At 65.6% G+C, this 56,910-nt stretch carries 53 protein-coding genes and 1 pseudogene (1 of these 54 only partly in view); 23 read left to right on the forward strand and 31 right to left on the reverse strand.

From position 1 onward, the window contains the following. From AC5RW2_RS22965 to AC5RW2_RS22975, 3 genes are all read right to left on the reverse strand, one after another. Window positions 1–751: hypothetical protein (locus tag AC5RW2_RS22965; protein WP_494074686.1), on the reverse strand; the 751-nt coding region annotated here is incomplete at its 3' end. A gap of 404 nt (window positions 752–1,155) precedes the next feature. Beyond that, complete coding sequence (locus tag AC5RW2_RS22970; RefSeq protein ID WP_493962008.1) at window positions 1,156–2,094, reverse strand: dihydrodipicolinate synthase family protein; 939 nt, start codon at window positions 2,092–2,094, stop codon at window positions 1,156–1,158. A gap of 132 nt (window positions 2,095–2,226) precedes the next feature. After that, on the reverse strand, window positions 2,227–3,180 hold the full coding sequence (locus tag AC5RW2_RS22975; protein WP_493950699.1) for a heme o synthase: 954 nt from the start codon (window positions 3,178–3,180) through the stop codon (window positions 2,227–2,229). A 370-nt stretch (window positions 3,181–3,550) separates the two neighbouring features. Here AC5RW2_RS22975 and tkt point away from each other — a divergent pair, with 370 nt between their 5' ends. From tkt to pgl, 6 genes are read left to right on the forward strand one after another with little or no spacing between them, the layout of a single operon-like run. Next, entirely contained in the window at window positions 3,551–5,656 is a 2,106-nt protein-coding gene (tkt, locus tag AC5RW2_RS22980; RefSeq protein WP_493962286.1) for a transketolase, read from the forward strand. Window positions 5,657–5,666: 10 nt separating this feature from the next. After that, window positions 5,667–6,791, forward strand: coding sequence for a transaldolase (gene tal / locus AC5RW2_RS22985; RefSeq protein WP_493962007.1), 1,125 nt, complete (start codon window positions 5,667–5,669; stop codon window positions 6,789–6,791). Further along, a complete protein-coding gene (locus tag AC5RW2_RS22990) occupies window positions 6,788–8,398 on the forward strand; it encodes a phosphoglucose isomerase-related protein (RefSeq protein ID WP_493962006.1) in 1,611 nt (536 codons plus the stop codon). The genes tal and AC5RW2_RS22990 overlap by 4 nt, the downstream gene beginning before the upstream one ends. A 2-nt stretch (window positions 8,399–8,400) precedes the next feature. Further along, window positions 8,401–9,960: a glucose-6-phosphate dehydrogenase gene (gene zwf / locus AC5RW2_RS22995; RefSeq protein ID WP_493950411.1), complete on the forward strand. Its 1,560-nt coding sequence runs from the start codon at window positions 8,401–8,403 to the stop codon at window positions 9,958–9,960. Further along, complete coding sequence (locus tag AC5RW2_RS23000) at window positions 9,957–10,898, forward strand: glucose-6-phosphate dehydrogenase assembly protein OpcA (RefSeq protein WP_493950410.1); 942 nt, start codon at window positions 9,957–9,959, stop codon at window positions 10,896–10,898. The genes zwf and AC5RW2_RS23000 overlap by 4 nt, the downstream gene beginning before the upstream one ends. Next, window positions 10,888–11,679 carry a 6-phosphogluconolactonase gene (gene pgl, locus AC5RW2_RS23005; protein WP_493962005.1) on the forward strand — a complete coding sequence of 264 codons (792 nt, stop codon included), beginning with the start codon at window positions 10,888–10,890 and terminating at the stop codon, window positions 11,677–11,679. Before AC5RW2_RS23000 ends, pgl begins: the two co-directional genes overlap by 11 nt. 85 nt (window positions 11,680–11,764) lie before the next feature. Here the strand turns inward: pgl and AC5RW2_RS23010 are convergent, their stop codons facing one another. From AC5RW2_RS23010 to AC5RW2_RS23075, 14 genes are all read right to left on the reverse strand, one after another. After that, window positions 11,765–12,187, reverse strand: a complete 423-nt coding sequence (locus tag AC5RW2_RS23010) for an RNA polymerase-binding protein RbpA (RefSeq protein WP_493962004.1) — start codon at window positions 12,185–12,187, stop codon at window positions 11,765–11,767. A 165-nt stretch (window positions 12,188–12,352) separates the two neighbouring features. Beyond that, entirely contained in the window at window positions 12,353–12,604 is a 252-nt protein-coding gene (secG, locus tag AC5RW2_RS23015) for a preprotein translocase subunit SecG (protein ID WP_493938941.1), read from the reverse strand. A 46-nt stretch (window positions 12,605–12,650) separates the two neighbouring features. Beyond that, window positions 12,651–13,466, reverse strand: coding sequence for a triose-phosphate isomerase (gene tpiA / locus AC5RW2_RS23020; RefSeq protein WP_493962003.1), 816 nt, complete (start codon window positions 13,464–13,466; stop codon window positions 12,651–12,653). A 107-nt stretch (window positions 13,467–13,573) separates the two neighbouring features. Beyond that, on the reverse strand, window positions 13,574–14,812 hold the full coding sequence (locus AC5RW2_RS23025) for a phosphoglycerate kinase (RefSeq protein ID WP_493962002.1): 1,239 nt from the start codon (window positions 14,810–14,812) through the stop codon (window positions 13,574–13,576). Between the two features lie 35 nt (window positions 14,813–14,847). Next, window positions 14,848–15,858, reverse strand: a complete 1,011-nt coding sequence (gap, locus tag AC5RW2_RS23030; protein WP_493962001.1) for a type I glyceraldehyde-3-phosphate dehydrogenase — start codon at window positions 15,856–15,858, stop codon at window positions 14,848–14,850. A gap of 86 nt (window positions 15,859–15,944) precedes the next feature. Further along, complete coding sequence (locus AC5RW2_RS23035) at window positions 15,945–16,574, reverse strand: superoxide dismutase (protein WP_493962000.1); 630 nt, start codon at window positions 16,572–16,574, stop codon at window positions 15,945–15,947. Window positions 16,575–16,717: 143 nt separating this feature from the next. Continuing rightward, window positions 16,718–17,698 (reverse strand): DNA-binding protein WhiA, encoded by a 981-nt coding sequence (gene whiA, locus AC5RW2_RS23040; RefSeq protein ID WP_136785264.1) that lies wholly within the window; start codon window positions 17,696–17,698, stop codon window positions 16,718–16,720. 15 nt (window positions 17,699–17,713) lie between these two features. Further along, window positions 17,714–18,754 carry a gluconeogenesis factor YvcK family protein gene (locus tag AC5RW2_RS23045; protein ID WP_493961999.1) on the reverse strand — a complete coding sequence of 347 codons (1,041 nt, stop codon included), beginning with the start codon at window positions 18,752–18,754 and terminating at the stop codon, window positions 17,714–17,716. Further along, window positions 18,754–19,653, reverse strand: a complete 900-nt coding sequence (gene rapZ / locus AC5RW2_RS23050) for an RNase adapter RapZ (RefSeq protein WP_493950402.1) — start codon at window positions 19,651–19,653, stop codon at window positions 18,754–18,756. The genes AC5RW2_RS23045 and rapZ overlap by 1 nt, the downstream gene beginning before the upstream one ends. Window positions 19,654–19,705: 52 nt before the next feature. Then, on the reverse strand, window positions 19,706–21,808 hold the full coding sequence (gene uvrC / locus AC5RW2_RS23055) for an excinuclease ABC subunit UvrC (protein ID WP_493950401.1): 2,103 nt from the start codon (window positions 21,806–21,808) through the stop codon (window positions 19,706–19,708). 38 nt (window positions 21,809–21,846) lie between these two features. Further along, window positions 21,847–22,512: a lysophospholipid acyltransferase family protein gene (locus AC5RW2_RS23060; RefSeq protein ID WP_493950400.1), complete on the reverse strand. Its 666-nt coding sequence runs from the start codon at window positions 22,510–22,512 to the stop codon at window positions 21,847–21,849. Next, window positions 22,509–23,225, reverse strand: a complete 717-nt coding sequence (locus AC5RW2_RS23065; protein WP_493961998.1) for an HAD hydrolase-like protein — start codon at window positions 23,223–23,225, stop codon at window positions 22,509–22,511. Before AC5RW2_RS23065 ends, AC5RW2_RS23060 begins: the two co-directional genes overlap by 4 nt. A gap of 74 nt (window positions 23,226–23,299) precedes the next feature. After that, the gene (uvrA, locus tag AC5RW2_RS23070) at window positions 23,300–26,146 is read right to left on the reverse strand and encodes an excinuclease ABC subunit UvrA (RefSeq protein ID WP_493950697.1); all 2,847 of its coding nucleotides are present in this window, start codon (window positions 26,144–26,146) and stop codon (window positions 23,300–23,302) included. Between the two features lie 287 nt (window positions 26,147–26,433). Then, entirely contained in the window at window positions 26,434–26,817 is a 384-nt protein-coding gene (locus tag AC5RW2_RS23075; RefSeq protein ID WP_127514569.1) for a GntR family transcriptional regulator, read from the reverse strand. A gap of 99 nt (window positions 26,818–26,916) precedes the next feature. On the opposite strand from AC5RW2_RS23075, the gene AC5RW2_RS23080 reads away from it, so the two are divergent. Further along, entirely contained in the window at window positions 26,917–27,561 is a 645-nt protein-coding gene (locus AC5RW2_RS23080) for an MBL fold metallo-hydrolase (protein ID WP_493961997.1), read from the forward strand. Between the two features lie 91 nt (window positions 27,562–27,652). Here the strand turns inward: AC5RW2_RS23080 and AC5RW2_RS23085 are convergent, their stop codons facing one another. The 6 genes and pseudogenes from AC5RW2_RS23085 to AC5RW2_RS23110 form a co-directional block, all read right to left on the reverse strand. Further along, entirely contained in the window at window positions 27,653–28,651 is a 999-nt protein-coding gene (locus AC5RW2_RS23085) for a DNA topoisomerase IB (RefSeq protein WP_494074689.1), read from the reverse strand. Further along, window positions 28,615–29,055, reverse strand: coding sequence for a hypothetical protein (locus tag AC5RW2_RS23090; protein ID WP_493961996.1), 441 nt, complete (start codon window positions 29,053–29,055; stop codon window positions 28,615–28,617). Before AC5RW2_RS23090 ends, AC5RW2_RS23085 begins: the two co-directional genes overlap by 37 nt. 227 nt (window positions 29,056–29,282) lie before the next feature. Next, window positions 29,283–29,573 carry a hypothetical protein gene (locus AC5RW2_RS23095; RefSeq protein WP_493950395.1) on the reverse strand — a complete coding sequence of 97 codons (291 nt, stop codon included), beginning with the start codon at window positions 29,571–29,573 and terminating at the stop codon, window positions 29,283–29,285. A gap of 426 nt (window positions 29,574–29,999) precedes the next feature. After that, window positions 30,000–30,413, reverse strand: coding sequence for a CBS domain-containing protein (locus AC5RW2_RS23100; RefSeq protein ID WP_493950393.1), 414 nt, complete (start codon window positions 30,411–30,413; stop codon window positions 30,000–30,002). Window positions 30,414–30,708: 295 nt separating this feature from the next. Continuing rightward, the gene (locus AC5RW2_RS23105; protein ID WP_493950392.1) at window positions 30,709–30,927 is read right to left on the reverse strand and encodes a CsbD family protein; all 219 of its coding nucleotides are present in this window, start codon (window positions 30,925–30,927) and stop codon (window positions 30,709–30,711) included. A gap of 122 nt (window positions 30,928–31,049) precedes the next feature. Further along, window positions 31,050–31,676, reverse strand: a pseudogene (locus tag AC5RW2_RS23110) (PIG-L deacetylase family protein); the annotation flags it as partial. 34 nt (window positions 31,677–31,710) lie between these two features. Here AC5RW2_RS23110 and AC5RW2_RS23115 point away from each other — a divergent pair. From AC5RW2_RS23115 to AC5RW2_RS23155, 9 genes are all read left to right on the forward strand, one after another. Next, window positions 31,711–33,201: a recombinase family protein gene (locus tag AC5RW2_RS23115; RefSeq protein ID WP_493961995.1), complete on the forward strand. Its 1,491-nt coding sequence runs from the start codon at window positions 31,711–31,713 to the stop codon at window positions 33,199–33,201. A 974-nt stretch (window positions 33,202–34,175) separates the two neighbouring features. Further along, window positions 34,176–35,051: a hypothetical protein gene (locus AC5RW2_RS23120; RefSeq protein WP_493961994.1), complete on the forward strand. Its 876-nt coding sequence runs from the start codon at window positions 34,176–34,178 to the stop codon at window positions 35,049–35,051. A gap of 104 nt (window positions 35,052–35,155) precedes the next feature. Next, window positions 35,156–35,392: a hypothetical protein gene (locus tag AC5RW2_RS23125; protein ID WP_493961993.1), complete on the forward strand. Its 237-nt coding sequence runs from the start codon at window positions 35,156–35,158 to the stop codon at window positions 35,390–35,392. A 290-nt stretch (window positions 35,393–35,682) separates the two neighbouring features. Then, window positions 35,683–36,660 carry a hypothetical protein gene (locus tag AC5RW2_RS23130; RefSeq protein ID WP_493961992.1) on the forward strand — a complete coding sequence of 326 codons (978 nt, stop codon included), beginning with the start codon at window positions 35,683–35,685 and terminating at the stop codon, window positions 36,658–36,660. Between the two features lie 30 nt (window positions 36,661–36,690). Continuing rightward, a complete protein-coding gene (locus tag AC5RW2_RS23135) occupies window positions 36,691–37,053 on the forward strand; it encodes a hypothetical protein (RefSeq protein ID WP_493961991.1) in 363 nt (120 codons plus the stop codon). 219 nt (window positions 37,054–37,272) lie between these two features. Then, window positions 37,273–37,545, forward strand: coding sequence for a hypothetical protein (locus tag AC5RW2_RS23140; RefSeq protein WP_493961990.1), 273 nt, complete (start codon window positions 37,273–37,275; stop codon window positions 37,543–37,545). Window positions 37,546–37,707: 162 nt separating this feature from the next. After that, window positions 37,708–38,076, forward strand: coding sequence for a hypothetical protein (locus tag AC5RW2_RS23145; RefSeq protein WP_493961989.1), 369 nt, complete (start codon window positions 37,708–37,710; stop codon window positions 38,074–38,076). Between the two features lie 53 nt (window positions 38,077–38,129). Beyond that, window positions 38,130–38,393, forward strand: coding sequence for a hypothetical protein (locus AC5RW2_RS23150; RefSeq protein WP_493961988.1), 264 nt, complete (start codon window positions 38,130–38,132; stop codon window positions 38,391–38,393). 9 nt (window positions 38,394–38,402) lie between these two features. After that, window positions 38,403–38,606 (forward strand): hypothetical protein, encoded by a 204-nt coding sequence (locus tag AC5RW2_RS23155; protein ID WP_493961987.1) that lies wholly within the window; start codon window positions 38,403–38,405, stop codon window positions 38,604–38,606. Between the two features lie 198 nt (window positions 38,607–38,804). Here AC5RW2_RS23155 and AC5RW2_RS23160 read toward each other — a convergent pair whose 3' ends face one another. Together AC5RW2_RS23160 and AC5RW2_RS23165 are read right to left on the reverse strand one after the other, a co-directional pair. Next, window positions 38,805–40,265, reverse strand: coding sequence for a P-loop ATPase, Sll1717 family (locus tag AC5RW2_RS23160; protein WP_493961986.1), 1,461 nt, complete (start codon window positions 40,263–40,265; stop codon window positions 38,805–38,807). Window positions 40,266–40,348: 83 nt separating this feature from the next. Next, a complete protein-coding gene (locus AC5RW2_RS23165; RefSeq protein ID WP_493961985.1) occupies window positions 40,349–40,603 on the reverse strand; it encodes a hypothetical protein in 255 nt (84 codons plus the stop codon). A gap of 68 nt (window positions 40,604–40,671) precedes the next feature. On the opposite strand from AC5RW2_RS23165, the gene AC5RW2_RS23170 reads away from it, so the two are divergent. Then, window positions 40,672–41,097: a hypothetical protein gene (locus tag AC5RW2_RS23170; protein ID WP_493961984.1), complete on the forward strand. Its 426-nt coding sequence runs from the start codon at window positions 40,672–40,674 to the stop codon at window positions 41,095–41,097. A gap of 473 nt (window positions 41,098–41,570) precedes the next feature. Further along, entirely contained in the window at window positions 41,571–42,467 is an 897-nt protein-coding gene (locus AC5RW2_RS23175) for a glucose 1-dehydrogenase (protein WP_493950390.1), read from the forward strand. A 72-nt stretch (window positions 42,468–42,539) separates the two neighbouring features. Here the strand turns inward: AC5RW2_RS23175 and AC5RW2_RS23180 are convergent, their stop codons facing one another. Further along, a complete protein-coding gene (locus AC5RW2_RS23180; RefSeq protein WP_493950389.1) occupies window positions 42,540–43,316 on the reverse strand; it encodes a trans-aconitate 2-methyltransferase in 777 nt (258 codons plus the stop codon). 81 nt (window positions 43,317–43,397) lie between these two features. Between AC5RW2_RS23180 and AC5RW2_RS23185 the strand changes: the two genes are divergently transcribed. Then, window positions 43,398–45,950 carry a DEAD/DEAH box helicase gene (locus AC5RW2_RS23185; protein ID WP_493950388.1) on the forward strand — a complete coding sequence of 851 codons (2,553 nt, stop codon included), beginning with the start codon at window positions 43,398–43,400 and terminating at the stop codon, window positions 45,948–45,950. 203 nt (window positions 45,951–46,153) lie between these two features. Beyond that, window positions 46,154–47,332: a zinc-dependent alcohol dehydrogenase gene (locus AC5RW2_RS23190; protein WP_493950387.1), complete on the forward strand. Its 1,179-nt coding sequence runs from the start codon at window positions 46,154–46,156 to the stop codon at window positions 47,330–47,332. Between the two features lie 18 nt (window positions 47,333–47,350). On the opposite strand, the gene AC5RW2_RS23195 is transcribed toward AC5RW2_RS23190, so the two are convergent. Next, window positions 47,351–48,847 (reverse strand): AAA family ATPase, encoded by a 1,497-nt coding sequence (locus AC5RW2_RS23195; protein WP_493950386.1) that lies wholly within the window; start codon window positions 48,845–48,847, stop codon window positions 47,351–47,353. A gap of 48 nt (window positions 48,848–48,895) precedes the next feature. Here AC5RW2_RS23195 and AC5RW2_RS23200 point away from each other — a divergent pair, with 48 nt between their 5' ends. Together AC5RW2_RS23200 and AC5RW2_RS23205 are read left to right on the forward strand one after the other, a co-directional pair. Next, window positions 48,896–49,387 carry a GNAT family N-acetyltransferase gene (locus AC5RW2_RS23200; protein ID WP_493950385.1) on the forward strand — a complete coding sequence of 164 codons (492 nt, stop codon included), beginning with the start codon at window positions 48,896–48,898 and terminating at the stop codon, window positions 49,385–49,387. Between the two features lie 44 nt (window positions 49,388–49,431). Continuing rightward, window positions 49,432–50,685, forward strand: a complete 1,254-nt coding sequence (locus tag AC5RW2_RS23205; RefSeq protein WP_493961983.1) for an alpha/beta fold hydrolase — start codon at window positions 49,432–49,434, stop codon at window positions 50,683–50,685. Window positions 50,686–50,721: 36 nt separating this feature from the next. Here the strand turns inward: AC5RW2_RS23205 and AC5RW2_RS23210 are convergent, their stop codons facing one another. From AC5RW2_RS23210 to uvrB, 4 genes are all read right to left on the reverse strand, one after another. Continuing rightward, window positions 50,722–51,162: a hypothetical protein gene (locus AC5RW2_RS23210; protein ID WP_493961982.1), complete on the reverse strand. Its 441-nt coding sequence runs from the start codon at window positions 51,160–51,162 to the stop codon at window positions 50,722–50,724. Continuing rightward, window positions 51,159–52,505, reverse strand: a complete 1,347-nt coding sequence (locus tag AC5RW2_RS23215; RefSeq protein WP_493961981.1) for an MFS transporter — start codon at window positions 52,503–52,505, stop codon at window positions 51,159–51,161. The genes AC5RW2_RS23210 and AC5RW2_RS23215 overlap by 4 nt, the downstream gene beginning before the upstream one ends. Before the next feature lie 48 nt (window positions 52,506–52,553). Next, entirely contained in the window at window positions 52,554–53,588 is a 1,035-nt protein-coding gene (locus AC5RW2_RS23220) for a TerC family protein (RefSeq protein WP_493950381.1), read from the reverse strand. Between the two features lie 257 nt (window positions 53,589–53,845). Then, window positions 53,846–55,942 (reverse strand): excinuclease ABC subunit UvrB, encoded by a 2,097-nt coding sequence (uvrB, locus tag AC5RW2_RS23225; protein WP_493961980.1) that lies wholly within the window; start codon window positions 55,940–55,942, stop codon window positions 53,846–53,848. A 157-nt stretch (window positions 55,943–56,099) separates the two neighbouring features. On the opposite strand from uvrB, the gene AC5RW2_RS23230 reads away from it, so the two are divergent. Next, window positions 56,100–56,910 carry the 5' portion of a VOC family protein gene (locus AC5RW2_RS23230; protein ID WP_493961979.1) on the forward strand. It continues 23 nt past the right edge of the window, so only the first 811 of its 834 coding nucleotides appear in the window; the start codon lies at window positions 56,100–56,102; its stop codon lies beyond the right edge, outside the window.

The raw sequence follows: 56,910 nt of genomic DNA on the forward strand, positions 1-56,910 counted from the left end.
TGGCGGGGAACAAGCGGTGCAGGTCGGCGGCCTGGTCCATTCTGGCGCGGGCCCGGTGCTCGGGCAGGCCGAGCAGGCAGCCCAGTTCCTCCGCCGCCGAGGTGGCGGCCAGCAGCCGCCGCTGCTTCAAGGTGGTGCAGCCCGGCCCCGGCGGCGGCAGCTGCGCCAGCGCGCTCCGGCCCAGCCGCGCCTCCAGCGCCACCTCCCGGCCGTCCAGCCAGCACCGCACCCGCTGCACCGCGGCCAGATGCTCCACCGTCTCCTGATACCCCAGGCCCTGGGTCTCGGAGCCGGTCAGGGTGGCCAGCAGCACCGCCGGCTCCGCGCCCGCCACCAGTGTTTGAAGGCGTTCGGCGTAATAGTCCGCGTTCGCTTTCGAATCGAACAAACCCTCCGGCAGCCAGCACCCCTCGGGCAGGTTCGGCAAATCCGCGAACTCCGCCGGCACCGGCCCCACCCCCGGCGGCCGGTCAACGGCGTCGTCCAGATCCCGCGGCTCGAAGTCCTGGCGGTACGCCCGGTTCCCCTGATCGAGCTCCGCCTCCGGAGCCGGCGGGATCTCCAGCCCCGCGTACGGGTCCGGGCCCGGCTCGAACACCGGCTCCGCCCACCGCTCCGGAACCGGCACCGGCTCCTTCCGGGCCGGCTTCATCCGCGCCAGAATCAGCGCGATCGCCGCCTCACGCTCCTCCTGCGACGGCAACCGCCGGCCCTGCCCGGAGACCGGTCCCCGCTCCGCGTTCTCCTCCATGACCCCACTCAACCAGCTACCTACGACAATTTGGCGGCAACAAAATACGGGTGGGGATTAGAGGATGGCTGGGGCGTTGTGGCCGGAAAGAATCTCGTCGGCCGAAGTCTGGCAAGGATGAATCGAGGCGGCAGCGAAACTGTGGCCCGGGAAGATTCGTGGCGGCAGCAGGACTGTGGCCCGGGAAGATTCGCGGCGGCAGCAGGACCGTGGCCCGGGAAGATTCGCGGCGGCAGCAGGACCGTGGCGGGGCTGATTCGGGCAGCAGGACCGTGGCGGGGCTGATTTGGGCAGCTGGAAGCGGGGCCGCGAAGGTTAGGGACGGCCGAAAGTACGACGGGGAAGGTTCAGGCGACAACGTAACTGTGGCGCGGAAGACTTGGTGCGCCGCCCCGCTGCCACAGTTACTCCCCTGCCGAAGCCCGTTCGGCCGGCCGGAAAGCCTCGATGCCTTCGAGCAGTCGGGCGAGTTCGCGTCGGCTGCTGCCGGGCAGCGGTTGCAGCGGCAGGCGCGGGTCGCCGGCGTCGATGCCAGCCGCCCTGGCCAAGCCGTACAGGTTGCTGAGGGGCCTGAGCGTCCCAAAGTAGGCCATCAACGGTGCCAGCACCGAGCGCGCTGCCTCTGTTGCTTCCACGTCGCCGGCCTCCAGGGCATCGCGCAGCAGGCGGTAGTGCGCCGGCAGGACGGCGATCGGGCCGCCGTGCCAGGCGTCCGCAGCGAATCCGGCTTCTGCAATCAAGGCATCGCCGCTCATGCCATGGCTGAAGTCCGTCGCCCCTGCGGGCAGCAGCCGTCGAAGTTCTTCACAACGTGTACGGAATACACCCGCGTCAGGCGCAGATTCCTTGACTGCAACGATGTTCGGTTCAACTGCGAGTTCTGCCACCAAATCCAAGCTAAAGCTGAACTGGGTGGTGCGCGGATTGCTATACAGGCACACCGGGAGCGCCGACTGCCGGGCGGCCGCAACGCATTGGGCTGCGACTTCCTCGTCGGTCAACGGATAGTAGGAGACGGTGGAAACCAGCAACCCATCGACACCCGCCGCCGCGGCGTCGTCGATGTTTTGCAGGAGTTCACGGGTGCCCACGGCGCTCACGCCCGCACACACAGGCAGCCCGGGGCGCACTGTTTTCGCCGCTTCCACTGCCGCTGTGACGACATCTCGCCGTTCCGCACGGTCCAAATAGGCAAAGTTGCCGGAACTGCCCAGCACCGTTAGTGCGTCGACGGGTGACTCGGCCACCGCGGAAACGTGACGGCCCAACTCCGCGAAATCGACACTGCCGTCGTCGTGGAAAGGAGTCACCGGATAGGCAATGAGACCGCGGAATGGATTCATGCCGCTATTTTAGGTCAGCGCGGGCGCCGCCAGGACACAGCAAGTGCTGGCGATGTGCGACAGCGGCGCGCAACGGGGCACGGGCGTGGCTGGTCGAAGGAAGCCAAAGCAGTCCTCGAACCGGGGCGGCGGTTAGCCGAAGACGGGGCCGCCGATGAAGGGGTCAACCGCCAGCGCCAGGAACAGAACCGTCAGATAGCTGATGGAACCGTGGAACACGCGCATGGCGCTCTTGTTCGTGGCGGCCGGGGTTTCGGTACCCCGCTTCGCCAGCGCGTACAGGCGGTGCGATTCATACACGAAATAGCCACCGCTCAGCAGCGCCACGATGGTGTAAACCCAGCCGGCGCCGCCGACCGGGGCCAGCAGCAGCGAGCAGGCCAGCGTGGCCCAGGCATACAGGACCACCTGCACGGACACCTGGCGGGCGCTGGCGATGGCGCCAAGCATCGGGACGTTCGCGGCGTTGTAATCGTCGCTGTACTTCATGGACAGCGGCCAGTAGTGCGGCGGTGTCCACAGGAAGATCACCATGAACAGGATCACGGCGGGCCAGGCCAGCGTGTTGGTCACTGCGGCCCAGGCGATCAGCACCGGGAAGCATCCGGCGGCGCCGCCCCAGACAATGTTCTGCGAGGTACGGCGCTTGAGGATCAGGGTGTAGATGACGACGTAGAAGAAGATCGCGCCGACGCCGAGCATGCCGGCCAGCGGATTGGCACCGAACCAGAGCAACGCGACGGCTACAACGCCCAGCACCCAGGAGAACACCAGAGCCTCACGGGGGGTGAGTTCACCGGTGACCAGAGGCCGGTTCTCCGTCCGGTGCATGAGCTTGTCCATGTCCCGGTCGATGTAGCAGTTGAAGGACCCTGCGGACCCCGCGGCCAGCGCGCCACCGATCATCGTGGCGGCCATCAACCAGAGGTCCGGGAAGCCGCCGTGGGCGAAGATCATGGTGGGCAGGGTGGTGACCAGCAGAAGTTCCATGACACGGGGCTTCGTGAGCGCTATGTACGCTTTGGCCTTGCGCGAAAAGCCGGGCTTGGCCGGAACGGCCAACGCCTGGTCCGGCACGGTCTGCATATTCAAGGAAAAACCACTCAGTTCTGCTGGAGTCCATCTGACACACGAAAACGCCCGGCCGCTTGGGGGCGGGTCAAGGTGCACCTCCATCATACTCCTTCTATCTGTCGTAGAAACCGACGCAGCCGGTGGCCGCGTCGGTTGGGGCAAAAACAATGGGTGCTGTGTGACTGTGCGCACCGTAAAGCTTCCTGCGCATTGCAGGCTCAGCGGATAGAGTGGGGATCGAGCGCCAATCCGCGGGGATCGTGGCGCAACAATGCTCAAGGCAGTATGAACGGCGTAGTCCACCTGGGTCCGCGGCTGCGGGCGCCTTTTCCGGACCGTCGGTGCTGCTATGTCGATCAGAAAGGGCCCCTCGGTGCCGCATATGCAAGATCAGGAATTGTCGTGGACATCGCTGGACCAGCGGGCGGTGGACACGGTGCGGGTGCTCGCCGCCGATGCCGTGGAGAAGGTCGGCAACGGCCACCCCGGCACCGCCATGAGCCTGGCGCCGGCCGCCTACTTGATCTTCCAGCAGTTCATGCGGCACGACCCGACGGACCCGCACTGGGTGGGCCGTGACCGCTTTGTCCTCTCCCCCGGCCACACCTCGCTGACGCTGTACATCCAACTGTTCCTCTCCGGATACGGCCTGGAACTGGACGATCTGAAGGCGCTGCGGACGTGGGGATCGCTGACACCGGGCCACCCGGAGTACAAGCACACGCCGGGTGTTGAAATCACCACCGGCCCGCTGGGCCAGGGCCTCGCCTCCGCCGTCGGCTTCGCCTATGCGCAGCGCCGCACCCGCGGCATGTACGACGCCGATGCGGCCGCCGGCGAGAGCCCCTTCGACCACACGGTGTGGGTGATCGCATCCGACGGCGACCTGCAAGAAGGCGTCACCTCGGAGGCCTCGTCGCTGGCCGGCCACCAGGAACTGGGCAATCTGGTGGTGCTCTACGACGACAACAAGATTTCCATCGAAGACGACACCGACATCGCCTTCACCGAGGACGTGCTCAAGCGCTACGAAGCGTATGGCTGGCACACCCAGCGCGTGGACTGGACCGAAACCGGCGAGTACGCCGAAGACATTCCGGCCCTGTTCGAGGCGTTGAAGGCCGCGAAGGCCGAAACGTCCCGGCCCTCGATCATCTCGCTGCGCACCATCATCGGATGGCCAGCTCCTAAGAAGCAGAACACCGGCAAGATCCACGGCTCGGCGTTGGGCGCCGACGAAGTCGCCGCCGTCAAGGAGCTGCTCGGCTTCGATCCGGAGCAGCACTTCGCGGTGGAGCAGGAGGTGCTGGACCACGCCCGGCAGGTTGCCGCCCGCGGCAAGCAGGCCCGCGCGGACTGGGACGCCGGTTACCAGGTGTGGCGGGAAGCCAACCCGGAGAACGCCGCGCTGCTGGACCGTGTGCAGGCTTCGGAGCTGCCGCACGGCTGGGAGCAGGCGCTGCCCGAGTTCCCCGCCGGCAAGGACATCTCCACCCGCGCTGCCTCCGGCAAGGTGCTCAACGCCATCGGTCCGGTACTCCCGGAACTGTGGGGCGGCTCGGCCGACTTGGCCGAATCGAACAACACCACGATCGAAGGCGCTCCGTCCTTTATTCCCGAGTCGCGGCAGACCGACATGTGGTCCGGCGGCCCCTACGGCCGGGTGCTGCACTTCGGCATTCGCGAGCATGCGGCAGCGTCCATCGTCAACGGCATTGTGCTCAGTTCCAACACCAGGGCGTTCTCCGGGACCTTCCTGATCTTCAGCGACTACCAGCGTCCGGCCATCCGGCTGGGCGCACTGATGGGCGTTCCCTCCATCTACGTGTGGACGCACGATTCCATCGGCCTCGGCGAAGACGGACCCACCCACCAGCCGGTGGAGCAGCTGGCGAGCCTCCGCGCCATCCCGGGCCTCGACGTCGTCCGCCCTGCCGACGCCAACGAAGTGGCCCAGGCGTGGAAGGCGATGCTGGAGAACCACAGCAACCCGGCCGGCATTGTGCTCACCCGGCAGAACCTGCCGGTCTACGACCGCGGAGAAGCCGGCTTCGCCTCCGCTGACAATGTCGCCAAGGGCGCTTACGTCCTGGCTGAAGCCCAGTCCGGCGGCACGGACGCCACCCCGCAGGTGATCCTGCTGGCCACCGGCTCCGAAGTCCAGCTGGCCGTCCAGGCCCGCGAAACGCTGCAGGCCGACGGCATCGCCACCCGCGTGGTTTCCGTGCCGTGCCTCGAGTGGTTCACCCGCCAAGACCCCGCCTACCGCGAATCCGTGCTTCCGGCCGGCGTCAAGGCCCGGGTCTCGGTGGAAGCCGGCATCGCGCAGTGCTGGGAGGGCTTGGTCGGCGACGCCGGCCGAAGCGTGTCCCTGGAGCACTACGGTGCCTCCGCCGACTACAAAACCCTGTTCCGCGAATTCGGCATCACGGCCGAGGCTGTTGTCGAGGCCGCCCGTGACTCGCTCGCACAGATCAACAACTCCTAAGGAGGACGCGATGTCCAACCCGAATACCCAGGCACTCTCCGATGCCGGTGTCTCCATCTGGCTCGACGATCTTTCGCGCCAGCGGATCACCTCCGGGGACTTGAAGACCCTGATCGACGAAAAAAACGTGGTGGGCGTGACGACCAACCCCTCCATCTTTGCAGCGGCCCTGCAGGACGGCCGCAGCTACGAGGCGCAGGTACACCAGTTGGCAGCCGATGGCGCGGACGTGGACTCGGCGGTCTTCGCCATCACCACGTCCGACGTGGCCGAAGCCTGTGACCTGTTCTCCCCGCTCGCGGAAGACACCGGCGGCGTGGACGGACGGGTGTCGATCGAGGTTGACCCGCGGCTGGCCCGCGACACCCAGGGCACCGTCGCCGAGGCCAAGCACCTGCACAAGGCCGTGGGCCGGACCAACGCGTTCATCAAAATTCCCGCCACCACCGAAGGCCTCGAGGCCATCACCGAGACCCTGGCGGCCGGCATTAGCGTCAACGTCACGCTGATCTTCTCGCTGCAGCGCTACCGCGAAGTGATCAACGCCTTCATGCTGGGGCTGGAGCAGGCCAAGGAGAACGGCAAGGACCTGGCCAGCCTCCACTCGGTGGCTTCCTTCTTTGTTTCCCGTGTGGACAGCGAGATCGATAAGCGCCTGGACGCGATCGGCTCCGATGAAGCAAACGCGCTGAAGGGCAAGGCCGGTGTGGCCAATGCCCAGCTGGCGTACCAGATCTACGAAGAGCAGTTCGCCACCGAACGCTGGCAGGTTCTCGCCGCGTCCGGTGCCCGCCCGCAGCGGCCCTTGTGGGCTTCCACCGGCGTGAAGAACCCGGACTACCCGGATACGCTGTACGTCACCGAACTGGTGGCTGACAACGTGGTCAACACCATGCCGGAGAAGACGCTGGAAGCCGTCGCCGACCACGGCAAGATCGAGGGCGACCGGATCACCGGCAACTACCAGGAAGCGAACGAGGTGCTGGACCAAATCGCCAAGGTTGGCATCTCCTACAACGAGGTGGTCGAACTCCTCGAGGAGGAGGGCCTGGAGAAGTTCGTCACCAGCTGGCAGCAACTGCGCGAGACCGTCCAGAACGCGCTGGACTCGGCACCGGGAGCATCGAAGGCATGAGCTCGCTGGCCTTCGAAGCATCGGGAGCTGCGCTGGCCGCTGTCCGCCGGCACATCGACACCTTGGTCGAGGACCGGGTCGCGTCCCGGATTGCCTCGCAGGACAATACCCTGTGGGGCCCGGAGGCCGAAGCGGAGGCCGCAGTCCGCCTCGGCTGGGTGGATGCTGCCGCGCTCTCCCGCCCGTTGGTGGCGGGCATTCTGGAGCTCCGCAGGGAACTTGCCGCCGAAGGCGTGACCCGGTTCGTGCTGGCCGGTATGGGCGGATCCTCGCTGGCCCCCGAAGTCATCGCCAATACCGCCGGTGTGGAGCTGACCGTGCTCGACAGCACGGATCCGCAGCAGGTAGGTGCCGCCCTGGCGGAGCGGCTTGCGGACACCGCCATCATCGTGGCCTCCAAATCCGGTTCCACCTTGGAAACCGATTCGCAGCGCCGGGTCTTCGAACAGGCGTTTGCCGACGCGGGCCTGGACGCCGCTTCGCGGATCATTGTGGTCACCGACCCCGGGTCACCGCTGGATCAGGCGTCCCGCGAAGCCGGCTACCGGGCGGTGTTCAACGCCGATCCCGACGTTGGCGGGCGTTACTCCGCGCTGACCGCTTTCGGCCTGGTCCCTTCCGGGCTGGCTGGCGTGGACATCGAAAGACTGCTTGACGACGCCGAAGAGGCAGCCGAAGTACTCTCCGAGGACTCCGCCGACAACATGGCCCTGGCACTGGGTGCGGCGATGGCCGGTACTGAGCCGCTCCGCAGCAAAATCGCCATTGTCGACGAAGGCTCCGGGATTGTCGGCTTCGGTGACTGGGCCGAACAGCTGATCGCCGAGTCCACCGGCAAGCTCGGCACCGGTCTGCTGCCTGTGGTGGTCAACTCCGGTGATCCCGAGACGGTCTCCAAAGCCGCCGATGTGCTGGTCGTCCGGTTGGTCGCTCCCGATCACGAGGTGACCCTCGGAGCTGACGAAATTGCGGTGGGCGGCAGCCTGGGCAGCCAACTGCTGCTCTGGGAGTACGCCACGGCCGTGGCCGGCCGCCTGCTGGGCATCAACCCCTTCGACCAGCCGGATGTGGAAGCGGCCAAGGCCGCCGCGCGCGGACTGCTGGAAGAGCGTCCGGAGGCAATGCTTCCTGACTTCACCGACGGTGCGGTCCAGGTACGCGGCAGCGGGCTGGGCATGGGCAGCTCGCTAGACGACGCGCTCCGGGACCTGCTGGGCAAACTTGGGCCGGACGGCTACCTCAGCGTCCAGGCCTACCTGGACCGCTTCGGCCAGGCAGAGCTGGAACGGATCCGCCCCCTGTTGGCCGCGGCAACCGGCCGTCCCGCCACGTTCGGCTGGGGACCGCGCTTCCTGCACTCCACCGGCCAGTTCCACAAGGGCGGACCGGCCACCGGGGTCTACCTGCAGCTAACCGGCGAAGCCGCCGCGGACATCCCCATCCCGGGCCGCGCGTTCAGCTTCGGCGAACTGATTGAAGCCCAGGCAGCCGGCGACGCCAACGTCCTGCGCGAGGCTGGCCGGCCGGTGCTGCGCCTTCACTTGGCTGACCGAGCAGCGGGCCTGCGCCAGGTGATCGACGCCGTATCCCGACTCGCCGGAAAGTAGTAATGGCCCCTTCCACTCCACCCCGCCGTCCGGCCAACCCGCTGCGGGACCCCCGCGACCGGCGGCTTGACCGCATTGCCGGCCCTTGTTCCCTGGTCCTGTTCGGCGTGACCGGAGACCTTGCGCGCAAGAAGCTGATGCCGGCCGTTTACGATCTGGCCAACCGCGGACTGCTGCCGCCCAGCTTCGCGCTGGTCGGCTTTGCCCGCCGGCCATGGGACGACGCCGAATTCGCGGCCCAGGTCAAGGAATCCGTGCAGCAGCACGCCCGGACCCCGTTCCGCGAGGACATCTGGACGCATCTGGCTGCCGGCATCCGGTTTGTCGAAGGAGCTTTCGACGACGTCGACGCCTTCGAGCAGTTGGGCGCCACGTTGAAGGAGCTCGATGAACAGCGCGGGACCCAGGGGAACCACGCTTTCTACCTCTCGATCCCGCCCAAGGCGTTCGAGCAGGTGTGCCAGATGCTCTCCTCGCACGGCCTCGCCCAGGCCACCGAAGATGCACCCGGCATGCCCTGGCGTCGGGTGGTCATCGAAAAGCCCTTCGGCCATGACCTACAGTCCGCACGTGAGCTGAACAACATCGTTGAATCGGTTTTCCCGGCGGACGCGGTATTCCGGATCGACCACTACCTGGGCAAGGAGACCGTCCAGAATCTGCTGGCCCTTCGCTTTGCCAACCAGTTGTTTGAACCGCTCTGGAACGCCAACTATGTGGATCATGTGCAAATCACCATGGCCGAAGACATCGGCATTGGCGGCCGTGCGGGCTACTACGACGGCGTCGGCGCGGCTCGCGACGTCATCCAGAACCACCTGCTCCAGCTGTTGGCTTTGACCGCGATGGAGGAACCGATCTCCTTTAACGCGGAGGACCTGCGGGCGGAGAAGGAAAAGGTGCTGGCCGCCGTCAAGCTTCCCGAGGATCTCTCGGCCCATTCGGCCCGGGGGCAGTACACCGGCGGCTGGCAGGGCGGTGAAAAGGTCATTGGCTATCTGGAGGAAGAAGGCTTTAATCCCGATTCGGTCACCGAGACCTATGCGGCGCTGCGGCTGGACATCCACACCAGGCGCTGGACCGGTGTTCCCTTCTACCTGCGGGCCGGCAAACGGTTGGGCCGCCGGGTGACAGAGATCGCCGTCGTCTTCAAGCGGGCCCCGAATCTGCTGTTCCCGAACCACACTGAGGACGATTTCGGCCAAAATGCGGTGGTGATCCGCGTCCAGCCGGACGAAGGGGTCACCATTCGCTTCGGCTCCAAGGTACCCGGCACCCAAATGGAAGTCCGCGACGTCACGATGGACTTTGGCTACGGGCATGCGTTCACCGAGTCGAGCCCCGAGGCCTACGAGCGGCTCATCCTGGACGTGCTGCTCGGCGAGCCGCCGCTGTTCCCGCGGCACCAGGAAGTTGAGCTCTCTTGGAAGATCCTGGACCCGTTTGAGGAACACTGGGCGGAAAGCCGGACCAGGCCGGAGCCGTACTCCCCCGGCAGCTGGGGACCGGCGTCGGCCGATGAACTGCTGGCCCGCGACGGACGCACTTGGAGAAGGCCATGATCAAAGACCTCAAAGACACCACCACGTCCAAGGTCTCGAAGGAAATTGTGGCCATGCGCGAGCAGGGCGGCGTCGTGGCGCTGGGACGGGTGCTCACCCTGGTGGTCGTGACCTCGTTGGGTCATGAGGAGGAGGCCATTTCCGCTGCCAATGCCGCCAGCCGTGAACATCCCTGCCGGATCATTGTGCTGGTGGATGCGGGAACGCAGGCCAAGACCCGCCTCGATGCCCAAATCCGGGTCGGCGGCGACGCCGGGGCAGCCGAGGTCATCGTGCTGTACGGTTACGGCCAGCTAGCGTCCGAAAGTGAGTCCCTGGTCGCCGCCCTGCTGCTGCCGGATGCCCCGATCGTGGCCTGGTGGCCGCACGGCATGCCGAAGGATGCTTCGCGCACGTCGGTCGGCCGGATTGCCCACCGCCGCATCACGGATTCCGGCAATGAGTCCGACCCGCAGCAGGCGCTGTTCAGCCTGCGCGACACCTACACCGCCGGCGATACGGATCTGGCCTGGACGCGGCTGACCAGATGGCGCATCCAGCTGGCCGCCGTCCTGGACCAACTGGAGCCGGCCCCGGTTACGTCCGTTGCGGTGGAGGGGGCGTCCGACTCCCCTAGCACGGTTTTGCTGGCGGCGTGGCTGACGTTGGCCCTGAACGCCCCGGTGACCATCGTGGAAGACCTCGCGGGCACCGGCATCCGAGGAGTTCAGATCTCGCGGACGACCGGCGACATTCGTATTCTGCGTCCCGGTCCCAGTGTGGCCGAACTCCTGATGCCCGGCCAACCGGTCCAGCGGATTTCGTTGCCGCGCCGGCCGCTGGAAGAGTGCCTGGCCGAAGAGCTTCGCCGGCTCGACCCGGATGAGGTATTCGGTGAAGTGCTGATACATGGGTTGCCCCGGACCAATTTGAGGAGCGTGCGCCGCAGTGAACGCTGAACCACACGTCGTCGTCCATCCCGACGTGGCCGCCCTCGCGGCCGCGACCGCCACGAGGCTGGTCGAACGGCTGGCAGCCGTCCAGTCCGAACGCGGCGAAGCCACCGTGGTGCTCACCGGCGGCAGCCTGGGTATCAACACGCTCAAGGCGGTCGCCGCGGTTGAGCTTCCCGCCGGTTTCGAGTGGTCGAAGGTGAATGTCTGGTGGGGAGACGAACGTTTCGTCGCGAAGGACAGCCCGGACCGCAACGAGCGGCAGGCGCGCGAAGCGCTGCTGGACGGACTCCCCCTGGACCCAGCCCGAGTGCACCCCTTCGGCGCCGTTGGCGAATACGCCGACCCGGAGGCGGCCGCCGTCGCCTATTCCGCGGCCCTCCGACAGGCTGCGGCTGGCGAGGGCACCAGCGGCCCGGTACCGAAGTTCGATGTGCTGCTGCTCGGCGTCGGCCCTGACGCCCACATTGCCTCGCTGTTTCCCGAAATGGCCGGTATCCGTACCGAAGACCGCTCCGCAGTCGGTGAAACCGATGCGCCGAAACCGCCGCCGGAGCGCGTGACCCTCACGCTCCCCACGATCAATTCCGCAGACGAGGTGTGGCTGGTAGTGGGCGGCAGCGACAAGGCCGGCGCGGTAGGACTGGCGTTGGCCGGTGCCAGCCCGGTGCAGGTACCCGCAGCCGGCGCACGCGGACGAAAGCGCACCGTCTGGCTGCTGGATCAGGACGCGGCATCCAAGCTGCCGGAGGCCCTGCTCTCGCCGGACGAGAACGGCGACGATTAGAAGCCTGATTCTCCTTTACCCGGCGCAGCCATCGACGGTGGATCTGCGGGTCGAAGACGGCCGGAGGCGGCCGCTTGTGCTGTCCCTAGTCGCTCTGGCGCCGGCGGGCTGACTCGGCCCGCCGAAGCGCTTCCCGCCGTCGCCGGCGCAACTTTTCCAGCGCCTGTTCCACCACGGCCTCGGCCTCATCCGGGCTGCGCCGTTCCTTGGCGTACTCCAAATGGCTCTTGTAGGGCTCCTCGCTGCTGCGGACTTCGGCACCGCCGCCGCCGGGCTCCCTGGCGGCCGTTTGGCCGCAGTGCGGGCAATCCCACAGCGGCGGGATGTCGGCTTCGCCGAGATTGGCGAAGACCGGTGTGGTCTGGTGTCCCTTCGGGCACCAGTAGGTGACCGGGACTTTGGTGACCGGGACTACCGTCCGGCCGGTAACGGCCTGCCAACCGGCAAGCCCGGCGCCGGTTTCGGAACCGACCCGGACGGCCCGGAAGGAATTAGACGGATCAACCATGTTTGCCCCCGATTACCACAATGGATGCCCCCTGCATCGGGCACCAGTCTACGGTGGGAACAGCGCAGGGTTAAGGGGTAAGGGCAAAGTCTCTCGGAATTCCGGCCGACCGGAACCGGGCCGGAAAGCGGCGGGCCCGGCGAAGAGTTCGTGAGGATTCCGCGCTTAGGATTCGGCGCTGAAACGCATCATCAGGCCGAGAGCCACGATGACCGCGCCCCAGACCAGTCCCAGAACCACCGTGAACCGGTTGAGGTTCCGCTCTGCGACGCCGGACGATCCCAAGCTAGTGGTCATGCCACCGCCGAACATGTCGGACATGCCGCCACCGCGCCCCTTGTGGAGCAGGATAAGCAGGGTCAGCAGCAGGCTGGTGATGCCGAGCAGGATTTGCAGAGTGATCTTCAGAGCTTCCACAGTGGCCTTTCGTCAGCTGTCGGGATATCCCAGTGGCGGGCAGACATCACTTTGTCAGCAGATGGTGTTCGAACCTGACAATATTAGCAAATTCGCCCGCGTCCAGACTGGCCCCGCCAACCAACACGCCGTCGACATCGCGCTCGTTCAGGATTGCGGCGGCATTACCCGCCTTCACGGATCCGCCGTAGAGCAGGCGGACGCCGGCTGCCACGGCCTCGTCGAACAGGACGGCCATCTCGGCGCGGATGGCTGCGCACATCTCCTGCGCGTCCTCAGGACCGGCCACCTCCCCGGTGCCGATCGCCCAGACCGGCTCGTAGGCGATGACCAGGCTTGCCGCTTGTTCAGCGTCGAGGCCGGCCACGTCTGCACGCAACTGGCTGAGCGTGTGCTCCACGTGGTGTCCTGCCTGGCGCACCTCAAGGCCCTCGCCGACGCACAGAATGGGGGTCAGCTTATGCCGGTAGGCCGCCTTCAGCTTCGCATTCAGCAGGGCGTCGTCCTCGCCGTGGATTTCTCGTCGTTCGGAATGGCCCACGAGCACATACCTGCAGCCCAGCTTGGCCAGGAACTGTCCGGAAATGTCCCCGGTGTAGGCGCCTGAGTCATGCGGCGAGAGGTCCTGTGCGCCGTAAACGAGCTTCAGATCATCGCCGTTGACCAGCGTCTGCACGCCTCGCAAATCGGTGAACGGGGGGAAGACGGCAACCTCGACCCGGTTGTAGTCGTGCCGGGCGTCGCTGAGTGTCCAGGCCAATTTTTGCAGCAGCGTGATGCCCTGGACGTGGTCCATGTTCATCTTCCAGTTGCCGGCGATCAGCGGTTTGCGGTCGAACTTGCCGTTGGTCGAAGTGGTCACTGCGATCTCCATCTGTGGTGCTGTGCGTCGTTTGGCGTGGCCAGGCCGCGCTGTGGCTTGGGAAATTCCGGAACCAGGCCGGTTGCCGGCGACGGCCCCGGCCGGGGTCAGCCGTCGAGTGCGGCCAGGCCGGGCAGTTCCTTACCTTCAAGGTATTCGAGGCTGGCGCCGCCGCCGGTTGAAATATGGCCGAAGGCGTCGTCGTCGAAGCCGAGGGTACGCACCGCAGCGGCGGAATCGCCGCCTCCGACGACGGTAAAGCCTTCGCTTCCGGTGAGCGCTTTGGCCACGGTGCGGGTCCCATGGGCGAAGGCATCAAATTCAAACACGCCCATTGGCCCGTTCCAGAAGACCGTATTTGCCGAATGGATTTGGTGGGCGAAGGCTTCGGCCGACTCCGGGCCGATGTCCAAGCCAATGCCCTCGGCGCCGAACGATGCCGATTCGATGCCGTCCGCGGGCACTACTTCCCAGGCCGCGTCGGCGGCGAACTTCTCCGCCACCACGATGTCGGTCGGCAGGATGAACGTGCAGCCCAGTTCCTTGGCACGGGCGAGGTAGCCACGCACGGTGTCCAACTGATCCTTTTCCAGCAGGCTGGCGCCGACCTGATGTCCTTGGGCGGCGAGGAAGGTGAAGACCATGCCGCCGCCGACCAGCAGGTAGTCGGCTTTGCCCAGCAGGTTCTCGATCACGGCCAGTTTGTCGGAGACCTTGGAGCCGCCCAGCACCACCACGTACGGCCGTTGCGGGGCTTCGGTGAGGCGGTTCAGCACCTGGAGCTCTGTCCGCACCAGATCGCCCTGGTAGGCCGGGAGCTTACGGGCGATGTCGTAGACCGACGCATGTTTGCGGTGCACTGCACCGAAAGCATCGTCCACGTAGGCCCCATCATCACCGGTCAGGGCGGCCAGTTCGGCCGCAAAGGCCTCGCGTTCGGCGTCGTCCTTGCTGGTTTCGCGCGGATCGAAGCGCACGTTCTCCAGCACCAGCACTTCGCCGTCTTGCAGTGCGGCAGCTGCATCCCGGGCTGCCGGACCCACGGTGTCCTCGGCGAACTTGACGGTGACGGTCGCCAGCTCTTTCAGCCGGGCCACCGCGGGGCGCAGCGAGAACTTCTCCTCGGGCGCACCCTTGGGGCGGCCGAGGTGTGCCGTCACGACGACCCGTGCTCCGGCCTCCGCCAGCTTGGTGATGACCGGCAGCGACGCCCGGATCCGTCCGTCGTCGGACACCTTCAGCTCCGGCGATTCGCCCTCCAACGGGACGTTTAGGTCCGACCGGACCAATACGTGGCGTCCACGGACTCCGGCGGCCAGCAGTTCATCGAGAGAATGTGCAGTCATTTCTACCTTCGTGCGGAGGACGGGTGGTGCCGTGCCTAGGACAGCTTTGATGCGATCAGGTTGGTCAAATCCAACAGGCGGTTGGAGTAGCCCCATTCGTTGTCGTACCAGCCAACAACTTTCACCTGGTTACCCATAACCTTAGTCAGTCCCGAGTCGAAGATCGAAGACGCCGGGTCTGTGACGATATCGGACGACACGATTGGGTCCTCGGTATAGGTGAGGATCCCGGCCCAGTGCGGGTCCGCGGCGGCCTGCTTGAAGGCCGCGTTGACCTCTTCCACGGTCGCTTCGCGGGACAGGGTGGCGGTGAGGTCCGTCATCGACCCGGTGGGCACCGGCACCCGAACCGCAAAGCCGTCCAACTTACCCTGCAGCTCAGGGAGTACCCGGCCAATGGCCTTCGCGGCGCCGGTTGACGTGGGCACCAGGTTGATAGCTGCTGCCCGGGCGCGCCGCAGATCGCGATGCGGTCCGTCCTGCAGGTTCTGGTCGGCGGTGTAGGCATGGATGGTGGTCATCAGCCCGTGTTCGATGCCGAACGTCTCGTGCAGCACCTTCGCCAGCGGTGCCAGGCAGTTGGTGGTGCAGGAGGCGTTCGAAATCAGGTGGTGCGCATCGGCGTCGTACTCGCTGTCATTGACGCCCATCACGATGGTGATGTCCTCGTCCTTGGCGGGCGCGGAGACCAGGACCTTCTTGGCGCCGGCCTCCATGTGCTTGCGGGCGCCCCCGCCCTTGTTGAACCGCCCAGTGGATTCGATCACGATGTCGACGCCGAGATCGCCCCAGGGCAGGGCTGCCGGGTCCTTCTCGGACAGAACGCGGACCTTCCGGCCGCCGACGATCAGGTTGCCGGCATCTACTTCCACCGTGTCCGGCAGGATGCCCAGCACGCTGTCGTATTTAAGCAGGTGGGCGAGCGTGTCCGCATCGGTCAAGTCATTGATCGCCACGATTTCCAGCTCCGTCTTCTGAGCCAGAGCTGCGCGGAAGTAGCTGCGGCCGATGCGGCCGAATCCGTTGATACCAACTCGAGTAGTCATGTGCTTCTACCTCCTGGAGGAGATTGTGACCCGGTGGGTGGTGGTGTCCCTGTGTAACGCCGGATCGGTGCCTTGTGGGTTCGGCCTTAGCTGGCCGGGGTGATCAGCGCGGAAGCGCCGGTGCGGGCTGCGTCGAAGCGGGCGGCGACGTCGGCCCAGTTGACGATGTTCCAGAACGCCTTGACGTAGTCGGCCTTGACGTTGACGTAGTCCAGGTAGAAGGCGTGCTCCCACATGTCCAGCATCAGCAGCGGGATGGTGCCCACCGGGATGTTGCCCTGCTGGTCGTAGAGCTGCTCGATAACCAGGTTGCCGCCCAGGGGCTCGTAGGCCAGCACGGCCCAGCCCGAGCCCTGCAGGCTCAGCGCTGCGGCGCCGAAGTGGCCGCGGAACGCGTCGAAGGAACCGAAGTACTCATCGATGGCCGAGGCCAACTCGCCGGTGGGCTTGTCGCCGCCTTCCGGCGAGAGGTTCTTCCAGAAAATCGAATGGTTGGTGTGCCCGCCGAGGTGGAAGGCCAGATCCTTGGACAGCTTCGGCACGTTGCCGAATTCGCCCTTGGAACGGGCCTCGGCCAGCTGCTCCAGCGCGGTGTTCGCGCCGGCCACGTAGGTGGCGTGGTGCTTGGAGTGGTGCAACTCCATGATCCGGGCCGAGATGTGCGGCTGCAGGGCTGCGTAATCATAGTCGAGGTCGGGCAGTTCGTAGGTGCTCATGGTTTCCTCCGTTTTTCTCCCGCCCGCGGTCCGCGGCTGGGTCGGATTGTCCAACCGGACGGAGGTTTCCGCCCGGTAGCTCTCAAACCGGTCTCCGTTGACCGGTCCCGCCGGGGTCACACGGCGCGCTGCCCATCCTCTGTCTAGTCGTCCAGCATCTCCGGCGTGACATTGGCTTCGGTGCCCGGAATCCGCAACTCGGCCGCACGCTTATCGGCCATGGCCAGCAGCCGGCGGATCCGGCCGGCGATGGCGTCCTTAGTCATAGCCGGGTCCGCCAGGCGGCCGAGCTCGTCCAGGGAAGCTTGCTTGTGCGCCACCCGCAGTTCACCGGCGTAGCGCAGGTGCTCGGGCACATCTTCACCGAGGATCTCCAGTGCCCGTTCGACGCGTGCCCCGGCTGCCACCGCGGCCTGGGCCGAGCGCCGCAGGTTGGCGTCGTCGAAATTGGCCAGCCGGTTGGCGGTGGCCCGCACTTCCTTGCGCATCCGGCGTTCTTCCCACACCATCAGCGCATCATGGGCGCCCATCCGGGTCAAGAGCGCGGCGATGCTGTCACCGTCGCGGATCACCACCCGGTCCACTCCCCTGACCTCACGTGCCTTGGCGGCGATGCCCAAACGGCGAGCCGCGCCGACCAGCGCCAGCGCCGCTTCCGGACCGGGGCAGGTGACTTCCAGCGCGGACGAGCGGCCGGGCTCGGTCAGCGATCCGTGGGCCAGGAAAGCGCCGCGCCAGACCGCCTCGGCGTCGGCAGCCGAGCCGTTGACCACCACGGACGGCAGCCCGCGGACCGGCCGGCCGCGGCCGTCCAGCAGGCCGGTCTGCCGGGCAAGGGACTCTCCGTCCCGGACCACGCGCACCACGTAGCGGTTGCCGCGGCGCAGGGCGCCGCCGGAGACCACGATGATGTCGCCGCTGTGCCCGTACACTTCCGAAATGGCGGTACGCAGACGCCGGGCCGTCGCAGCCAGATCAACTTCGGCCTCAATCACAATGCGGCCGGAAATGATGTGAAGTCCGCCGGCAAAACGGAGCGTTGCGGAGACCTCCGCCTTTCGGACCTGGGACTTCTTGATGTCGAGGCGAGCAAGCTCATCCTTGACTGCTGCGGTCAGCGCCATGCACCTTGTCCTTACCTAATCCTTGCTGTCCCCGAAAATGTCGTGGTAGGCACTCGCCAGTCTCAACGGATCGTGTACGGGGCGTCCGCCTGAGCTTCCTACTCTACCGAAGACCACGCGCGCACCGAGTTCTCCGGCGGCTTCCTCGAACTGCCCGCGGTTTTCGATCACCCGCGGATCGGCCAGCACCACATCGAAGCGCATGCCGGGAGCGCAGCGCTTTACCGCGGCCAGATGGTCCGACGCCGTCATGCCTGATGTTTCCTTGGTATCCACCGAGAGGTTCATGGTCAGGCATCGCCGTGCCTGCGTGTTGCACAGCGCCTCGCGCATCTCCTTCAGCATTAAGTGCGGCAGAACCGAGGTGTACCAGGACCCGGGACCCAAGATCACCCAGTCGGCGTACTCCACGGCGTTGAGCGCCTCCACGCAGGCCGGGGCGTCGTCGGGCAGCAGGCGAACGTCGTTAACGTGGCTGTTCCGTCCGGCCGCGGCGAGCCGGGACTGGCCGGAGATCAGCGCGGTCCGTAAACGCCCGTCCTCGTCCTCCACCAGCACGTCGCCCTCGATGGTCAGCGGTACGGTGGCCATCGGCAGTACTTCGCCGCGTGCTCCCAGCAGGGCTCCGGCCCACTTGAGGCCCGCCACCGGATCCCCCAGCAGCTCCCACAACGTGACAATCAGCAAGTTGCCCAGGGCATGGTTGTCCAGCGACTTCTCGGACCCCGGGGAGGACTTGAAACGGTGCTGCATCACGTCGCGCCAGGTCCGGCCCCAGTCGGTGTCGTCACACAGCGCGGCCAGTGCCATCCGCAGATCTCCGGGCGGGAGGACACCGAACTCCTCGCGCAAGCGGCCGGAGGATCCGCCGTCGTCCGCTACCGTGACGATGGCGGTCAGCTCGGTGGTGAGCAGGCGCAGCGCGCCCAGCGAGGCGGACAGCCCGTGTCCGCCTCCCAACGCGACGACGGAAGGCGGCGCCCCGCTCTCCCCCGCTCGGCTGCGGGAGGTACCCGGGACCGGAACCAGCGGCAACGGTCCGGTGAGGATTGCCACTATTCGCGCCCCAAGTCCCGGTGCTGGACGGTCACCTTGACGCTGGGCAGCTGGGCCAACCGCTTGCCGATTTCCTCCGCGACCGCGACCGACCGGTGCTTGCCACCGGTACACCCGACGGCGATGGTTCCGTAGTGCTTGTTCTCCCGGCGGTAGCCCTCCAGCACCGGCTCCAGCGCATCCACGTAGCGATTGACGAACTCTTGGGCACCGGAATCCACCAGTACGAAGTCACGGACCTTCTCGTCGAGCCCGGTGAAAGGGCGCAGGGCAGGAACCCAGTGCGGGTTCGGGATAAAGCGGACGTCGGCGACAAAGTTCGCGTCCACCGGCAACCCGTACTTGAAACCGAAGCTGATCACGTTCATGCGCAGCACGATCGGACCGGAGTCGGTAAAGAGCTCCGTGATCGCCGTGGCGAGGGCGTGCACGTTCATGTCGGTGGTTTCCACCACCAGGTCGGACGAATCCTTCAGGCTGCCCAGCAGTTCACGTTCGGCGGTGATGCCGTCGGAAATGCGGCCGTCGCCCTGCAACGGGTGCGGCCGCCGTCCCTGTTCGAACCGCCGGACCAGGACCTCGTCCGAGGCGTCCAGGAAGAGCACCCGATAGTGGACTCCGCTGGCGGCCAGGGCATGCAGCGCCTCGCGGATATCGCGGAACAGACTCTGGCTGCGCACGTCCACCACCACGGCCAGCTTGGGCAGTGACTGCGGCATCCTCGACACCAGTTCGGCCAGCGTTCCGAGCATCTGCGGCGGCAGGTTGTCCACCACGTACCAGCCATGGTCTTCCAGCGCGTGGGCTGCCGTGGTACGGCCGGCTCCAGACATGCCCGTGACCACCAGGAGTTCGGATTCCACCGGTTTCTCCGGCGTCAAATCCTCGTCCACCGTCATCGTCAAACCATCCATCCCGACCACACACCCCTCGATTTCAGCTCTAGCCTAACTAAGATTCAATGATTTCGCCGGTCGCCATATTCACGGCCGGCGCGGCTTCGTCCGCGGTTTCGGGCGCCAGTTGCCGCTTCAGCGACGCCGCCATCGCGGGACCGATGCCCGGCACCTGCTGCAGCTCCTCGACACTGGCTGCCTTCAGTTTCTTGGCGGAGCCGAAATGTTTCAGCAGAGCCTTCCGCTTGGCCGGGCCCAGTCCCTGCACGCCGTCCAGTACGGAGACAGTCATGGCCTTACCGCGCTTTTGCCGATGGTAGGCGATCGCAAAGCGGTGGGCCTCGTCGCGGATACGCTGCAGCAGGAACAGCCCCTCGGACGAGCGCGGCAGGATCACCGGGAAATCGTCGTCGGGCAGCCACACCTCTTCCAGGCGCTTGGCCAGGCCCACCACAAAGACATCGGTGATGCCCAGGTCAGCCAACGCGCGGGAGGCCGCGGCGACCTGCGGCGGCCCGCCGTCGACCACTACAAGATTCGGCGGGTAGGCAAATTTGGTCTTCGGTGCCGGCGTCAAGGTCTCTTCGAGCACGACGGCGGTGTCCCCACCTCCCATGGGAGGCTGCGCCGCCTGCTCTGCGGCGGCGGTGTCCGCTGTGTCGGATGCTTCTGCTGCGGCCGCGGCGGCTGTGTCAGTTGTGGCTTCGACGCCGGCTGTCTCGGTTGTGCCTGCTGCGCCGGGGGCGGCCAGCCGCCCCTGATCCACCAGATAGTTCCGGAACCGCCGGCTGATGACGTCGTACATCGCCGACGTGTCGTCGCGGGCGGCGTCGCCGGTGATCGCAAAGCGGCGGTAATCGGATTTCTTCGGCAGCCCGTCTTCCACCACCACCATGGAGGCCACCACGTTGGTGCCCTGGACATGGGAGATGTCGTAGCACTCGATCCGCAGCAGCGCGACCGGAAGTTCCAGCGCCTCCTGCAGCTGCTGCAAGCCCGCCGAGCGCGTGGTGATATCGCCGGCCCGCCGGCTCTTGTGCAGCACCAGGGCTTGTTCGGCGTTCTCCCGGACGGTGGCCACCAAGGCGGCCTTGTCGCCGCGTTTCGGCACGTGGATCTGCACCTTGCTGCCGCGCAGCGTGCTCAGCCAGGCCTGCAGCTCGGCGGCGTTCTCCGGCTCCTGCGGCAGCATCACCTGGCGCGGGATCCTGTCCGGCCCGTCGGCGTCGCCGTAGACCTGCTGCAGCAGGTGCTCGGCCAAGTCGGCAGTGCTTTGGTCCTCCACCTTCTCCACCACCCAGCCCCGCTGGCCGCGGATCCGGCCGCCGCGCACGTGGAACACCTGGACAGCCGCCTCCAGCTCGTCCTGCGCAAGCGCGAACACATCGGCGTCTGTATCTTCGCTGAGCACTACGGCATTGCGTTCGAAGACGCGCCGCAGCGCGGCTATGTCGTCCCGGTACCGCGCCGCCGCCTCGTAGTCGAGTTCCGCCACCGCGGCTGCCATCTTTTTCTCCAGGGCCCGGATAAACCGGTCCGCTTCCCCGCCCATGAATGCACAAAACTCGGCTGCCAGCGCCTTATGGTCCTCAGGCGAGATCCTGCCTACACAGGGCGCCGAGCACTTGTCGATGTAGCCCAGCAGGCAGGGCCGGCCGGTGCGCTGAGCGCGGTTGAACACGCCGGTGCTGCAGCTGCGCACCGGGAAAACCCGCAACAGGGTGTCCACGGTCTCGCGGATCGCCTTGGCCGGATAGTACGGGCCAAAGTACTTCACGCCCTTGCGCCGCTCCCCGCGCATTACCTGGACGCGCGGGAACTTCTCCCCCATCGTCACGGCCAGGTAGGGGTAGGACTTGTCGTCCCGGAACATGATGTTGAAGCGCGGCGTGAATTCCTTGATCCAGGTGTACTCGAGCTGGATGGCCTCCAGCTCGCTGCCCACGATTGTCCACTCCACTGACGCCGCCGTATGCACCATGGCATAGGTCTTGGGCAGCAGGTTTTTGGGACTGGCGAAGTAGTTGCTAAGCCTTGACCGCAGGTTCTTCGCCTTGCCCACGTAGATGACGCGGCCGTGCTCGTCCCGGAAGCGGTAGACGCCGGGATTGGTGGGGATCTCCCCCGTCCGCGGACGGTAGGAGGCAGGATCAGCCATTGTCGGTCACTCCCTTCGTCATCTCAGGTGCCGGCCGGTCATTCCGACGGCGTCTTGTTGTAGCTGTGCGAGCGGTCCTGGCCAGTCAGGTCGGCGATCGCATCCATGATCTGGTCCGTCGCAGAACGGCGCGCCGGGAGTGAATGCCCCGGCCCGGTCCGCTCGAAGTACAGCGGTTTGCCGATCCGGACGGTGAAGTGTTTCGGCCTGACCATCATCTTCCCGGCGGGTTGAAGCTGCTCGGTGCCGAGCAGCCCAACCGGCAGCACCGGCGCTCCGGTGGTCAGGGCCAGCCATCCCACACCGGTTCGCCCGCGGTAGAGCTTGCCGTCACGGGACCGTGTTCCTTCAGGATAGATCCCAAAGGCCTCGTTGCGTCCCAGCACGTCCACCGCGCTTTGCAGTGCTGCCACGCTGGCCGCTTGCTCGCCCCGTTCCACCGGAATCGAGCCGACGCTGCTGAAAAACCAGCGCATGGCGGCCCCTTGGGGCCCCCTCGTGGTGAAGTACTCGGCCTTGGCGAAGAACGCGACTTTCCGCGGCATCATGGCCTGGATGATGATGCTGTCCAGAAAGGACAGGTGGTTCGGCGCGACAATGACCGGGCCGGAGTCGGGAAAGTTGTCGATGCCTTCGATGGTCGGCCGGCAACTGCCCCGCAGGGCAGCGCGGAACGACGCACGGGTCACTTCGAACGTCTTCATGCGGCCGGCCCCGCTGCCCCGGCCGAGGCAGTCTCCGGCTGCGCAACAGCCAGCTGTCCGATGGCGGCTTCGAGTTCCGACATGGAATGCACGACGGCGGAAGCACCGGCGGCTTCCAGCTCGCCGTCGGCAGCGAATCCCCAGCTCACCCCAATGCCCGGAATGCCAAGATGGCGTGCTGCAACCATGTCGTAGAGTCGGTCGCCGATCATCAGCACCGGGCCGAACCCGTCCGCAGCGTCCAGCGCCGCCTGCAGGATGGGCACCTTGCCTAGGTCCGGGGCGTTCGGAGCCGGATCGTCGCCCTCGGCTCCGTGGATGCCCTCGAAGAAGGTATCCAAGCCCTTAAGACGGAGAAGTTCGCGAGCCAAGCCGGTCGGCTTTTGCGTGGCAACTGCCAGCTTCATGCCGGCGGCCAGGAGCCGTTCCAGCAGTGTGGCGATGCCCGGGTACGCGCGGCTTGCTGCCATCCCGTGCCGACGGTAGCCCGCGCGGTACAGGGCGATCACTTCGCCGAGCCGGTGCTCCGGGACGCCGGCGCCGCGCAACGAGTCGCCGAGCGGCGGCCCCACCAAGGTCGCCAGCGTCTCCTCCGGGGGGACCGGCAGTCCGGAAGCCTGCAGGGCGCCGGCAAGCCCACTGGTGATAGCGCCCGCGGGATCAACAAGGGTTCCGTCAAGGTCGAACAAGACCAGCGCAGGCAATCGAGTCACCCGGGCATTTTCGCACAGATCCGCGGATGGGCCGGAACCCATTCCCGCGGCGGAATATGTCATCCCGTCGCGGCTCACTGGCGAACGAGCGCCTCCGCCAGGAACCGGCCGGTGTGGCTTCCCTCGGCTGCCGCAACCTGCTCAGGCGTACCACTGGCAATGACTTGTCCGCCGCCGGAACCGCCTTCCGGACCCATGTCCACGACCCAGTCGGCACTCTTGATCACGTCGAGGTTGTGTTCGATGGTGATCACCGTGTTGCCTTTGTCCACCAAGCCCTGCAACACCTGCAGCAGCTTGCGGATGTCTTCGAAATGCAGGCCGGTGGTCGGTTCGTCCAGCACGTAGACACTGCGCCCGTTCGAGCGCCGCTGCAGTTCGCTGGCCAGCTTGACCCGCTGCGCCTCGCCGCCGGACAGCGTGGTGGCGGGCTGGCCGAGCCGGACATAGCCCAGTCCCACGTCTACCAAGGTCCGCAAGTGCCGGGCAATCGGGGTGAACGCGGCAAAGAAATCCGCCGCCTCCTCGATGGGCATGTCCAGTACCTCGGCGATGGTCTTGCCCTTGTAATGGACTTCCAGTGTCTCCCGGTTGTAGCGCGCGCCGTGGCAGACCTCGCACGGGACGTAGACGTCCGGCAGGAAGTTCATTTCGATCTTCAGCGTGCCGTCGCCCGAGCACGCTTCGCAGCGGCCGCCTTTTACGTTGAACGAGAACCTGCCGGGCAGGTAGCCGCGCAGTTTGGCCTCGTTGGTCTCGGCGAACAGCTTGCGGATGTTGTCGAAGACACCGGTGTAGGTGGCCGGATTGGACCGGGGGGTGCGTCCGATCGGGCTCTGGTCCACGTGGATCACCTTGTCCAGCTGATCCAGCCCTTCCACCCGGGTGTGCCGGCCGGCCACATGCTTGGCCCCATTGAGCTTGTTGGCAAGCACCTTGTAAAGGATGTCGTTGACCAAGGTCGACTTGCCGGAGCCGCTAACACCGGTGACCGCGGTGAAAACGCCCAGCGGGAACTGCGCATCAATGCCGCGGAGATTGTTCTCGCGTGCACCGACCACCTTCAGCTGGCGCTTCTTGTCCACCTTGCGACGCTTGGCCGGAAGCTCAATCCGGCGGCGGCCGGACAAGTAGTCGCCGGTGATGGAACGCGTGTTGTCCAGCAGTTCCTGCAGGGAGCCGGAATGGACCACTTCGCCGCCGTGTTCACCGGCGCCCGGTCCGATGTCCACGATCCAGTCGGCCTCGGCGATCGTGTCCTCGTCGTGCTCAACCACAATCAGGGTGTTGCCCAGATCGCGCAGTCGGGTCAGGGTCTCGATCAGCCGGCGGTTGTCCCGCTGATGCAAACCGATCGAGGGCTCGTCCAAGACGTACAGCACGCCGACCAGGCCGGAGCCGATTTGGGTCGCCAGCCTGATCCGCTGAGCCTCGCCGCCGGACAACGTGCCGGCCGCCCGCTCCAGGTTCAGATACTCCAAGCCCACATCCAGCAGGAAGCGCAGCCTGGCCTGGATCTCGATAAGCACCTGGTGGCCAATCTGGGCTTCCCGGGCAGTCAGATCCAGGGCGTCCAAAAACGCGCTGGCCTCGCGCAGCGGCAGGGCGGAGATGTCCGCAATGGACTTGCCGTTGATCAGCACGGACAACGAGGCGGGGTTCAGCCGTGCGCCGTTGCACTCCGGGCAGGGCACTTCCCGCATGTACTCCTTGTAGCGGTCCCGGGCCATTTCGGACTCGGTTTCCTCATGCTTGCGCTGGATGTACTGGAAGGCGCCTTCGAAGCCGGTGGAATACTTACGCTCCCGTCCGAAGCGGTTGCGGTATTGCACCACCACTTTGAAGTCCTTGCCGAGCAGCACGGCGTCGCGGACCTTCTTCGGCAGGTTCTTCCACGGCTCGTCCATGGAGAATCCGAGCTCATGGGAGAGACCCTCGAGCAGCCGGGTCCAATACTCCTGGGTGGCCTTGCCGAGCGACCACGGGGCAATGGCGCCATCGGCCAGACTGCGGTCCGGATCCGGGACCACCAAGTCCACGTCGACTTCGAGCTTGCTGCCAATACCGGTGCAGGCAGGGCAGGCGCCGAAAGGATTGTTGAACGAGAACGAGCGCGGTTCGATTTCGTCGATCGCCAATGGGTGCTCGTTCGGGCACGCCAGATGTTCGGAGAAGGCACGCGTCCGGCCCGGGTCGTCCTCGTCGAGGTCCACGAAGTCGGCCAGCACCCGGCCCTCGGCCAACGCCAAGGCCGTCTCCACCGAGTCAGTCAAACGCTGGTGAATACCTTCTTTGGCCACCAGTCGGTCCACCACCACCTCAATGGTGTGTTTGTACTGCTTGCCCAGCTTCGGCGGTTCGGACAACTGAATCTGCTTGCCGTCCACCTTGGCGCGGGAAAATCCCTTGGCGCTCAGTTCCTTGAACAGGTCCACGAACTCGCCCTTGCGGCCACGCACTACCGGTGCCAGGACCTGGAAGCGCGTACCCTCGGGCAGCTCCTGCAGTTGGTCCACAATCTGCTGCGGGGTTTGCTTCTCCACAGGTTCGCCGCACTGCGGGCAGAAGGGCCGGCCCACTCGGGCCCACAACAGCCGCAAGTAGTCATAGATCTCAGTGATGGTTCCCACGGTGGAGCGCGGGTTGCGGCTGGTGGATTTCTGATCGATTGACACCGCAGGCGACAAGCCCTCGATGAAATCCACATCGGGCTTATCCACCTGGCCCAAGAACATCCGCGCGTACGAAGACAGCGATTCCACGTACCGGCGCTGGCCCTCGGCGAAGATCGTGTCGAAAGCCAGGGAAGACTTTCCGGAGCCGGACAGCCCGGTGAAAACGATCATGGAGTCGCGGGGCAGATCAACGCTGACGTTCTGGAGGTTATGCTCGCGGGCGCCCTTGACGACCAGGCGTGACATATCCGCGGGGCGGGAAACGGGGGTGGCAGACTCGGAATCGATCGCCGGGACGGACGTTTCACTTGCTTTTAGCACGGTATCTACTCTAATCGAAAATTTTTTCGAACTTGTATTACATCGGTCACGGCCAACGGTTGCCGCGGACAACTACCGTCCGGAATGGGAAGTCGGCTTGGAGCAGCCGCCAAGCACGACGGCGGAGCTCGGCAAAGTTCTTGGGTTTGCTTCGTCGAGCCCCGGCTCCCCAGCTTCACCGCTTGCCTGGTGCGGCGCTACTTCACGCCCCGCTACTTGATGCCGTGGCGTTCCATGGCGGCCTTCGCGGCGGCGAGGGCTTCCTTGGTGCCGATCCCCTGACCGTGAACCGCCAGGGCGAAGGCTTCGGCAGCGTCGCCCAGTTGCTGCCGGGCCTTGCCCGCTCCGGCGCTGACCACCGTACCCGCACGGCCGTGCGTCTCCACCCGGCCGGCTGTTTCCAGTTCCCGGTAGGCGCGGGCCACCGTATTCGGCACCACACCCAAATGGTCGGCCAGCCGCCGGACGGGCGGCAGCTTGGTCCCTACCGGCAGCTCCCCGGCATCGGCCGCTTCAATGATCCGCAGCCTGAGCTGCTCGAACAGCGGCACGGCGCTGTCGCGGTTCATCCGCCAGTCAAAACCACTCGCTTCCATCGCCCGTGCCCGATCCTCGTCGTGTCCGCAGCCCGTCCACTGCTACAACCAGAATGACATCCGCAGCCGTCCGGGTCGACTGTCGGTAGGCTGGAACGCATGTTGCTTCATGAAGATCCTGCAGTCACTATCCGCGGCATTTCGGTTTCCGAAATGGACAACAACGTTTATTTACTGACCGCCAAAGAATCCGGCACGCAGGTACTGATCGATGCTGCCGATGACTTTCCGGCCATTCAGCAGCTCTTGCGCGACGGGGCCGCGGATGCGGCCAGGACCGCTAAGGTCGCAATGATCATCACCACGCACAGCCACTGGGACCATGTCCGCGCCTTGCGGGACACGGTAGCCGCTACCGGGGCCCAGACGGCCGCGGGCACGGAGGATATTCCTGCGATTAAGGTGCCGATTGATGTTTCGCTTGAGCATCAGGACATCGGCCGGTTCGACGGATTCTCGCTGGAAGCCATCAAGCTGCGAGGACACACCCCGGGCTCGGTGGCACTGCTCTACCGCGCTCCGGACGGTCCCGCACATGTTTTTACTGGCGACTCGCTGTTTCCCGGCGGGGTAGGCAATACGCAGAAGGATCCGGAGCGATTTGCTTCGCTTTTCAATGACGTCCGGGATCGGTTGTTCGGCTACCTGCCTGACGACACCGTCATCCATCCCGGACATGGCAAGGGAACAACACTGGGAGCGGAACGGCCTCATCTGGATGAGTGGAAATCCCGCGGCTGGTAGGCGGCGTCAACAACCCCGACAGACGTGGACGTTGGGGGGAATCCCGCCTGCCGGGGCTCTCTCATTCTAGCGCCGCGGGCGATTTCTGTTCCTAGTTGGCAAGGAAAGTCGGCAGGCTGCGCTCGGCGGCGGAATACGTGACGGCGTCGGGAACCTGACCGTCCATGAAGCGGTCGATCAGCCGCGGATCGACATACGATGAACGGGCCACGGCGGGCGTGTTGCCAAGCCGCTCCGCTACCGCCTTGATGGCGGCCACTACAGCTTTGCGCCGGGCGGTCAAGCCGGTTTTGCCGTTGTAGCGGGCCAGTTCGACCGCAGCGGCAACGGTCCCTTGCCAGGTGCGGAAATCCTTGGCGCTGAAATCCGGCCCGCAGAGCGCGTGGATGAAATCGTTCAGTTCGGGCGCCGCCAGCCCCGACCAGGCGCCGCCGTCGTTGCGGTAGCCAATGGCCGGATCATCCGCATTCTTCCCTCTCGCTACGGCCAGCCAGGCGGCGAGGTCCGGATCTTTCAGTTCCACGTCCCACTGCAGTCCGCTCTTGCCCGGAAAATCCAGCCGGATGGTGTCCCCGTGCACTTGGACGTGCCGCACCAACAAGGTGGTGACTCCGTAGGACCCGTTGTCCTCGGCGTAGACCTCGGAGCCGATCCGCAAGGACGCACTGTCAAGCAAGCGGAACGCTGCGGCGCAGGCCACCTCCCGGGTCGTGTCCCCTGACCTGAGCAGCAACGTCACTTTCCGCCGTGCCGCCGTTAGGGTGCGTCCGAAGCCAAGCGCGCGGTCAAACTTCTCCCGGTCCCTGAGTTCGCGCCAACGGGGATGGTAGATGTATTGCCGCCGCCCGGCGTCGTCCGTACCCGCCGCTTGGATATGGCCGTTCGCCGCCGGTGAGATCCACACGTCGGACCATGCTGGCGGAACCGCCAGCGCCTTGACCCTGCGCAGCTCGTCGCCGGAAAGCTTCGAGCCATCGGGGTGACGATAGGAGAATCCAGTGCCGTGCCGCCGTCGGGAAATGCCGGGAGCACGGATGTTGCTCCGTCGCAGCCTCAGACGGGCACCTCCATCTTGAAGCCGCAGCGGCAGCGCAGAATCTCAACATTCACCCGCACCGTTGGCAGCGGGCCGGTCTCAGGGGAAGCAGTGTCAACAGGATCCAGAATCGCTTGATCGACTCGTTCCACCGGCTGCATGGGCTCCCCGCAGTGCATGTAGCCGTCGGCGCCGAAATCAATCCCCACAGTCCCTGTCTCCGAAGCGGGCACCTTGAAGGTCTGGTGGCCGTAATAGCTGTCGCAGTGACTGCACCAGTAGCTGACGTCCCAGCGCGGCAGTGCAGGGGCGTCGGGCCCCGGCGGAAGCAGCGTGACAGCGTCGAAAACCAGGTATTCGTCGCTGTTGCAGGCGGAACACCAAGGATCCGGCAATCCGCCTCCGGCCCCGAAGTCGTGCTCGCCGGCTTGAGCACGTGAACTGTCGTTCGCGATCATGATCGTCTGCCCCTTCGAATCAACATCATTATTGGTAAGGCTACTGTCTATAACTATACCGAAGCCGGGGGATGCGGCGATGCCGGCGCGGCAGAGATCAAGGGGATGGTTTACGGCCGCTTAGGCCCGGTAGCTGGAAAGCGGGTACGGCAGCGAAGTGGACGGCAGTATATTCTGCTGCGCGCACTGCGCCCGCCACAGCGGCCAAAAGGAGCCGGCGGACCAGCCTAGGCGTCGCCGCCATAGAGTGAGTCCGGCGGCTCGCTTCCGGTTTTACCGTTGAGCCCTCGGATCCGACGCTTGCTCGCCGTCAGCGCATCCCTGCTGTCCCGCCGGTCCAACTCGACGCGCAGCTCTTCCAGGCGGAACTCGGTCTCCGGGTCCGCCGCCCCAAATTGGATACTTTCCCGCTCGAGTTGCCGGATGGCCCTTCCGTACAAGGCCAGCAACTCGGGGTCGCCGAGGAAGGCCAGCTCCACCGGAAACTCGTCAGCGGGAAGCAAATGGCGGTGCCGCATTAGCTTCCCCCCGAACCTAAAAGCGGCACTCCTGACCGACCGGCAGTTGACCCGTTCATGCTCTGCCTCCAGGTAGCCCCAAGAGCCGATGCGGCTCCACTGCAGTGAGCTTACAAGCGCGTTTCCCCTCCCGGCAATGAGTCAGGAGGGACCATCCATGAATCGCCGAAATTCCGGCAGGCTACGGCCCGGGAACAGCCGGGACCTATTCGTCATAACGTTCTTCCCTGATGGTTCCGAACGGGACGTCCTCGGACGCCATCGCTTGGACTTCGTTAGGAAGGAACCTCACCAGCACGCCGCGCTCACCATCAGCGGCCGATTGCCTCAGCACAGGGAGAATGGCGTCTGCCTGGCTCTCCTCCAGCCCGGCCACGTATCTGGCATACCCCTCAGGCAGTTGCTCCGCCATAGTGGACGACCCGGTCAGTAGGAAATGAACTCGACTAGTTCACCTACGCGGTCCTCGGGATAGTTCCGGGCTACATCCGCCTGGCTAAGGATTCCGACCAGCTCGTGCCCGTCAATGACCGGCAGCCGGCGCACCTGGTGGCTCTGCATGGTCTGGATGGCCTCTTCGATGCTGTCGTCGGCACCTATAGTCACGGGCTTGCCCTGGCCCAGCTCGCCGGCCTTCACGGCGCGTGGATCCTGGCCGTCGGCCAAAACTTTGATCACGATGTCGCGGTCGGTGACCATGCCCTTGAGCCGATTATCCTCGCCGCAGATAGGCAGCGACCCGACATCAAGGTCTTTCATCTTTTGGGCGGCCAACTCCAGCGTCTCGTTCTCTCCGATGCATTCGACGCCACCGGTCATGATTTCCCTTGCGGTAGTCACGGACATCAGTCCCTTCAGATTGTTCGAGCCGCTTCGCGTGCACCGCCCTGCAAGCAGCGATGAACGCACAGGCAGGTTTATAAGGTTACTTAGGATTACCACAGGCTGCGGCAAATTTGAAGAGCCATAGGCTGCTCCCCCGACGGGCGGCTCCAGGATTCTACGCTGCCCTGTTGTGAGCGCTGGCACCCTGCCGGCGCCTTGGTCGCAACGCGATCTCTGATACTGGCCCCGGACGCCGAAAGCCTCCGCAAACCAGTGGTCCACGGAGGCTCCCGAGTCGGCACAACGACGCTTAGCGCAGGCCGCCACCTTCGGTGTCATCGGTGGCCCGGTCGGCGTTCTCGTGCAGATGAGCCTTGGCGTCGGCCACCTTGTCCTTTGCCACGCCCTCGACCTGCTGGGCCTTGCCCTTCATTTCCCGCGAGTGGTCATCGGTCGCGTCACCGACGACTTCATTGACTTTGCCCTTGACCTTGTCTTTCGCTGCCTCGAACTTGTCGCCCATACCCATCACAGCACCTCTTTCGGTTCAGGATTTTCAACAGATGTAGCCAGATTACCTCGCCTCACGCCAAGTAGGAAGCTTGCTGACCTTTGCCGTGAGTTGATGCCGGAAACGCTCGACCACCCCGGCTACAGGCCGAACAATTCGAAGCTGATGCGGGGCTGGCCGCCGGTCACCAACGCGAGTTGTTCGGCAGCCTGTTCTTCCACGGGTCGGTCGCTGAGCGCTTCCAAATAGCGGCGGTGCGCTAACAGCGAGTGCAGCGCGCAGTCCAACGCCTGCTGTCCGACGTCGAGGTAATGCGTGGGCCGCGTGGAGGCGACCGCCGTCCACGAAACGGTGTGCGGCTGATGCCCTTGCTCTGCCAACTCCGGAAAGATCCATTCGTTGGCGGCGTCGGCCACTGCGTTCAGGACCGACCGGCCCATGACCTGATGATCCTGCGAATTCCATGCTCCCGGACCCCAGCTGTCCCGGTGGTTGAGTGTGACCACGACTTCCGGCCGGTAGGTCCTGATCTCGCGGGCCAGATCCCGGCGCAGCTGGAGCGTTTCCTCCAGCCGGCCGTCCGGATAATCCAAGAACGACACTTCCTCTACGCCGACCGCTTGGCAGGCGGTCCGCTGCTCCTGTTCGCGCAGCGGTCCGGCCTTCGACGGAGGCAGCCCGGCAATGCCGGCCTCTCCCCGGGTCGCTAAGACGTAGGCCACAGCCTTGCCCTGCCCGGACCATTCAGCGACAGCGGCCGCAATTCCATACTCGGGATCACCGGAACACTACAATAAACACATGATCACGAAACGCCCGCCCCGCGCAGTCCTGTACCTGCGCCTCTCTGTCACGACGGAAGAATCGACTTCTATTGTCCGGCAAGAGGCCGATCTCCGCGCCCTCGCGAAGCGTGAGGGATGGGACGTCGTCGAGGTGCTGACCGACGATGGGATCAGCGGCGGCAAGGAGCGCGATAAGGCTAACCGCGCACTCGCCACGATCCGCGAGGACGCCGCCGACGTGCTGGCCGTCTGGAAGCTGGATCGCTTCGGCCGCCGTGGCCTCCGCGACGTCGTTAGCATTGTCGACGCCCTCGACTCCCGCGCCGAGTCCACTCCAGGCCGTCCGGCGCTGTTCGTGGCCGCCGACGGCCTCCGTAGCGACGTCGCCATGTGGGAGACGATCGCAAGCCTGTACGCCGGGCAAGCCAAGCAAGAGCGGCTGAACACTGCCGCCCGAGTCCGTAACGCCCGTAACTACCTCGTCACCGGCCACAAGTACGCCGGAGGCAATCTGCCCTACGGCTACCGCCCCGCCCCGTCGCCCGACGGTCAAGGCCGCGTGCTGGAGATCGACCCTGAGGCCGCCGCCTACGTCCGCTCCGCCGTCGACTACGTGCTGACCGGCGGGACCCTCTACGGCGCCGTAAAGGCCCTCAACGCCGCCGGAGCCCGGTCTTCGCGCGGCAATGCATGGACGCCCGGCTCGCTCCGCGTGCTCCTGACTGGCGACGCTATCCTCGGCCGCGTCAGGCACCGGGGCGAACTTATCCGCGACGAGCACGGACTGGCCGTTTCCGTTTGGCCTCCGCTGATTACGTCGGAGGAGTCCGCCCGCCTCCGCGCCTTGTATCCGCCTTTCAAGGGCGAAGCGTCCGGCAAGCCCCGCCGCAGACGCGCCGCTCGTCTGCTCTCTGGCGTCCTGACGTGCTCGTCATGCCACAAGCCCATGCGCGCCGGGCAAGGAGAGAAAGACCGCGACGGCGAGCGCGTCAGCCGCTACACCTGCTCCTCAAGGCAAGGCCGCTGCGATCGCTTCCTTGCTGTCAACGCCGAGGCCGTCGAGGCCGCCGTCGTCGACCAATTCCTCGCCATGGTCGGCGGCTTCGAGGTAATCCTCCGCCGTGAGGAGGTCCGCGACGTCGCCGACCGCGCCGCCGTCGAGGAGGCCCTCACTCAGACCGCTAAGGCCATGACCGCGCCCGGTGCGGACGTCGCCGCCCTCGTGGAGCGGCTGACCGCGCTACGCGCCCGCCGGGACGAGCTCGACGCGGCGCCCGCCGTCGCCGAAGTTGTCGAGGTCCCGACCGGCCGCACCTACGCCGAGGTCTGGCACGACACCGACGACGACGAGGAAACTACCACGGCGCAGCGCCGCGAGCTCCTCCGCGACGCCCTTGGCGGCCCTATCGTGCTCCTCCCGTCGCCGAGCCGAGGCCGTAAGGGCTTCGAGCCCTCGCGCCTAGTCATTCCGTGGCGTTGGACGGAGCCCGCCGAAGCTGCCAGCTAGACAGGCCCCCGCTACACGCCCCGTCGGTATCCCGGCGGGGCGTTTTTCTGTCCGCAAGTTGAGCAGAAGATCCCTCCTGGCCCTCTTTGTATGTAGCCCCCAGTGAGCAGAACTGTCGGGCTGGCCCCCCTCTTATGTACCTACAGACGAGGGCCAACGCAATGCTCACCCCTGCCCGAATCGATCCTGCCGACCTCATCCGCCGAGTAGCGGCCCTGTACGACTCCGGCAACAACGAGGGCGAGCGGCTGGCGACCGCTGCCCTCCGTCGTCTGGAGTGGCGCCGTCGTCACTCCGGGAAGGAGTGCTCTCGCTGCGGCGAGACGAAGCCGGTCTCGGACTTCGCCCGCGACGCCCGGCGCCCGGACGGCCTCGACTATCGCTGCCGCGAGTGCGACGCCGGACGCAAGAGAGCGAGCCGGAGGGCAGTGCAAACGTCCCGTACCACCGGCCCCCTCTATCTATGTAGGGGCAGAGAGCAACGACTGACGTCCCCCGCTGCTGGCCCTCTCTATATGTAAAGGGAAGGACTGGCTGTGCACGTAGCCCAGCGTTGGCCCTCTCTATATGTGAAGGGGAAGCGTCCTGTACCGCTGGCCCTCTTTATATGTGTAGGGGAAAGGCCCCTCGATTCTCCGCTTGCGCCCCCGGCCTCGCCGCCGGGCGCAGCGGCCCACCATTCCGCCGCGCGTAGGGCATAACGCGCGCCGGATAGCCTCCTCGGTCGAGCTACCCGCTGACGAGGGTGGAGCGGACAAGCTCCCGAGGAGGCGCCCCAAGATTTCCGGATCGACGTCCAACGGCTCAGGCAGCCGCCCAGGACGCGAGACCGGCGCGGCGACGTTGGCAGGCCCAACTCCCGCAAGGCGCCTACAGCGCCACCTATGACGAAGCCACCGGACAAGAGCCCGTGCCCGGCTGAGTCCCGCGCAAAAGCGGCTCCCCCATCCCCTTCCTGACTCATAGGAGAAACCATGACCAACTCATTTATGACCGGCGAAAACATAGCTCGTGTGGCCGCAAAGATCGCCGCAAAGGACCTCGGCTTGGCAGGCCTTGTCTTCCGTGATGCCGAAGCCGACTTCGCCGCCGGTAACGGAACTTCCGTCTCTATCCCGATCCCCGGCGTCACCACTACGTCGACCCGCGCCGTCGGCGCCACTACCGACTACGAGCTCGGCGCCGTCGCCGAGTCTAAGATCAGCGTCGAACTGGAGACCGAAGCATATTCGGTTCTGCCCATCAGCCTGAAGGAGTCCAGCCTCGACATCGAGGACTACTCCCGTCAGGTGGTCCGGCCTCAGGCGCTGACCGTGGCTAACCACATCGAGAGCGCGGTCGCTGCCGAGTTCGCCGCAACCGTGGCCGACGCAGGTATCGCCTACTCCGCCGCTGATCCGAAGTCCTCCGTAATCCGTGCACGCGCCAAGCTGCGCGCTAACGGCGTCAGCGCCGAACGGCCTATCGCCGTCGTGGCTGGCTCAACCGTCTATGCGGACATGCTGCTGGCCGAGCAGATCGACGACGACAAAATCGCGGGCCTGCCTGTATTCGAGAACACCCGCGTAAGCCCGGACGCTCTCTTCGTCTTCGTCCGCGAAGCAATCGCGCTGGCTGTCCGCGCTCCGCAGCCGCCGGAAGGCGCGACCTACGCCGCGTCCGTCACCGAGGACGCATTCTCGCTGACCGCCATGCGCGCGCTGAACGGTGCTAATGGCGTCACCAACTCGATCCTGACGACCTACGTCGGCGTGAAATCCCTGCCGCTGGCCGTAGCCGACTACGACGCCGGAACGGTCAACCTGATCGACGGCGGCGGCATCGTCTCCGTGGACACCACGGCGGCCTAGTAAGCCCTCGGCTGCCCTCTCGCTCCTCCTTCGGCGAGAGGGTGGCCGAGCCCCTTTTTTTGCCCTCAACCAGTCGCGCGACGACCAGACAAGGACCCCAAGCCATGACCGTCTACACAGTCTGCCAAGTCTGCCGCGAGCAATTCGAGGCCTCGAAACACGGCGCCCTGTATTGCTCCGCTGGCTGCAAGAACAAGGCCTACCGAGCCCGAAAGGCCGAGGCCCTCACCGCCGCCGCCCACGCCCTACTGAGGCGACAGACTGAGGCGGCGATCAGCCGCGATCCTCAGGCCCTCGAAGCCGTGAGGCGCGACGCCGAGCGTCTCTTCGGCGCCGTGTAGCGCGTCCCTGGCCTCGCCGGAGCGGAGGCGGGCGCCGCCGACGTGCCAGCCACGCGCCAGCGGCAGGGTGAACAGTTGCGTCAAAGTGGCGCGTCCCGTTTGTACTCATTAGTTGCTAGAGAGAAGCGCTCCTCGAACAACTAAAGAACAACAACGGGACGCGCCACCGATTCACAACTCTTCACCTTCCTCTCACGCTGCTCCCCACGTTGGCGCTGGCGCATTGCCCCGCAGGCGGCGATCACCCGCCCGCGCGTAAATGCACATTCACATTAAGGATTTACACACCCATGCCCTCAGTTTCCCCTGAAAAAATCGCCGCTCTACTGACCTACAAGGCGGCCGACTACATCGGCGACACCGACATCGTCGCCGCCCATTTCCTCGCCTCCGCGCTAGTCGACCCTTTTATCGCTAGCGGCTACCACCAGTACGTCACCGGCGAGGGCAGCGGCATCGTCTACCGCAAAACGCGCGGTGCCCTCTACCGCGTCTCCTACCGCGAGTATTACGGCAAAATCGAGGCCGCGTCGCTCGCCGCACTCCGGACCGCCGAAGCGGAACCCGTCCGTGGCAGACGCCGCGCCGAGGGCCTCCGCCGGATGATCGAAGACCGCTCGCGAGGGACGAAAGTTTATCTCCGGACTGTCGCTGCCAGCGTCCGCGACCGGCTCCCCGAAATGGCACGGGACGAGGCCGAAGCCGCCGACGCCCGTCAGCGGCGAAGCGCCCCCGCCCCGCGTCCGCCGGCCGACCTTGCTACGGCCCGCGCGGTGGCTCGCGCGAAGCGGAGCGCGACGCGAGCCGAGGACGAGACTGAGGCCGCTTTCGTGCTGGATTACTGGCTCCCAGGACTTCCCTCCGGCCGCCACCTACTCGGCGATCTCTGGAAGTCGTGGCAGTACGCGATCGGCAAATCTCAGAAGCTCAAGAACGCGGACAACGGTGCTCTGCGGCTGGGACGTACCCGCTTCTATGCATTGCTTGCCGAGCGCGTCGAAGTGGTCACTGGCGGCCAACGTCGGCGATATGCCGTTATCCCTGAACCCATCGAAGAGGAGCCCACCGTGACCGTCGATCAAATCCGCGAAGAGGCCGCCGCCTACTGCGACGCCGCCGACGCTGGCGAGCGCTTGCTCCGCGTCCGCGAGCAACTGGCCGCCGGACAGTACGCCGCCGCCCTGCACGATCAGCGCGAACGGTTGGCCGCCACCGGCACCGACGGCGCCGTCGTCGACCTCGGCGCTGCCCGCCGGTCCCGGCGCTAGCCCCCTCCTCTACACCCGAAAGGAACCCTCATGCCCTACATTCACACCCGCAACGTACCCTCCGACCGCGACCCGGCGATCGTCGCCGAGGCACGGCGTCAGAAGACCGGCCCGGAGTACGTCGACCGCGACGGGCACCACCGCTGTCCTCGATGCAAGCGCGTATGGCCTCTGGCCGACTTCAAGCCGTACCACCGGAGCATCCCCCAGGAACGCGTCAAGGCCCGCTGCAAAGACTGCCGGTTCGGCCTCGCCGCCCATGCCCGAGACGAGGCCCGGCGTACCGGCCGCTGCGAAGCCCGCCATTGCGAAGAGCCTCAACACGCCGACTTCAAGTGCAAGCGGCACTTTGAGCTCGCCCCACGCCGCCGCACCCAGCGAGCTACGAAGTGACAGCCGCCGAACGAGCCGCATCCCTCGGCTTGGAGGGCCGTCTCCACGTCCTCTACGTCCTCGAATCAATGAGCGCCAAGCTAGACCACTACCTCACGAGAGAAGGAGCCCGCTAGCGCTCAGCTTCTCCACCGCCCTCCTCCCCGCCCGGTCCGCGACGCCCCCTCCCCGGCGTCGCTGGCCGGGCTCCCACCCCCAACGCCAGAAGGACCAGACACCGTGCCAGAGATAACCCTGACCCAGCTAAGTAAGCGTACGAAGGCCCGCGCCAAGACCCGACTGAGGGGCCTACTTCCGTTGATCGTCGAGGCGGAAGATACACCGGTCGGACTTCACACGCCCTACGACAAGAGGCAGTGGCTCAAGCTGAGCGAGCCTGAGCGCGTCACGCATGTTCGCTCGAAGCTCCGCGCGGAGTGCTTCGACGTGCTCGTGAAGACACACACGATCATCGACGACGGCAGCGCGCCAGCCGACGGCCCGGCGACCTGATCCGGAGCCCTCGCGTCGGCGCGGAGGGTGGGGAGGGACCCCTCGAAGAGTTTGCTCCTTCCTCGATGGGGCTTAGCGTCTCGCCTTGCTTGCCGGGAGGCCCCCAATTTTAGAAATCGCGGTTTCACGCGCCCATTTCCCCCTTTGAGAGGACCCATCAGCATGACCGATATGCCCACCCATGACGACGAGGCCGTCGATCTCCCGAAGCACTGGAGCGACGGTGCAAAAGACACGTTCGCCAACGTCCTCGACGAGCGCCCGGACCTGTCCGGCGCCGACTTCGCCGGACTGGAGCAAGCCGCCGAGCTAATCACGTCCGCCGACCTCCTTGACGGGGCCGCCCGCGAATCCGGCCCGCTGGTGAAAGGCTCGACCGGCCAACTGGTAACCAATCCGGCGATCGTCGAGGCCCGCCAAGCCCGGACGGCCGCAGCTGCCATTCTGGCGCGGCTGTCCCTGCCGTCCGCTGGCGCCAAGACAAACGCGCAACGCGCCCGGACAGCTGCCCGCGCCCGGTGGTCCAAGTGAGGCGCGCAGCGACCGGACGGCCCGCCTCGGCGCTGGCCCTCCGACCGTATGACATGAGCGGCCCTCTACCTGACTGGAGCCCGGCGACGCCCGCCGAAGGCTGGACCCCCTCGACAGCGTGGGAGGCGGCGACCGAGTACGCCGACGAGCACGAGGCCACCGGACTAAGCGAGCAACGCCTCGCCCGCGTCGCTTTTCGCGAGCTCTGTCACGCCGTTCCTGGCCTGCACCGAGCATGGATGATCGAGCGTTTACACGGCCTCGACGTCACTCAACACGCCCCCGGCGACGCCGTCGCCATGTACGTCGACCTCTAAGGAGCAACCTTGACCGAGACCATCGTCTTTTACGACCGAATCAGCGCCCGTAACCTTGTCCAGCACGTCGACGGCGACGGCATCCTCGTTCGTGCCGAGTGCCGAGGCTGCCGCGAGGTCCTGCCCGCTAACAAATTCCGCCCGGACGCGAAGCGTAAGTATGGACGCCGCCATATCTGCCGCCGCTGTCGCCGCCGTGCTTCCACCCACTGACACAAATGCCCGCATCCTGGTCTTCGCCAAGGTGCGGGCATTTGCTGTGTCAGGGAGCCCCGCCGTTAGGCGAAACTCCTCACGGTAGTCCTTACTGGGACTGCCAACGCAAGCGCCCGTCTGAAGCCGGAGCGCAAACCATAGGCTTCGTAAGTAGCCCTCGCGCTCGACCGTTCGGGGCCTTTGAAGTGAGGCCGGTTATGGGCGCCCGCGTATCACTAGTCCCAGTCCCGTTCGGTAAAGCCGTGGTATTTCGTACGAATCAGCAGTAGACACTCTCCCCGTATTCGGACGGACGACACCAATCTCGAACAACCGCTCAAGTAGCGCGTCCCCCGAGGGCTCCAATCCCGACATAATGTGGAGCAACTCCTTGCGTGTGAAATCGGCCTTGGTCTCCCCGGCAAACCTCCTGAAATGCTCACGAAGCTCCGGAAACTCGGCCAGGAAGGATTCACATCGAATTTCCGAAGTTCGCGTAAAGGCTTCACGCACCACTTCCCGCGACAGCAAGGCCGTGGTTCCTGGTTGCCCTTCATCACGCTGCATCTCGGTCGCGGTGTTTGCCAAGACGATAGCGTCCCTCGGGAGAACGGTGCGGCGGCCGTCTCGAACACGCTCAACAAGCCAATCCATGATTGCGGCCTCTCTGTCTCCTGTATAAGCCGTTGTCGGCAGTACCGTGAGGAGAGCTTCATGGCGCTCAGCCGCAGACCATTCGTCAACTTTGCGCCCGACGAGATGCGGGTGCTCTTTTTCGATGTACTCCCGGACCTGGTTATGTCGAGTTGCCCGTTTAATTAACAGACTCGTCAACTGGTTCGATCCCCATCCAAGTTCAATCTTCTTGTCCGTGAGGTGGTCCTTGTTAGTAAAGTCCAGCTCTGACCACAAGTCTGTTCGGAGCATGACTTTTGGCTGAATCGCGGGAAAGGTTCTTCTGATTTGCATCACTGCGGTCATCAGCCCTTCAATCGCTCGTCGCCGCTCCACCCGGTCGGTGGGCCATATCTCGTCGACCTTGTCAAAAAAAAGCCATAGCGTTTTCCCGTTTGCAGCCAACGCCGTATTAACGTCCTGCAAGAGCGTCACGACATCCAAACTCCGCCGTCCGCCGCGAATCGCCACGCTCGCGCCACCGGCAGAGATAGTTACTTCGCTTGGTGCCTGGCCCACCGCCAGCTCCCACAGTTCACTAAGGAGCGGCCCAACGCGAATGTCTCGTCGGTGCCCCACTGCGCTTAGGAGGTCCTTCAGGGGGCCACGAGGAATGGTGAACGATTCGTCTAGAGCGAGCCCTGCCTTGATAGCGATGTAGAGACGCCAGAGCCGATCATGATCGTAAGTGTCGGTCTCGTCGCGGAGCGTTTGCAGGTCTCCTGTCGCTACCTCCGAGAGATCACCAAATCCAGTTCCTGCTGCAATGACGACGTTTTCCAGAGCCCCACCGGCGAGTTCGCGGGCGGTGGCTTCGAAGCGCGTAAATAACTCGAAGAGCGCGCTTTTTCCCGTTCCCTTCGCACCAAGTGCCAGCCAAACTTGCTTACGGAGATACTTATCAAAGTCTCCAGTGCGGACAAAAAGCCGATCAAGGTCTTCCTCAGACTCTGAATCCACTGAACCAAAATCGAGAGCGGCGAGAGCCTCTTCGGCGGACATACAACTCCTCTGATCGCATTGCCGCCAAGGACCCTTGCTTCCACACGGCACTGAATGGGACGTACTTGCTGATTCACTGAACTCTAGACGACTTCGGGCAGGAGCTCCTGCTTCTTGCTCACCGTTTCATAGGACCGCGTGAACGCGTCTCGCGGGTACGCATACATTTGATGTTTGAGCGGCAGGAAGCGCCAACGGGTGTGGGCCGGACCGGGCGGTACCTCCGCCAGCAGCAGGGCGCCGTCAGCGCCGGCCGGGAACAGTTCCTCGTTGCCCGCCGGACTGTGCTGAAGGCCCCCTGCCGCTCTGATTACTTGAAGGTTTTCGTAAACAGGCACGAGTCGCTTAATCTAATGGAACGTCACATCTGTCCTCAGGAGAAGCACCTTTGAAATCCTTTAAACACATGACCGCCGTCGCGTTCGTCGCCGTGCTCGGCCTCACCGCCTGCGGCGGCTCCGAGCCCGACGAGTACGCCCTCGGCGCTCTCGCGACCGCCCCTAACGACGTTTCCGTCTCCGTCTCGCACCCTGAGGTAACCGAGGACCCTAACGGCGGCGAAATGCTCGTCTTCGACGTGACCGTCCTAAACGGCTACAAGACGTCGATTAAGGCGGGCGCCTACGGAAAGCCTGAGGTCCTCTACGGCGACGACGCGAAGAAGGTCTATAACTTCACCGCCCCCGACACCTTCTCAGTCCTGCCGTCCGGCCAGACGGAGAAGGCCCGCCTCAACTTCGGCATACCCGCCGGAAAGCGCGGCGACGTTCGGATCACGTTCGACGGCGAGGACTTCGAGGCCCCGCTCGTCTTCGCGGGCGAAGTCAAATAACCCGCATTGGGAAGCCCTCCGCCCTCACCGGCTGGGGGCTTTTCTTGTTCGATCTGTGAGTCGCCCGCCGTTCGCCTCATATATTGCGGTCTCTGGTGCCGAAAATTTCAGTTGGGCGATCGCCTTTGCCCAGCACTAGTCAGGGCGCTCTCAGCCGCTCCCGCCTGTCCATGGTGTGTCGTTGAACCTAACCCGGCTCATCAGGATGCGCCATCAGGACCAGCGCGCGGCGCCAGTCGACCGGGAGCGGCTGCAGGTCTTCAGGAGCCATGACAGGTGTCCTTCCCTGGATATTGTGGTCCGGCCGGCGGCCACCGCGACTGCGACAGTCAGACTGTACGGCCGATGCGCGACAGCGTAGGGTGGCGATACGATCAGCATACTGACCATACTTGCCGTCCGACCCGGCACTCCACTCCCTAGGCAGCAGTTGCTGCCGGATGCCTCCGGCCGGCCGCACGAAGGAGACACACATGACCACGGATCAGTACACGTTCCAGAATCCCGTTGACCGCTACCCCACTATTTCACCGCCGAAGCAGAGCCAGCCGGAGCCCGGACTGGACAAAGAGCTGGAACCACAGACCGATCGCGGCGAGGAGTCCTACCGCGGCACCGGCAGGTTGACCGGCCGCAAGGCCCTCATCACCGGCGCCGACTCCGGCATCGGTGCGGCCGTTGCCATCGGCTTCGCACGGGAAGGCGCCGACGTCGCGCTCTCCTACCTGCCGGCGGAAGAATCCGATGCCCAGCACATCGCATCCGTGATCGAGAAGGACGGAAGGAAGGCGGTGCTGCTGCCCGGCGACATTTCGGACGCCGCCGCTTCCAGGGATCTGGTAGCCAAGGCGGTCGAGCAATTAGGCGGTCTGGACATCCTGGTCAACAATGCCGGCCGGCAAATCGCCGTCGAAAAGATCGAAGACATCAGTGACGAGCAGTTCGAGGACACCTTCCGCACGAACATCTTCGCTATCTTCTGGATCACCAAGGCGGCGGTGCCCCACATGCAGCCCGGTTCGACGATCATCAACACCACATCGGTCCAGGCCTACAACCCGTCGCCCTTCCTGCTGGATTACGCCGCTACCAAGGCCGCCATCAACAACTTCACCAAGGGTCTGGCGCAACAGTTGGCCAGCCGCGGCATCCGGGTCAATGCCGTGGCACCCGGGCCGTTCTGGACCCCGCTGCAGGTCAGCGAAGGCCAGCCCAAGGACAAGCTCCCCGAGTTCGGCAAGAACGTGCCGTTGGGACGCGCAGGACAACCGACCGAACTGGCTCCGGCCTACGTCTATCTGGCCTCGCCGGAGTCAAGCTACGTATCCGGCGAGACCCTGAACGTGAACGGCGGGACCCCCACGCCCTGAGCCGGCCCACGGCTGGCTCACCAGCGCGGCATCGAAGGGAAACGTGTCGGAGCAAACCCGCACCAGCGGAGCTCAGCCGAGCCTGCGCCCCACGGCGAAGATCCTGCGGAAGCCGAAGACGGTGCCATGTTCGGATTCGGGGTAGGCATCGCGCAGCAGCGTGGCGTACTCGGATTCGAACTTGGCCGCTTCGGCGGCCGGCAGCGCCGCCAGGACCGGCCGCAGCCCGGTGCCCCGAACCCATTCCAGTACCGGATCCGGGCCGGTCAGGACATGCTGGTAGGTGCTTTCCCACACGTCGGCCTCACAGCCTTCGTCCAACAGCAACTCCAGGTATTCCTGCGGTTCGGACACCGCACCCGCATGCCGGAGCACTCCGTCCAATCTGCGGTGCCAACGCGGCGATCCGGCCAGCGCCCTCATCAGCGCATGCGATGGTGCGGCAAAGTTTCCAGGCACTTGGACGGCCAGCCATGCGCCGGGCTTCATGGCGCGCAGCCACGAACGGATCAGGCACTGGTGGCTTGGCACCCACTGGAGTGCGGCGTTGGAGACCAGCACGTCCAAGCCGTCCGGCGGCGTCCAGTCACGGATATCTCCGGAGACAAACTCCACGTTGGTCGGGTTGTTCCGCTGCCTTGCTTGGCGGATCATCTCTGCTGAGGAATCCACGCCGGTGACCTTGGCACCGTGCCACCGCTCGGCGAGCGCCGACGTCAAACCGCCGGGGCCGCAGCCCAGATCCACCACCACGGCCGGATCAGTGGCAGCGATGCGGCCGGTCAGGTCGAAGAACGGGCGGTTCCGGTAGTCGGCGTACTCCACGTACTTGTGCGGGTCCCAGTGCATGGGCAGTACGTTACGCCACGGAAGACGGCCAACCGTTGCCCCACCTGGTCCCGCTGCGCCAGCGCCTAAGCTGGAGAGAACATGAATCTTCTCCAACTCCTGCCGGACACCGGCACTGCCTCAGATCCCGACGACGTCTACACCTGGTTCACCGAGTGGGTCGAATCCCGCGGCATGTCGCTCTACCCTGCCCAGGACGAAGCGGTCATGGAACTGGTGACCGGAAACAACGTCATCCTGGCCACTCCCACCGGGTCGGGTAAGTCGATGGTGGCCATCGCCGCCCACTTCCATGCCATGTCCACCGGGTCCGTGAGCTACTACACGGCCCCGATCAAGGCGCTGGTGTCGGAGAAGTTCTTCGCCTTATGCGAGATCTTCGGGCCGGAGAACGTCGGCATGGTCACTGGCGACTCAGCGGTGAACCAGGACGCTCCGATCATCTGCTGCACTGCCGAGATCCTGGCCAACATCGCGCTGCGCGAAGGCTCCGCTGCCGACCTTGGCACAGTGATCATGGACGAGTTCCACTACTACTCCGATCCGCAGCGCGGCTGGGCGTGGCAGGTCCCGCTGCTCGAACTGCCTCAGGCGCAGTTCCTGCTGATGTCCGCCACCCTGGGCGACGTCACCCGGTTCGAGAAGGAACTCACCGAGCTCACCGGCCGGACGACGGTCACCGTGAGTTCCGCGGAGCGCCCGATTCCGCTGCATTACTACTACGTACAGACCAGCGTGCAGGAATCGCTGGAAGAACTGCTGTCTACCAAGCAGGTCCCGGTCTATGTGGTGCACTTCAGCCAACTGGAGGCCATTGAGCGCGCCCAGAACCTGATGAGCATCAACGTCTGCACCCGCGAGGAGAAGGACCGGATTGCCGAGCTGATCTCCGGCTTCCGCTTCGCGGCCGGCTTCGGCAAGACGCTCAACCGCCTGGTCCGGCACGGCATCGGCGTCCACCACGCGGGCATGCTGCCCAAATACCGCCGGCTGGTGGAGCAATTGGCGCAGGCCGGACTGCTGAAGGTCATCTGCGGGACGGACACCTTGGGGGTGGGCATCAACGTCCCCATCCGCACCGTGCTGCTGACCGCCCTGAGCAAGTACGACGGCGTGCGCACCCGCCTGCTCAACGCCCGCGAATTCCACCAGATCGCCGGACGCGCAGGGCGGGCCGGGTACGATACGGCGGGCACCGTCGTCGTGCAGGCCCCGGAGCATGTGGTGGAGAACACCAAGGCAATGGCCAAGGCGGTGGCTAAATTTGGCGACGACCAGAAAAAGCTGCGCCAGGTGGTGAAGAAGAAGCCGCCGACCGGCTTTGTGAGCTGGGGCGAGCCGACCTTCCAGAAGCTGGTGGAAAGCGAGCCGGAACCGCTGACCTCCAGCTTCACGATCAGCCATGCGATGCTGCTGAACGTTCTGGAGCGCCCCGGCGACCCATTTGCCGCGGCCAAGCGACTGCTGACCCGCAACCATGAAACGCGGGCTTCGCAGCTGAAGCTGATCAGGAAGGCACTGGGCATTTACCGGGAGCTGGTGGTCTCCGGTCTGGTGGAACGACTGGACGCCCCGGACGAGAACGGCCACCTTGTCCGGCTGAAGGTGGATTTGCAGCCGAACTTCGCACTCAACCAGCCGCTTTCACCGTTCGCCGTGGCCAGCCTGGAACTGCTGGATTCCGAGAGCGGCAGCTACGCTCTGGACGTGGTGTCGGTCATCGAGGCCACGCTGGAGAAACCCCGCCAGATCCTGTCCGCCCAGGAGAAGAAGGCCCGCGGCGAAGCGGTGGCCGCCATGAAAGCGGACGGCATCGAGTACGACCAGCGGATGGCGCTGCTGGACGAGGTCACCTATCCGCGGCCGCTCGCCGAGTTGCTTGAGGCCGCCTTCGAGACCTACCGGCGAGGCGCCCCGTGGCTGGGCGATTTCGAGTTGGCGCCGAAGTCTGTCATCCGCGACATGTACGAACGGGCGATGAATTTCGCCGAATTTGTGCAGTTCTACGGGCTCGCCCGTAGCGAAGGCATTGTGCTCCGCTACCTGACCGACGGTTACAAAGCCCTGCGCCAGACCGTGCCGGCCGACGCGCTGCGCGAGGACCTGGCGGACATCATTGCGTGGCTGGGTGAGCTGGTGCGTCAAGTGGACTCCAGCCTGCTGGACGAATGGGAAGAACTGGCCGCTGGCAAGGGCGCAGCCGATCTGGCCGCCGAACACGCCGCCGAGTCGGTGCTCACCAAGGAGCCGCCGAAGCTGACCGACAACATCCGGGCCTTCCGCGTGATGGTGCGGAACGAGCTGTTCCGACGGGTCGAGCTTTTCGCGGACGAACAGGAAGAAGAACTCGGGGCCCTGGATGCCGAGGCCGGCTGGGACGCCGACCGCTGGGCCGACGCGATGGATGCCTATTACGAGGAATACGACGACATCGGCACCGGGCCCGACGCACGGGGGCCCGCGCTGCTGATCATCGAGGAGCAGCAGGCAGTCTGGAAGCTGCGGCAGATCTTCGACGACCCGGCCGGCAACCGGGACTGGGGCATCAGTGCGGAGGTGGACTTGGCGGCCAGCAACGAGTCCGGCTCCGCGGCGGTCCGGATCCTCGACGTCGGCCCCGTCGGCGGAGCCTGAGCCGGGCCCGGCCGCAGACTGTTTCCGCGCGGCGCGTGGATTGACCGCCGCGGGGGTCCAGCGCCGCTCCTCCCCTTGCGGGCCCTCCACCCCCTGCCTAGGGTAATAAGTCACTTACCTTGTTGAGCCGGTGCCTGCCGGACGAACCCGGCCTGACCACCACGTCATCCAATCGAGGCACGGAAACGACGGGAGCCTGACCGATGAAAGCACTGACGTGGCAGGGCAAACGGAAGCTCAGCGTGGAAGAGGTCCCGGACCCGGTCCTGCAGGAGCCCACCGACGCCATCATCAGGGTCACATCCACCGCGATTTGCGGCTCCGACCTGCACCTCTATGAACTGTTCGGCCCCTTCCTGGCCCCCGGCGACGTCTTGGGCCATGAACCGATGGGCGTTGTCGAGGAAACCGGAAGCGCGGTGCCGGGCCTTAAACCCGGCGACCGGGTGGTGGTTCCCTTCAATATCGCCTGCGGACGCTGCCACATGTGCGGCCGGGGCCTGCAGTCGCAGTGCGAAACCACGCAGGTCAAGGACAAAGGCTCAGGCGCCGCACTGTTTGGCTACACGGAGCTGTACGGTTCGGTCCCCGGCGGCCAGGCGGAGTTCCTGCGCGTCCCGCATGCTGACTACGGACCCATCAAGATCGAGGACGGCCAGGCACCGGATGAGCAGTACCTGTTCCTCTCCGATATCCTGCCGACCGCCTGGCAGGCAGTTGACTACGCCCAAGTTCCGGACGGAGGCACGCTCGCGGTCTTCGGTCTAGGCCCGGTGGGCCAGTTCGCCGCCCGGATCGGCCGTCATCTGGGGCACCGCGTGATCGGTATTGATCTGGTGCCCGAGCGGCTGAAAATGGCCCGCAGGCACGGCATCGAGACCCTGGTTTGGGGCTCGAAGATCGCCGATGATTTGCGTGACGCCACCCAAGGCCGCGGTCCCGAATCGGTGATTGACGCCGTCGGCATGGAAGCGCATGGGGCGCCGGCAGCGGCCACGGCGCAGTTCGCCGTCGGCCTGTTGCCCGACGCCGTGGCCAAGAAGTTGATGTCGAGTGCAGGCCTGGACCGCCTATCCGTCCTGCACACGGCGATCGATGCCGTTGCCCGCGGCGGCACCATCTCATTGTCGGGGGTCTACGCGGGCCAGGCCGACCCGATGCCGATGCTGACGCTCTTCGACAAACAGATCACGCTGCGGATGGGGCAGTGCAACGTCCGCCGGTGGATCGACGACCTGGTGCCGCTTGCCGCGGATTCAGCCGATCCGCTGGGGGTCGGCGACCTGGTCACGCACACCGCCCCGCTCAGCGACGCCCCGGCGATGTACGAAAAGTTCCAGAAGAAGGACGACGGCTGTATCAAGGTGGTGCTTAAGCCCTAACGGACGCGGCACTGATCCTCAGGACTCGTCCGAGTCCAACTGCAGCTCGCCGGCGTAGGCGAAGTAGCCGCCGGCCCCTGCCGCTGCCGGCGGCATGCCGGCCTGCATCCCTAGCGGCGGTCCGCCCGGTCCCCTGCCGTCCCCCTCGCTGCCCAGCAGGCTGCGGGTGAGGGCTTCGCTGTCGGCCATCAGTTCGTCGACTGCTGCCAGCAAGTCGGTGTCGGCAGGCTCCCTGCCTCCGGCGGCAGCAGCCACCACCGTCCGGCGCACCAGCTCGCGGGCGAACGATGCGGTGGTACCTGCGGTTCGTTCCGCGGCCTCCGCTATGGCTTCGGTTCCCAAGGCAAGACGACGCGCGTAGAGCCGGATCAAGGCCTCGCGTTGTTCGGTGTCCGGCCGAGGGATCTCCACCGCCAGATCCACCCGCCCGGGCCGCTGCGCGAGCGCGTGCTCCAGGGCTTCCACCCTGTTGGTGGTCAGCACAAAGGCAACGTCGGCGTCTTCGTCGAGTCCATCCATCGCATCCAGGACTTCGAACAGCAGTGGCTGTGGCCCGTTGCCAAAGCTGCGGTCTTCGGCAATCAGGTCACAGTCTTCCAGCACCACGATGGAAGGCTGCAGCGCGCGGGCCATCCGGGCCGCCTCCGAGATGAAGGCGAGGGAGCCGCCGGAGAGCAGGATCGCCGTCGTGCCCTCGCTGCGCGACAGCAAATGGCGGACGGTATGGGTCTTGCCGGTTCCGGGCGGTCCGTAGAGCAGGACGCCGCGCTTGAGATGCTGGCCCAGTCTGCGCAGGTTCCCGCGCACATCGGCCATCTCCACCACGTGCCGGACGATCCGTGCCAAGACGCCGGGGGCAAGGATCACGTCGCCCGCCTCCACCCGTGGACGCTCGTGGAAGGTCACGCCGGCACCGGTGGCGCCGAACTCCTGCATGGTGAATGAAACCACCTGTCCCTTCAGCACGCTCTGGGTGCGCATGCGTTCCCGAAAAGCGGTCAGGAACCCTGCCGCCACGTCCGGCTCCGGAGACAAGACTTCCAGCATTGCCGCGGTCTGTCCGTAGCGGGGATTTGCCGCCCGAATCAGCACTGCCAGCGGGTGGCCCTGACGGCGGAACAAGCGCATGCCGAGGGCCAGTGCCTGACGCTGCTGCGCGGGCCCGACGGCCAGGTTGGCGTAGTCCGGCTGTCCCACCGGGAAGCCTCCGTAGTGCGATGCGTGCTGCAGGATGTCACTCAGCGACATATGGTGGCGTTGATCGCCGCCGCCGATTCCGATCAACGCGCTCTCCGGATCGTCGTCAGCGAACTCCGCCAGGATGATGTCGGCGTCCGCCAAGCGGTGCGCCGGGACCTCCTCCACGACGGTCGGCAGGTCACGGACGTCGGTTTCCAGATAGGTGCCCAGCCGGTCTAGCAGGTTGTCCCCGCGGACCGTGGATTGCTGCGCCTGTTGTGCCAGTGCCACCAGCGCAGCGAAGTCGTCAACGAATTTCCCCAACGTCCCGTCCATGGACCGACCCTACCAACGCGGCCTGCTTCCGGACGATAGGCTCTGATCATGTCTATGATCCGTCCTGCCAAAAAAGCTGATGTTCCCGTCATCCTCGAACTGATCCGCGATCTGGCGGTCTATGAGAAGGAGCCGGACGCGGTCAAGACCACACCGGACCAGCTGCACGACGCGCTGTTCTCGGCGCAGCCTTCGGTGTTCGCGCACGTCGCCGAAGACGATGGCGGTGTGCAGGGTTTCGCGCTCTGGTTCCGGAATTTCTCCACCTGGGAGGGCGTTCACGGCATCTACCTGGAGGACCTCTATATACGGCCGGAGGCCCGCGGGCGAGGCTACGGCAAGGCCCTGCTGCAGACTTTGGCCAGCCACGCGGTGGCATCCGGCTACGCCCGCGTGGAGTGGGCGGTGCTGAACTGGAACACCCCGTCCATCGAGTTCTACCGCAGCCTGGGCGCCCGTCCGCAGGAGGAATGGTCAACCTTCCGGCTGACCGGCGATGCCCTGTCTGCCTTCGGGGCGGCGGACCGGGTGTCTGCGTGACCGGGCAGCCGCACCGTGTGGCCGGCGCGTACCGCCTCCGCGGAATGCGGACAGCGGAACATTTCTTCACCGTTCCGCTGGATCACGCCGACCCCGGCGGCGAAACGCTGGAGGTTTTCGCCCGGGAATACTCTTCCTTGGAGCACGACGACGCCGCGGGCCGGCTGCCCTGGCTGCTGTTCCTGCAGGGCGGGCCCGGCGGGCGCGGCAACCGGGTGACCTCGCTGGGCGGCTGGATGAAAGAAGCGGCCAAGTCCTTCCGGATCCTGATGCTGGACCAGCGCGGCACCGGCCTCTCCACTCCGGTGAACCGGCAAACCTTGCCGCTGCGCGGTGATGCCGCGGAGCAGGCGGATTACCTGACCAATTTCCGCGCGGATTCCATCGTCCGGGACGCGGAACTGATCCGGCAGCAGCTCGGCAGCGGGCCGTGGAGCATTTTCGGCCAAAGCTATGGCGGTTTCTGCTGCCTGACCTACCTCTCGCTGGCTCCGGAAGGGCTGCAGGAAGTGTTGATCACCGGCGGCCTGGCACCGCTGGCGGGAGGCGCCGACCGGGTTTACCGAGCCACCTTCCCCCGGGTGGAAGCGCGCAACCGGGAGTACTTCGACCGTTACCCGCAGGACCGCGAGCGGGTCACCGCCATCGCGCGGCATCTGGACGCGGTGCCCGAATACCTGCCCACCGGTGAGCGGTTGACGGCCGGCCGTTTCCAGATGGTCGGGCAGTTCCTGGGCGGCAACACCCGGATCGATGCCCTGCACTACCTGCTGGAAGACGCCTTCGTCCAGACTCCATCCGGCCCGCGGCTCTCCGATGCCTTCGTGGATCAGCTGGCCGCACTGGTCGGCCGGGCAAGCAACCCCCTGTATGCGCTGATGCACGAGTCGATCTACGCCCAAGGGGAAGCCACCGACTGGGCGGCTTGGCGGGTCCTTCAGGAGTTCCCGCAATTTGCACCGAAGGCCGCGGAGCCGCTGCTGACCGGCGAGATGGTCTACCCCTGGTACTTCGAGCAGGATCCGGCACTGGTCCCGCTCCGCGAGGTCGCCGACCTACTGGCCGCCAAGTCCGACTGGCCCGCCCTCTACGACCTCGGCCGGCTGGCGGTAAACACCGTTCCGGCGGCAGCGGCCGTGTACCGCGACGATATCTACGTAGAGCGCGGCCTGTCGCTGGAGACGGCCGCCCAGGTCAACGGGCTCCAGATCTGGGAAACCGGCGAGTTCCATCATGATGGCATTGCCGACGACGGCGAAGCCATCTTCGCCCGGCTGCTCGGCATGGTCCGGGGCTAGCCGGTCACCTGGAAGTTGGGCAAGGCCTCGGAATATCTACCCGATGGTTTGCACGTAAAAGGTATAGTCCCTGAAACAGCCGTGGGGTGCGACCTTGGCGAGACGGTCGAGATGTTCGTCGCTGAGGGCTCCCCCGCCGAGGGACACCGGGCCTCCGATCGCGAGAGAGCGGCCTTCGACCTCGACGCTTAGTTCTTCTCCGTGACCGAAGGTGGCGTCGGCCGGAAACACCAGCATGACCTCGCGGCCCCTCTCGTCCTCGCCGATGACGCACTTCTCCGCCGACAGCTTGAGCGTCCCCTCGAAGGCCGCCTCCATCTCGAAGTTTTCTCGACCGCTGTCGGGATTCACCAGCAGGATCTCGTCCGCTGGGCCCGTTATGACGGAGCCTGATGCTGCAGGCGCACCCTCCTGACCGCAGCCGGAAATGCCGACAGCAACAGCAGTAGCGATCATCAAGGCTTGTCGGTAGTTCACGCTGGACTCCTGTCACTGGCTGCCGCCCTGACACCCCGCCGCCCGGCAGCGCCAGCGGCACAGAGCAGGACAGCGGCGACGACTGCCGCCGCCGCGTTCAGGCCGGCGAATCCCACAGCGGCCAGCACCGGTCCGGAGAACGCGGCGCCCAATGCCCCGGCCGCGCCCATGAGGGTGTCGGACAAGCCCTGGGCGGGAACGCGTCCCGACTCCGGGACCGATTCGGCCAACAGGGTGGATCCGGCGATCACCGAAGCTGACCAGCCCAGGCCGAGCAACATCAGTCCGGCCCCAACCAGCCACGTGTCCTGCTGTCCCACGCCGGCAAGGGCCGTCCCGGCCAGCAGCATCAGCTGGCCAACCGCGATGGTTCGGGTTCGACCGAAGCGGTCGGTCAGCCAGCCCATCAACGGCGAGAGCGCGTACATCCCGGCCATGTGCAGCGAAATGGTGAAGCCGATGATCGCGAAAGTATCGGTTTGGCTGTGCTGGTGTCGGCCCGCATGGTCCAGGGCTTGCAGGTGAACCGGCGTCATGGCCATGACCGCCACCATCACCAGGTGGGCGCCCACTACAGCGGCGAGCCCGAGCGTTGCCATCGGACGCCGGCGCACCGTTGCCACACCGGTGCGCAGCGTTCCGCGGCGCTTGACCGGCGGCGTTTCGTTGGGGCCGGCGCCGGCGCCGGCGCCGGTGCCGCGGGAGCGTGCAAAGTGCAGCGGGTCGGGCCGCAGCCCCACCAGCAGCAGGGTAGCGCCGATGGCCATGCCGGCCATCGAGAACAGGAAGGGACCGGACGATTCCGGCAGCCCGAGCGCCGCGCCCAGCTCGGCACCCGGCCGGATCAGGTTCGGCCCCGCCACGGCGCCCACGGTGATGGACCAGACGACGAAGGCCAGGTCCCGGCCCCGGTGTTCGGGCACGGCAAGGTCCACCGCGGCAAAGCGGGCCTGCAGGTTGGCGGCGTTTCCGACCCCCAGCAGGGCCGAACCGGCCAGCAGCACCGCAAAGGATCCGGTGACCGGTGCGAGCGCCATCAGCGCCGAACCCAGCAAGGCCAGCAGCAGCCCGGTGACCAGCGCCCGCCGGCGTCCTGAACGGGCGGCGGCGCCGGCCAACGGCAGGGCGGCCAGTGCGGCCGCCAGCGAAATCGCCATGGTGGACGTTCCCGCCAGTGCCTCGCTGCCTGTGAGTTCCACCGCGAGCAGTGAACCGATGGCCAGCCCCGCGCCGTGGCCAAGGCCGCTGAACAGCTGCGCCATGGACAGGGAAAACACAACGCGGCGCTGGACGGCCCTCGTGCGAGGGTCTGCGTTCAGCACCGCGTTGCTTGGTTCGTTCACACGCCGAGCCTAGTCGACGGGCAACCGGTTGTACCGGTGATACCGGTATTACTCTGTGTCGGACTTGGCCCGTTCCGCGTCCTTCGCCAGCCGCGCGTCGATGGCGGCCTGGCGCCCGGCGGGGCTGAGCAGGCTGGCCACCGTGGCAACCACCAAGGTGCCGACGATCACTGCCAACGACAACCCGGTGCTGATCTCCGGGATCCACTCGATGTGCTGGCCACCGTTGATGAACGGCAGCTCGTTCTCGTGCAGCGCGTGGAAGATCAGCTTCACGCCGATGAAGGCCAGGATCACGGACAGGCCGTGCTTCAGGTAGACCAGACGGTCCATCAGGCCGCCGAGCAGGAAGTAGAGCTGCCGCAGGCCCATCAGCGCGAAGATGTTCGCGGTGAACACGATGAAAGCGCTCTGGGTCAGGCCGAAGATCGCCGGGATGGAGTCCACAGCGAACAGAAGGTCGGTCATGCCGATGGTGATGAAGACCATGACCATCGGGGTGAACAGGCGCTTGCCGTCCACCGTGGTGCGCAGCTTGTTGCCGTCGTAGTGCTCGCTGACCGGCAGCTTCTTGGTCAGCCGGGCCACAAGCCCGGACTCGGACCCTTCTTCCTCGTCTTCGCCGGAATCGGTGGCCTGCTTCCAGGCGGTCCAGAGCAGGAAGGCACCGAAGATGTAGAACACCCAGCTGAAGTGGGCAATCACGGTGGCGCCCAGCAGGATGAAGATGCCGCGCAGGATCAGCGCAATGATGATGCCGAACATCAGCACTTCCTGCTGGTACTTCCGTGGCACGGAGAACCTGGCCATGATGATGATGAAGACGAACAGGTTGTCCACGCTGAGGCTGTACTCGGTGATCCAGCCGGCAACGAACTCTTGGCCGTAGTCCGGTCCGGCCTGCCAGAACAGCATGCCGGCGAAGATCAGGGCCAGGGAGACGTAGAAGCCCACCCACAGTCCGGCTTCCTTCATGGACGGTTCGTGCGGCCGCTTGACCACGTAGAGAAGGTCAAACAGCAGGATGATGCCCAGGACCACAAACGAGATGATCTCAAAGGGCAGCGATAATTGGTCCGACACGGAACCTTGCCTTTCACAGAAGATGCCGCGCGCGTGCGGTGCGCGGGTGCGAGTGTTCGCCGCAAGTCTCTCCGCCTGCCCTGATCGGCCAGGCCACTGCGCCCGGCGGGGCTTCGATGCCCCGCGTGCTGACGTTCACAGTGTTCGGGATACTCCCCTACGCTCGGTCAAGTGTAGCGCAAGGCAGGGTGACGACGGCGGTGGGCACCGCCGTCGTCACCCTCACCATTCGGTCTGCGCAGGCAGGCGGCTCAGCGTCAGGCGTGGCCGGCGGCGCGCATCTGCCGGAGGTCCTTCTTCAGGTCGGAGACCTCGTCACGCAGCCGGGCGGCCAGCTCGAACTGCAGTTCCGCCGCAGCGGCGTGCATCTGCTCGGTCATCTGCGCGATCAGTTCGCCCAGATCCTCGGCCGGCGCTGCGGCAAGCCCGTCGCGGCGGATCTTGTCCTTCGACACGGCCGCGGAAATCCCTCGTTTGCCCTTGCCGTAGTCGAAGTCTTTGAGCAGCTGCTGGGTGTCGGCGTCTTCGCGGGCCAACTGGTCGGTGATGTCCGCGATCCGCTTGCGCAGCGGCTGCGGGTCCACGCCGTGCTCCTTGTTGTGCGCCACCTGGATCTCACGGCGTCGGTTGGTTTCCTCGATCGCGTTGGCCATCGAGTCCGTGATCTTGTCCGCGTACATGTGCACCTGGCCGGAGACGTTGCGGGCGGCACGGCCGATGGTCTGGATCAGCGAGGTGCTGCTGCGCAGGAAGCCTTCCTTGTCTGCATCCAAGATGGCCACCAGCGAGACTTCGGGCAGGTCCAGGCCCTCACGCAGCAGGTTGATGCCGACCAGCACGTCAAAGGTGCCCATCCGCAGCTCACGGAGCAGCTCCACGCGGCGCAGCGTGTCCACATCGGAGTGCAGGTACTGAACCTTGACGCCGTGCTCGTTCAGGTAGTCCGTGAGGTCCTCGGCCATCCGCTTGGTCAGCGTGGTAACCAGGACGCGTTCGTTCCGCTCCACCCGCGTGTTGATCTCGCCCAGCAGGTCGTCGATCTGGCCCTTGGTCGGCTTCACGATGACCTCGGGGTCCACCAGGCCCGTGGGCCGGATGATCTGCTGCACGTAGCCGTCGGACTTGGACAGTTCGTACTTGCCCGGCGTGGCCGAGAGGTAAACCGTCTGTCCGATCCGTTCCAGAAACTCGTCCCACTTCAGCGGCCGGTTGTCCATTGCGGACGGGAGGCGGAAGCCGTGGTCCACCAGGGTCCGCTTGCGGGACATGTCGCCTTCGTACATCGCGCCGATCTGCGGCACGGTGACATGCGACTCGTCGATGACCAGCAGGAAGTCGTCCGGGAAGTAATCCAGCAGGCAGTGCGGCGCGGTGCCCGGCCCGCGGCCGTCGATGTGCCGCGAGTAGTTCTCGATGCCGTTGCAGAACCCCATCTGCTGCATCATTTCCAGGTCGTAGGTGGTGCGCATCCGGAGCCGCTGCGCTTCCACCAGCTTGTTTTGCGACTCGAGCGCCTGCAGCCGGTCGCGCAGTTCGTCCTCGATCTCCTTGACCGCGCGGCTCATCCGGTCTTCGCCGGCCACATAGTGCGACGCCGGGAAGACATACATTTCCGTCTCCTCGCGGATGATCTCGCCGGTGACCGGGTGCATGGTCTGGATCTGCTCGATTTCGTCGCCGAAAAACTCGATCCGGACCGCGAGCTCCTCATACATGGGGATGATCTCCACGGTATCGCCGCGCACCCGGAAGGTGCCCCGGTGGAAGTCGACGTCGTTGCGGGCATACTGCATGGCGACGAACCGGCGCAGCATCTCGTCCCGGTTCATTTCCGCGCCCTTGCGCAGGGTGACCATTCCGGCGATGTACTCTTCCGGCGTGCCCAGACCGTAGATGCAGGACACGGTGGCCACGACGACGACGTCGCGCCGGGTCAGCAGCGCGTTGGTGGCCGAGTGGCGCAGCCGTTCGACTTCCTCGTTGATGGAGGAGTCTTTTTCAATGAAGGTGTCCGTCTGCGGGACGTAGGCTTCCGGCTGGTAGTAGTCGTAGTAGGAGACGAAGTACTCCACGGCGTTGTTGGGCAGCAGTTCGCGGAACTCGTTGGCCAGCTGGGCTGCCAGGGTTTTGTTTTGCACCAGCACCAGGGTGGGCCGCTGCACCTGTTCCACCAGCCAGGCCGTGGTGGCGGATTTGCCGGTGCCGGTGGCACCGAGCAGCACGATGTCCTTCTCCCCGGCCTGGATCCGTTCGGTCAGTTCCTTGATCGCCGCGGGCTGGTCGCCGGCCGGCTGGAAGTCGCTGACCACCTCGAAGGGCGCCACAACGCGTTTGATGTCCTGCGCAAGACTCATGCGGTTAACCGTAGACCCGATTCCGGTCAGCGTGGGTCCTGAATCGCTCTGGGCCTAAATCGGGCCCTCGCCCTGCGGCTACGTCCGCGCTCCGTTGCCCCGCACAGCCGTGTGCGGTAGATCTGTCCGTGCACCGACCACCAACGGAAGGCACATTATGGACGTCCGAACCTATCCCGAGGGCGTAACGTCGTGGATCGACGTCGAACATCAGGACATTGAGCAGGCCAAGGACTTCTACGGCGGCCTGTTCGGTTGGACGTTCACCGATGCCACACCGCCGGGTGTCTCCCCGCGCTATGTGATCGCCCAACTGCACGGCCGCGATGCCGCCGGCCTGGGTGAGGGCACAGCCGGCGAGGCCGGGCCCAGCTGGAACACGTATGTGGCGGTCGAGGATTCGGAGGCCGCCGTGGGCAGGATCCGTTCCGCGGGCGGACGGGTGCTCTCCGGCCCGGCGGATGCCGGGGAGGGCGGCAGGGCCACGCTGTGTGCCGATCCGTCCGGCGTCATGTTCCGGCTTTGGCAGGCACGGCGCCGGCCGGGCGCCCAGGCGGTCAACGTGCCGGGGGCCTGGAACTTCAGCGACCTGCACACCACGGATCCTGCCGCGGCCACGGATTTCTACGGCCGGGTCTTCGGCTGGCAGTTCGTCGACGTCGGCTTCGGCAACATGATCCGCGTCCCCGGCTACGGCGACCACCTGCAGGCGACCAGTGATCCGGACATCCGCGAGCGCCAGTCGGGAGTCAACGTTCCACCGGGGTTCGCCGATGCCATCGGCTGGCTCACGGAGTTGCGGCCGGGGGAAGCGCCGCACTGGCACGTGGCGTTCACCGTCGCCGACCGCGATGCGACCGCGCTCGACGCCGAACGCCTGGGCGGGAAGGTGCTGGACCGAACTGACACAGACTGGACGCGGGACGCGAGGATCAGTGACCCGTTCGGAGCCGTCTTCACGGCCAGCC

The sequence above is a fragment of the Arthrobacter sp. B0316-1-20 genome (genome assembly GCF_059091865.1).

Coding starts and splice junctions, on each gene's coding strand:
- AC5RW2_RS23150 (WP_493961988.1), top strand. CDS start 38,130: ATGAGCGGCCCTCTACCTGACTGGAGCCCGGCGACGCCCGCCGAAGGC.
- AC5RW2_RS23090 (WP_493961996.1), bottom strand. CDS start 29,055: ATGATCGCGAACGACAGTTCACGTGCTCAAGCCGGCGAGCACGACTTC.
- AC5RW2_RS23145 (WP_493961989.1), top strand. CDS start 37,708: ATGACCGATATGCCCACCCATGACGACGAGGCCGTCGATCTCCCGAAG.
- AC5RW2_RS23195 (WP_493950386.1), bottom strand. CDS start 48,847: ATGGACGGGACGTTGGGGAAATTCGTTGACGACTTCGCTGCGCTGGTG.
- AC5RW2_RS23170 (WP_493961984.1), top strand. CDS start 40,672: ATGACCGCCGTCGCGTTCGTCGCCGTGCTCGGCCTCACCGCCTGCGGC.
- AC5RW2_RS23105 (WP_493950392.1), bottom strand. CDS start 30,927: ATGGGTATGGGCGACAAGTTCGAGGCAGCGAAAGACAAGGTCAAGGGC.
- AC5RW2_RS23120 (WP_493961994.1), top strand. CDS start 34,176: ATGACCAACTCATTTATGACCGGCGAAAACATAGCTCGTGTGGCCGCA.
- tal (WP_493962007.1), top strand. CDS start 5,667: ATGTCCAACCCGAATACCCAGGCACTCTCCGATGCCGGTGTCTCCATC.
- AC5RW2_RS22970 (WP_493962008.1), bottom strand. CDS start 2,094: ATGAATCCATTCCGCGGTCTCATTGCCTATCCGGTGACTCCTTTCCAC.
- AC5RW2_RS23200 (WP_493950385.1), top strand. CDS start 48,896: ATGTCTATGATCCGTCCTGCCAAAAAAGCTGATGTTCCCGTCATCCTC.
- AC5RW2_RS23175 (WP_493950390.1), top strand. CDS start 41,571: ATGACCACGGATCAGTACACGTTCCAGAATCCCGTTGACCGCTACCCC.
- AC5RW2_RS23125 (WP_493961993.1), top strand. CDS start 35,156: ATGACCGTCTACACAGTCTGCCAAGTCTGCCGCGAGCAATTCGAGGCC.
- AC5RW2_RS23025 (WP_493962002.1), bottom strand. CDS start 14,812: ATGACTGCACATTCTCTCGATGAACTGCTGGCCGCCGGAGTCCGTGGA.
- uvrB (WP_493961980.1), bottom strand. CDS start 55,942: ATGAGTCTTGCGCAGGACATCAAACGCGTTGTGGCGCCCTTCGAGGTG.
- AC5RW2_RS23095 (WP_493950395.1), bottom strand. CDS start 29,573: ATGCGGCACCGCCATTTGCTTCCCGCTGACGAGTTTCCGGTGGAGCTG.
- uvrA (WP_493950697.1), bottom strand. CDS start 26,146: ATGTCACGCCTGGTCGTCAAGGGCGCCCGCGAGCATAACCTCCAGAAC.
- AC5RW2_RS23115 (WP_493961995.1), top strand. CDS start 31,711: ATGATCACGAAACGCCCGCCCCGCGCAGTCCTGTACCTGCGCCTCTCT.
- gap (WP_493962001.1), bottom strand. CDS start 15,858: ATGACTACTCGAGTTGGTATCAACGGATTCGGCCGCATCGGCCGCAGC.
- AC5RW2_RS23060 (WP_493950400.1), bottom strand. CDS start 22,512: ATGAAGACGTTCGAAGTGACCCGTGCGTCGTTCCGCGCTGCCCTGCGG.
- AC5RW2_RS22975 (WP_493950699.1), bottom strand. CDS start 3,180: ATGCAGACCGTGCCGGACCAGGCGTTGGCCGTTCCGGCCAAGCCCGGC.
- AC5RW2_RS23160 (WP_493961986.1), bottom strand. CDS start 40,265: ATGTCCGCCGAAGAGGCTCTCGCCGCTCTCGATTTTGGTTCAGTGGAT.
- AC5RW2_RS23080 (WP_493961997.1), top strand. CDS start 26,917: ATGTTGCTTCATGAAGATCCTGCAGTCACTATCCGCGGCATTTCGGTT.
- AC5RW2_RS22990 (WP_493962006.1), top strand. CDS start 6,788: ATGAGCTCGCTGGCCTTCGAAGCATCGGGAGCTGCGCTGGCCGCTGTC.
- uvrC (WP_493950401.1), bottom strand. CDS start 21,808: ATGGCTGATCCTGCCTCCTACCGTCCGCGGACGGGGGAGATCCCCACC.
- AC5RW2_RS23010 (WP_493962004.1), bottom strand. CDS start 12,187: ATGGTTGATCCGTCTAATTCCTTCCGGGCCGTCCGGGTCGGTTCCGAA.
- AC5RW2_RS23035 (WP_493962000.1), bottom strand. CDS start 16,574: ATGAGCACCTACGAACTGCCCGACCTCGACTATGATTACGCAGCCCTG.
- whiA (WP_136785264.1), bottom strand. CDS start 17,698: ATGGCGCTGACCGCAGCAGTCAAGGATGAGCTTGCTCGCCTCGACATC.
- tkt (WP_493962286.1), top strand. CDS start 3,551: ATGCAAGATCAGGAATTGTCGTGGACATCGCTGGACCAGCGGGCGGTG.
- rapZ (WP_493950402.1), bottom strand. CDS start 19,653: ATGACGGTGGACGAGGATTTGACGCCGGAGAAACCGGTGGAATCCGAA.
- AC5RW2_RS23180 (WP_493950389.1), bottom strand. CDS start 43,316: ATGCACTGGGACCCGCACAAGTACGTGGAGTACGCCGACTACCGGAAC.
- AC5RW2_RS23135 (WP_493961991.1), top strand. CDS start 36,691: ATGCCCTACATTCACACCCGCAACGTACCCTCCGACCGCGACCCGGCG.
- AC5RW2_RS23000 (WP_493950410.1), top strand. CDS start 9,957: ATGATCAAAGACCTCAAAGACACCACCACGTCCAAGGTCTCGAAGGAA.
- AC5RW2_RS23130 (WP_493961992.1), top strand. CDS start 35,683: ATGCCCTCAGTTTCCCCTGAAAAAATCGCCGCTCTACTGACCTACAAG.
- AC5RW2_RS23075 (WP_127514569.1), bottom strand. CDS start 26,817: ATGGAAGCGAGTGGTTTTGACTGGCGGATGAACCGCGACAGCGCCGTG.
- AC5RW2_RS23185 (WP_493950388.1), top strand. CDS start 43,398: ATGAATCTTCTCCAACTCCTGCCGGACACCGGCACTGCCTCAGATCCC.
- zwf (WP_493950411.1), top strand. CDS start 8,401: ATGGCCCCTTCCACTCCACCCCGCCGTCCGGCCAACCCGCTGCGGGAC.
- AC5RW2_RS23205 (WP_493961983.1), top strand. CDS start 49,432: ATGCGGACAGCGGAACATTTCTTCACCGTTCCGCTGGATCACGCCGAC.
- AC5RW2_RS23190 (WP_493950387.1), top strand. CDS start 46,154: ATGAAAGCACTGACGTGGCAGGGCAAACGGAAGCTCAGCGTGGAAGAG.